The 56,224-nt window shown below is 71.7% G+C and carries 48 protein-coding genes, 1 tRNA gene and 4 pseudogenes; 25 read left to right on the forward strand and 28 right to left on the reverse strand.

What is annotated here, in order from left to right; translation table 11 throughout:
• Window positions 1–39: 39 nt before the first annotated feature.
• The 4 genes from ACZ4QV_RS19395 to ACZ4QV_RS19410 all read left to right on the forward strand — a co-directional run bounded on the left by ACZ4QV_RS19395 (window position 40) and on the right by ACZ4QV_RS19410 (window position 3,855).
• On the forward strand, window positions 40–1,161 hold the full coding sequence (locus ACZ4QV_RS19395; RefSeq protein ID WP_361633732.1) for an ABC transporter ATP-binding protein: 1,122 nt from the start codon (window positions 40–42) through the stop codon (window positions 1,159–1,161).
• Entirely contained in the window at window positions 1,151–2,062 is a 912-nt protein-coding gene (locus ACZ4QV_RS19400) for an ABC transporter permease subunit (protein ID WP_361633735.1), read from the forward strand. The genes ACZ4QV_RS19395 and ACZ4QV_RS19400 overlap by 11 nt, the downstream gene beginning before the upstream one ends.
• A 73-nt stretch (window positions 2,063–2,135) precedes the next feature.
• A complete protein-coding gene (locus tag ACZ4QV_RS19405) occupies window positions 2,136–3,047 on the forward strand; it encodes an ABC transporter ATP-binding protein (protein WP_467763152.1) in 912 nt (303 codons plus the stop codon).
• A gap of 16 nt (window positions 3,048–3,063) precedes the next feature.
• Complete coding sequence (locus tag ACZ4QV_RS19410) at window positions 3,064–3,855, forward strand: ABC transporter permease (RefSeq protein ID WP_361152927.1); 792 nt, start codon at window positions 3,064–3,066, stop codon at window positions 3,853–3,855.
• A 261-nt stretch (window positions 3,856–4,116) separates the two neighbouring features.
• On the opposite strand, the gene ACZ4QV_RS19415 is transcribed toward ACZ4QV_RS19410, so the two are convergent.
• The 4 genes from ACZ4QV_RS19415 to ACZ4QV_RS19430 all read right to left on the reverse strand — a co-directional run bounded on the left by ACZ4QV_RS19415 (window position 4,117) and on the right by ACZ4QV_RS19430 (window position 8,279).
• Entirely contained in the window at window positions 4,117–5,397 is a 1,281-nt protein-coding gene (locus tag ACZ4QV_RS19415; protein ID WP_361152924.1) for a CynX/NimT family MFS transporter, read from the reverse strand.
• A gap of 169 nt (window positions 5,398–5,566) precedes the next feature.
• Window positions 5,567–6,277, reverse strand: coding sequence for a FadR/GntR family transcriptional regulator (locus ACZ4QV_RS19420; protein WP_361152922.1), 711 nt, complete (start codon window positions 6,275–6,277; stop codon window positions 5,567–5,569).
• 201 nt (window positions 6,278–6,478) lie between these two features.
• A complete protein-coding gene (gene lysA / locus ACZ4QV_RS19425) occupies window positions 6,479–7,942 on the reverse strand; it encodes a diaminopimelate decarboxylase (RefSeq protein WP_467763153.1) in 1,464 nt (487 codons plus the stop codon).
• Between the two features lie 19 nt (window positions 7,943–7,961).
• Window positions 7,962–8,279 carry an SAV_915 family protein gene (locus ACZ4QV_RS19430; protein ID WP_361152917.1) on the reverse strand — a complete coding sequence of 106 codons (318 nt, stop codon included), beginning with the start codon at window positions 8,277–8,279 and terminating at the stop codon, window positions 7,962–7,964.
• 339 nt (window positions 8,280–8,618) lie between these two features.
• Between ACZ4QV_RS19430 and ACZ4QV_RS19435 the strand changes: the two genes are divergently transcribed.
• The gene (locus tag ACZ4QV_RS19435; protein ID WP_361633744.1) at window positions 8,619–9,446 is read left to right on the forward strand and encodes a MerR family transcriptional regulator; all 828 of its coding nucleotides are present in this window, start codon (window positions 8,619–8,621) and stop codon (window positions 9,444–9,446) included.
• Window positions 9,447–9,809: 363 nt separating this feature from the next.
• Here ACZ4QV_RS19435 and ACZ4QV_RS19440 read toward each other — a convergent pair.
• Window positions 9,810–10,736 (reverse strand): annotated as a pseudogene (locus tag ACZ4QV_RS19440) (LysR family transcriptional regulator); the annotation flags it as partial.
• A gap of 280 nt (window positions 10,737–11,016) precedes the next feature.
• Window positions 11,017–12,549: an MFS transporter gene (locus tag ACZ4QV_RS19445; protein WP_361152913.1), complete on the reverse strand. Its 1,533-nt coding sequence runs from the start codon at window positions 12,547–12,549 to the stop codon at window positions 11,017–11,019.
• Window positions 12,550–12,673: 124 nt separating this feature from the next.
• Here ACZ4QV_RS19445 and ACZ4QV_RS19450 point away from each other — a divergent pair, with 124 nt between their 5' ends.
• Window positions 12,674–13,729: an Lrp/AsnC family transcriptional regulator gene (locus ACZ4QV_RS19450; RefSeq protein WP_361152910.1), complete on the forward strand. Its 1,056-nt coding sequence runs from the start codon at window positions 12,674–12,676 to the stop codon at window positions 13,727–13,729.
• A gap of 36 nt (window positions 13,730–13,765) precedes the next feature.
• A complete protein-coding gene (locus ACZ4QV_RS19455) occupies window positions 13,766–14,449 on the forward strand; it encodes a rhomboid-like protein (protein ID WP_467763154.1) in 684 nt (227 codons plus the stop codon).
• Here ACZ4QV_RS19455 and ACZ4QV_RS19460 read toward each other — a convergent pair.
• The 10 genes and pseudogenes from ACZ4QV_RS19460 to ACZ4QV_RS19505 form a co-directional block, all read right to left on the reverse strand.
• A complete protein-coding gene (locus tag ACZ4QV_RS19460; protein ID WP_361580707.1) occupies window positions 14,343–15,071 on the reverse strand; it encodes a hypothetical protein in 729 nt (242 codons plus the stop codon). The two genes, ACZ4QV_RS19455 and ACZ4QV_RS19460, sit on opposite strands and share 107 nt — an antisense overlap.
• A gap of 349 nt (window positions 15,072–15,420) precedes the next feature.
• Window positions 15,421–16,266 (reverse strand): HAD family hydrolase, encoded by an 846-nt coding sequence (locus ACZ4QV_RS19465; protein WP_467763155.1) that lies wholly within the window; start codon window positions 16,264–16,266, stop codon window positions 15,421–15,423.
• On the reverse strand, window positions 16,263–17,552 hold the full coding sequence (serS, locus tag ACZ4QV_RS19470) for a serine--tRNA ligase (protein ID WP_361152902.1): 1,290 nt from the start codon (window positions 17,550–17,552) through the stop codon (window positions 16,263–16,265). The genes ACZ4QV_RS19465 and serS overlap by 4 nt, the downstream gene beginning before the upstream one ends.
• A 770-nt stretch (window positions 17,553–18,322) precedes the next feature.
• Window positions 18,323–19,249 (reverse strand): prephenate dehydratase, encoded by a 927-nt coding sequence (gene pheA, locus ACZ4QV_RS19475; protein ID WP_361152899.1) that lies wholly within the window; start codon window positions 19,247–19,249, stop codon window positions 18,323–18,325.
• Between the two features lie 164 nt (window positions 19,250–19,413).
• Window positions 19,414–20,769: an iron uptake transporter deferrochelatase/peroxidase subunit gene (gene efeB / locus ACZ4QV_RS19480; protein WP_361614211.1), complete on the reverse strand. Its 1,356-nt coding sequence runs from the start codon at window positions 20,767–20,769 to the stop codon at window positions 19,414–19,416.
• Window positions 20,769–22,943, reverse strand: a complete 2,175-nt coding sequence (locus ACZ4QV_RS19485; RefSeq protein WP_361614213.1) for a copper resistance CopC/CopD family protein — start codon at window positions 22,941–22,943, stop codon at window positions 20,769–20,771. Before ACZ4QV_RS19485 ends, efeB begins: the two co-directional genes overlap by 1 nt.
• A gap of 199 nt (window positions 22,944–23,142) precedes the next feature.
• Window positions 23,143–23,583: pseudogene (locus tag ACZ4QV_RS19490) on the reverse strand (copper chaperone PCu(A)C); the annotation flags it as partial.
• A complete protein-coding gene (locus ACZ4QV_RS19495; RefSeq protein ID WP_361152892.1) occupies window positions 23,580–24,230 on the reverse strand; it encodes an SCO family protein in 651 nt (216 codons plus the stop codon). The gene ACZ4QV_RS19495 and the pseudogene ACZ4QV_RS19490, both read right to left, overlap by 4 nt.
• Window positions 24,231–24,310: 80 nt before the next feature.
• A complete protein-coding gene (locus tag ACZ4QV_RS19500) occupies window positions 24,311–25,126 on the reverse strand; it encodes a YcnI family copper-binding membrane protein (protein ID WP_361614216.1) in 816 nt (271 codons plus the stop codon).
• A 194-nt stretch (window positions 25,127–25,320) separates the two neighbouring features.
• Window positions 25,321–26,166, reverse strand: a complete 846-nt coding sequence (locus ACZ4QV_RS19505; RefSeq protein WP_467763156.1) for a hypothetical protein — start codon at window positions 26,164–26,166, stop codon at window positions 25,321–25,323.
• A gap of 303 nt (window positions 26,167–26,469) precedes the next feature.
• On the opposite strand from ACZ4QV_RS19505, the gene ACZ4QV_RS19510 reads away from it, so the two are divergent.
• Entirely contained in the window at window positions 26,470–26,961 is a 492-nt protein-coding gene (locus ACZ4QV_RS19510) for an ATP-binding protein (protein ID WP_361152884.1), read from the forward strand.
• A 43-nt stretch (window positions 26,962–27,004) separates the two neighbouring features.
• Here ACZ4QV_RS19510 and ACZ4QV_RS19515 read toward each other — a convergent pair whose 3' ends face one another.
• Window positions 27,005–27,376: a hypothetical protein gene (locus ACZ4QV_RS19515; protein ID WP_361580692.1), complete on the reverse strand. Its 372-nt coding sequence runs from the start codon at window positions 27,374–27,376 to the stop codon at window positions 27,005–27,007.
• A 1,046-nt stretch (window positions 27,377–28,422) separates the two neighbouring features.
• Here ACZ4QV_RS19515 and ACZ4QV_RS19520 point away from each other — a divergent pair.
• Window positions 28,423–29,094, forward strand: coding sequence for a TetR/AcrR family transcriptional regulator (locus ACZ4QV_RS19520; protein ID WP_467763157.1), 672 nt, complete (start codon window positions 28,423–28,425; stop codon window positions 29,092–29,094).
• Between the two features lie 78 nt (window positions 29,095–29,172).
• On the opposite strand, the gene ACZ4QV_RS19525 is transcribed toward ACZ4QV_RS19520, so the two are convergent.
• Window positions 29,173–30,645, reverse strand: coding sequence for an aminopeptidase P family protein (locus ACZ4QV_RS19525; protein ID WP_361152877.1), 1,473 nt, complete (start codon window positions 30,643–30,645; stop codon window positions 29,173–29,175).
• 125 nt (window positions 30,646–30,770) lie between these two features.
• Window positions 30,771–32,501 (reverse strand): PP2C family protein-serine/threonine phosphatase, encoded by a 1,731-nt coding sequence (locus ACZ4QV_RS19530; protein WP_467763158.1) that lies wholly within the window; start codon window positions 32,499–32,501, stop codon window positions 30,771–30,773.
• A 681-nt stretch (window positions 32,502–33,182) separates the two neighbouring features.
• Between ACZ4QV_RS19530 and ACZ4QV_RS19535 the strand changes: the two genes are divergently transcribed.
• Entirely contained in the window at window positions 33,183–33,902 is a 720-nt protein-coding gene (locus ACZ4QV_RS19535) for a bifunctional DNA primase/polymerase (protein WP_361614218.1), read from the forward strand.
• A gap of 321 nt (window positions 33,903–34,223) precedes the next feature.
• A complete protein-coding gene (locus tag ACZ4QV_RS19540; protein WP_361614220.1) occupies window positions 34,224–34,904 on the forward strand; it encodes a hypothetical protein in 681 nt (226 codons plus the stop codon).
• Between the two features lie 427 nt (window positions 34,905–35,331).
• Here ACZ4QV_RS19540 and ACZ4QV_RS19545 read toward each other — a convergent pair whose 3' ends face one another.
• The 3 genes and pseudogenes from ACZ4QV_RS19545 to ACZ4QV_RS19555 all read right to left on the reverse strand — a co-directional run bounded on the left by ACZ4QV_RS19545 (window position 35,332) and on the right by ACZ4QV_RS19555 (window position 38,563).
• Window positions 35,332–36,300, reverse strand: a complete 969-nt coding sequence (locus ACZ4QV_RS19545; protein WP_361152868.1) for a DUF5926 family protein — start codon at window positions 36,298–36,300, stop codon at window positions 35,332–35,334.
• A 785-nt stretch (window positions 36,301–37,085) separates the two neighbouring features.
• A pseudogene (locus ACZ4QV_RS19550) lies at window positions 37,086–37,667 on the reverse strand (ATP-binding protein); the annotation flags it as partial.
• 53 nt (window positions 37,668–37,720) lie between these two features.
• On the reverse strand, window positions 37,721–38,563 hold the full coding sequence (locus tag ACZ4QV_RS19555) for a glycerophosphodiester phosphodiesterase (RefSeq protein ID WP_361152865.1): 843 nt from the start codon (window positions 38,561–38,563) through the stop codon (window positions 37,721–37,723).
• 288 nt (window positions 38,564–38,851) lie between these two features.
• Between ACZ4QV_RS19555 and ACZ4QV_RS19560 the strand changes: the two genes are divergently transcribed.
• The gene (locus ACZ4QV_RS19560) at window positions 38,852–40,579 is read left to right on the forward strand and encodes a S1C family serine protease (RefSeq protein ID WP_361614223.1); all 1,728 of its coding nucleotides are present in this window, start codon (window positions 38,852–38,854) and stop codon (window positions 40,577–40,579) included.
• A gap of 43 nt (window positions 40,580–40,622) precedes the next feature.
• A tRNA-Ser gene (locus tag ACZ4QV_RS19565) sits at window positions 40,623–40,710 on the forward strand.
• 1,126 nt (window positions 40,711–41,836) lie between these two features.
• Here ACZ4QV_RS19565 and ACZ4QV_RS19570 read toward each other — a convergent pair.
• Together ACZ4QV_RS19570 and ACZ4QV_RS19575 are read right to left on the reverse strand one after the other, a co-directional pair.
• Window positions 41,837–42,520, reverse strand: a complete 684-nt coding sequence (locus ACZ4QV_RS19570) for an HAD family hydrolase (protein ID WP_361580677.1) — start codon at window positions 42,518–42,520, stop codon at window positions 41,837–41,839.
• Entirely contained in the window at window positions 42,510–43,376 is an 867-nt protein-coding gene (locus ACZ4QV_RS19575) for a GntR family transcriptional regulator (RefSeq protein ID WP_361580674.1), read from the reverse strand. Before ACZ4QV_RS19575 ends, ACZ4QV_RS19570 begins: the two co-directional genes overlap by 11 nt.
• A gap of 138 nt (window positions 43,377–43,514) precedes the next feature.
• Here ACZ4QV_RS19575 and ACZ4QV_RS19580 point away from each other — a divergent pair, with 138 nt between their 5' ends.
• The 10 genes from ACZ4QV_RS19580 to ACZ4QV_RS19625 all read left to right on the forward strand — a co-directional run bounded on the left by ACZ4QV_RS19580 (window position 43,515) and on the right by ACZ4QV_RS19625 (window position 49,747).
• Complete coding sequence (locus ACZ4QV_RS19580) at window positions 43,515–43,844, forward strand: SCO3933 family regulatory protein (RefSeq protein WP_361580671.1); 330 nt, start codon at window positions 43,515–43,517, stop codon at window positions 43,842–43,844.
• A gap of 2 nt (window positions 43,845–43,846) precedes the next feature.
• A complete protein-coding gene (locus tag ACZ4QV_RS19585; RefSeq protein ID WP_361580668.1) occupies window positions 43,847–45,190 on the forward strand; it encodes an FtsK/SpoIIIE domain-containing protein in 1,344 nt (447 codons plus the stop codon).
• Window positions 45,191–45,282: 92 nt separating this feature from the next.
• Window positions 45,283–46,008 (forward strand): DUF2637 domain-containing protein, encoded by a 726-nt coding sequence (locus tag ACZ4QV_RS19590; protein ID WP_361580665.1) that lies wholly within the window; start codon window positions 45,283–45,285, stop codon window positions 46,006–46,008.
• Window positions 46,009–46,020: 12 nt separating this feature from the next.
• Window positions 46,021–46,200, forward strand: a complete 180-nt coding sequence (locus ACZ4QV_RS19595) for a hypothetical protein (RefSeq protein ID WP_361580662.1) — start codon at window positions 46,021–46,023, stop codon at window positions 46,198–46,200.
• 1 nt (window position 46,201) lies between these two features.
• Complete coding sequence (locus ACZ4QV_RS19600) at window positions 46,202–46,390, forward strand: mobile element transfer protein (RefSeq protein ID WP_361580659.1); 189 nt, start codon at window positions 46,202–46,204, stop codon at window positions 46,388–46,390.
• A 20-nt stretch (window positions 46,391–46,410) separates the two neighbouring features.
• The gene (locus tag ACZ4QV_RS19605) at window positions 46,411–46,689 is read left to right on the forward strand and encodes a hypothetical protein (protein ID WP_361580656.1); all 279 of its coding nucleotides are present in this window, start codon (window positions 46,411–46,413) and stop codon (window positions 46,687–46,689) included.
• Window positions 46,690–46,780: 91 nt separating this feature from the next.
• The gene (locus ACZ4QV_RS19610) at window positions 46,781–46,963 is read left to right on the forward strand and encodes a hypothetical protein (RefSeq protein WP_361580653.1); all 183 of its coding nucleotides are present in this window, start codon (window positions 46,781–46,783) and stop codon (window positions 46,961–46,963) included.
• Window positions 46,960–48,357, forward strand: a complete 1,398-nt coding sequence (gene repSA / locus ACZ4QV_RS19615; RefSeq protein ID WP_361580650.1) for a replication initiator protein RepSA — start codon at window positions 46,960–46,962, stop codon at window positions 48,355–48,357. Before ACZ4QV_RS19610 ends, repSA begins: the two co-directional genes overlap by 4 nt.
• A 2-nt stretch (window positions 48,358–48,359) precedes the next feature.
• On the forward strand, window positions 48,360–48,569 hold the full coding sequence (locus ACZ4QV_RS19620; RefSeq protein WP_361580647.1) for an excisionase family DNA-binding protein: 210 nt from the start codon (window positions 48,360–48,362) through the stop codon (window positions 48,567–48,569).
• Window positions 48,569–49,747 carry a tyrosine-type recombinase/integrase gene (locus tag ACZ4QV_RS19625; RefSeq protein WP_361633778.1) on the forward strand — a complete coding sequence of 393 codons (1,179 nt, stop codon included), beginning with the start codon at window positions 48,569–48,571 and terminating at the stop codon, window positions 49,745–49,747. Before ACZ4QV_RS19620 ends, ACZ4QV_RS19625 begins: the two co-directional genes overlap by 1 nt.
• Window positions 49,748–49,948: 201 nt before the next feature.
• On the opposite strand, the gene ACZ4QV_RS19630 is transcribed toward ACZ4QV_RS19625, so the two are convergent.
• From ACZ4QV_RS19630 to ACZ4QV_RS19645, 4 genes are all read right to left on the reverse strand, one after another.
• Window positions 49,949–50,386, reverse strand: a complete 438-nt coding sequence (locus ACZ4QV_RS19630) for a DUF488 domain-containing protein (RefSeq protein WP_361580641.1) — start codon at window positions 50,384–50,386, stop codon at window positions 49,949–49,951.
• Entirely contained in the window at window positions 50,383–50,982 is a 600-nt protein-coding gene (locus ACZ4QV_RS19635; protein WP_467763159.1) for a DUF488 domain-containing protein, read from the reverse strand. The genes ACZ4QV_RS19630 and ACZ4QV_RS19635 overlap by 4 nt, the downstream gene beginning before the upstream one ends.
• A gap of 11 nt (window positions 50,983–50,993) precedes the next feature.
• Window positions 50,994–51,689 (reverse strand): dual OB domain-containing protein, encoded by a 696-nt coding sequence (locus ACZ4QV_RS19640; protein WP_467763160.1) that lies wholly within the window; start codon window positions 51,687–51,689, stop codon window positions 50,994–50,996.
• A gap of 350 nt (window positions 51,690–52,039) precedes the next feature.
• Window positions 52,040–53,086 (reverse strand): bifunctional DNA primase/polymerase, encoded by a 1,047-nt coding sequence (locus ACZ4QV_RS19645; protein WP_467763161.1) that lies wholly within the window; start codon window positions 53,084–53,086, stop codon window positions 52,040–52,042.
• A gap of 580 nt (window positions 53,087–53,666) precedes the next feature.
• Here ACZ4QV_RS19645 and ACZ4QV_RS19650 point away from each other — a divergent pair.
• Window positions 53,667–54,587 (forward strand): annotated as a pseudogene (locus ACZ4QV_RS19650) (bifunctional MaoC family dehydratase N-terminal/OB-fold nucleic acid binding domain-containing protein); the annotation flags it as partial.
• A gap of 422 nt (window positions 54,588–55,009) precedes the next feature.
• Entirely contained in the window at window positions 55,010–56,176 is a 1,167-nt protein-coding gene (locus tag ACZ4QV_RS19655) for a lipid-transfer protein (protein WP_361580629.1), read from the forward strand.
• The last annotated feature ends 48 nt before the right edge of the window (window positions 56,177–56,224 follow it).

The raw sequence follows: 56,224 nt of genomic DNA on the forward strand, positions 1-56,224 counted from the left end.
GGTCGGACGCCGATCCAGCCGCCAGGTCTGACGACCGGTGTGGTGAGCGCCACTACCGTCGTTGACGTGACTGTGATCGTGACCGAAAGCCTGAGCAAGCGGTACCCGAGGGTGACCGCGCTGGACCGGCTCACCGTTGACATCGGCCCGGGTGTGACCGGCCTGGTGGGTGCGAACGGCGCCGGCAAGTCCACCCTGATCAAGCTGCTGCTGGGCCTCGCCCCGGCCAGTGAGGGGTCCGCGACCGTCCTCGGCCTCGACGTGGCCAGGGAGGGCGGCGCCATCCGGGAGCGCGTCGGCTACATGCCGGAGCACGACTGTCTGCCGCCCGACGTCTCGGCCACCGAGTTCGTCGTCCACATGGCGCGCATGTCGGGTCTGCCGCCGACCGCGGCCCGTGAGCGCACCGCCGACACGCTGCGGCACGTCGGCCTCTACGAGGAGCGCTACCGCCCCATCGGCGGCTATTCGACGGGTATGAAGCAGCGTGTCAAGCTGGCCCAGGCGCTGGTCCACGACCCGCAGTTGGTCTTCCTGGACGAGCCGACCAACGGCCTGGACCCGGTCGGCCGCGACGAGATGCTCGGCCTGATCCGCCGCGTGCACACCGAATTCGGCATATCGGTCCTGGTCACCTCGCACCTCCTCGGCGAATTGGAGCGCACCTGCGACCACGTCGTCGTCATCGACGGCGGCCGGCTGCTGCGCTCCTCCTCGACCGACGACTTCACCCAGCTCACCGCCTCCCTCGCGGTCGAGGTCACGGACACCGACGAGCACCCGGACGGCACGGCGTCGCTGCGCGCGGCCCTGACCCGTGCCGGTGTGGCGGTGACCACCGCGGCTCCCGGCTCGGAGAGCGGCGCCTCCACCGCCCACGTGCTGTACGTGGAGGCCACCGGCGAAGAGACGTACGACCTGGTGCGCGACACCGTCGCCGGCCTCGGCCTCGGCCTGGTCCGGATGGAGCAGCGCAGGCACCGCATCTCCGAGGTCTTCCAGAGTGACGACGCGGCGACCGCGGGCGTCCCGGAGGCACCGGACACGCAGCCCGCCGCACCCCGTCCCACCGCCCCCGCGGCGGCCGCCCCCGCGACGGCCGCTTCCGTGACGACCGCCCACCGAGCCACCAAGGACGGAGGCGCCCCCGATGCCGCCTGAGACCAGGAACCCCGTTACCGCCGGAGCGGCGCAGGACGTCATCCACGACATCGGCTACCGCCACTTCGACGGCCCCCGCCTGGGCCGCGCCTACGCCCGCCGCTCGCTGTTCTCGCAGAGCCTGCGCGGCGCCTACGGACTGGGCCGCTCGGCGAAGTCCAAGGTCCTGCCGATGCTGCTGTTCGCCGTCATGTGCCTGCCCGCGGGCATCATGGTGGCGGTCGCGGTGTTCACGAAGATGAACGACCTGCCGGTGGCGTACACCCGTTACGCGATCTTCCTCCAGGCGGTCATCGGCCTCTACCTGGCCGCCCAGGCACCGCAGTCCGTCTCCCGCGACCTGCGTTTCAAGACCGTCCCGCTGTACTTCTCGCGCCCGATCGAGCGGGTCGACTACGTGGTGGCGAAGGTCGCGGCCATGGCCGGCGCGCTGTTCATCCTGACCGCCGCGCCGCTGCTGATCCTCTACATCGGCGCGCTGCTGGCCAAGATGGACTTCGTCGACCAGACCAAGGGGCTGGCTCAGGGCCTGGTCTCGGTGGCCCTGCTTTCCCTCCTCTTCGCCGGTGTCGGCCTGCTGATCTCCGCGCTGACCCCGCGCCGCGGCTTCGGCGTGGCGGCCGTGATCGCCGCGCTGACGATCCCGTACGCGGCGGTGAGCGCAGTCCAGGGCATCGCCGCCGTACAGGGCCAGGAGGGGGTCGTGGGCTGGCTCGCCCTGTTCTCGCCCATCACCCTGATCGACAGCGTGCAGGCGACGTTCCTCGGCGGCACCGCGTCGTTCCCCGACGATGTCCAGCCGTCCACCGCCGCCGGGCTGGTGGCCCTCCTGGTCACGCTGGCCGCCGTCGCGGGCTCGTACGCCCTGCTGATGCGCCGCTACCGGAAGGCCGGCCTGTGAGCGCCCGCCCCGCGCCCCCGAAGGCGCACCCGACGATGCCCGCCACCAGCTCCCGAAGGAACGGGCCGCGCCCATGACGACCATCCAGATCGACCACGTCTCCCGCTGGTTCGGCAACGTCGTTGCCGTCAACGACATCACCATGACCATCGGCCCCGGTGTCACCGGCCTCCTCGGCCCCAACGCCGCGGGCAAGTCCACCCTGATCAACATGATGGGCGGCTTCCTCGCCCCGTCCGGCGGGTCCGTCACCCTCGACGGACGTGCCATCTGGCGCAACGAACGCATATACCGCGACATCGGCATCGTGCCGGAACGTGAGGCGATGTACGACTTCCTCACCGGCCGCGAGTTCGTCGTCGCCAACGCCGAACTGCACGGCCTGGGGCGGGACGCCGCGCGGCGCGCGCTGGCCACCGTCGAGATGGAGTACGCGCAGGACCGCAAGATCTCCACGTACAGCAAGGGCATGCGCCAGCGCGTGAAGATGGCGTCCGCGCTGGTCCACGACCCGTCCGTGCTGCTGCTGGACGAGCCGTTCAACGGCATGGACCCGCGCCAGCGGATGCAGCTCATGGAGCTGCTGCGGCGGATGGGCGACGAGGGCCGTACGGTGCTGTTCTCCTCCCACATCCTCGAAGAGGTCGAACAACTGGCCTCGCACATCGAGGTGGTGGTGGCCGGACGACACGCCGCGTCCGGTGACTTCCGCAAGATCCGCCGCCTGATGACGGACCGCCCGCACCGCTACCTCATCCGCTCCGACGACGACCGCGCGCTGGCCGCCGCCCTGATCGCCGACCCCTCCACGGCCGGCATCGAGGTGGACCTCCAGGAGGGCGCGCTGCGCGTCCAGGCCGTCGACTTCCCCCGCTTCACCGCCCTGCTGCCGCGCGTCGCCCGCGACCACGGCATCCGCCTCCTGACGGTCTCGCCCTCCGACGAGTCCCTGGAATCGGTCTTCTCCTATCTCGTCGCGGCCTGAAAGGAGCCTGAAAGCGATGTCAGCGACCTCATCGGTCCGGCCGGACCCGTCCCCGGCACCCGCCGCGGGCCCCTCGGCGGCCCCGGCGCTCTTCAACCCCACCGTCGCCCGGCTCACCTACCGGGCCCTCCTCGGGCGGCGCCGCGCGCTGATTCTCTTCGCGCTGCCCGCCCTCCTGATCGTCATCTCCGTCGCCGTACGGGCGCTGGCCGGTGCCGACGACTCCACCGCCAACGGTGTCCTGGGCACCTTCGCGCTCGCCACGATGGTGCCGCTGATCGGCGTCATCGCCGGTACGGGCGCGATCGGCCCGGAAATAGACGACGGCTCCGTCGTCTACCTGCTGGCCAAGCCGCTGCGCCGGTCCTCGATCATCTTCACCAAGCTGCTCGTGGCGATCGGGGTGACGGCCGCCTTCTCCGCGATCCCGGTGCTGATCGCCGGCTTCGTCCTCAACGGCAACAGCCAGCAGATCGCCGTCGCGTACGCCGTCGCCGCGGCCGTGGCCTCCGTCGCGTACAGCGCCCTGTTCCTGTTCTTCGGCACGATCAGCCGGCACGCGGTCGTCTTCGGCCTGGTCTACGCCCTGGTGTGGGAGACCCTGTTCGGCAACCTGGTCCCGGGCGCGCGGACGCTGAGCGTCCAGCAGTGGGCCCTCGCGGTGGGCCAGAAGATCGGCGCGGAAGGCGCGATCACGTCCGAGGTCGGCCTGCCGCTGGCACTCGTCCTCCTGGTGGCCGTCACGGGCCTGGCGACCTGGTACGCGTCGCGCAAGCTGCGGTCGCTGACGCTGGCGGGGGAGGAGTAGGCGGGGGCTGCGAGCGGTTCGTGCGTGCGCCCGGCTGGGGGTTCCCGGCCGGGCGCTTTGCGTGGGCCCCGGGTCTGTCGCCTCAGCCCGGGGTGACGCCTTCTGCCTGGTGATGCAGAGGCACTGCTGCCCGGCGGGCACCGGGCACCTGGACTGGCTGCGCCGTAAGGCGTCTGCGGAGCCGGAACACGGCAGAACGCGGCGCGCGCTGCCCGAGACCGCAGATCTCCGGCAGCGCGCGGGGGAGAGGGACGAGGCCCGTTACGTCCCTGCCCCGATCCGTCGGTCCCGTCCCGCGCCCAGGCCCAGCAGGACCAGGCCCGCGCAGACGGCCAGCAGCAGCACGATCGGGACCGTCCAGCCGTGGGTGGCCTGGTGTACCGCGCCGAGTACGAGCGGGCCGGCGGCGGCGAGGAGGTAGCCCCAGGTCTGGGCCATGCCCGAGAGGCGGGCGGCGGTGTGGGCGTCTCCGGAGCGCAGCACCATCATCGTCAGGGCCAGGCCGAGCGCGCCGCCCTGCCCGATGCCCAGGAGTACGGCCCAGATCCAGGCGCCCGCCACCGGGGCCACCAGGAGGCCCACGATGCCGCAGGCCATCAGGGCGGTGACGGCGACGGCCAGCAGCCGCTGCCGCCGCATCCGCCCGGCGAGCATCGGCACCACGAAGGAACCGGCCATCTGCACCAGGGTGCTGAAGGCGAAGACCAGTCCGGCCGTGGCCTTGCTCATGCCGTGGTCGGTGAAGATCGTCGGCATCCAGGCGATCATCACGTACGCGATCAGCGACTGCGACCCCATGAAGAGCGTGACCTGCCAGGCCAGCGGCGTACGGCTCAGGTTGGGCCCGTCCTCGGCGGCGTGCGTCGGCGTCGCGGCGGCCTGGCCGTGCCGCGTACCGCGCCGGGCGAGCACCGCCTGCGGGATCCAGACGAGGGCGGCGACCGCGGCCAGCAGCGCCCACGAGGCCAGCGATCCCTGCCAGCCGCCCAGGGCGTTCTCCAGCGGCACGGCGGAGGCGGCCGAGACGGTGGCGCCCAGGATCATCGCCGTGGAGTACAGGGCGGTCATGCCCGCGGCCTGCTCCGGGAAGTCCCGCTTGATCAGGCCGGGCATCAGGACGTTCAGCAGCGCGATGGACGTACCGACCACCGCGCAGCCCACGAACAGCGCGACGACCGGCGGGGCGATGCGCAGCAGGATGCCGCCGCACAGCAGCACCAGCGCGCCGCAGAGCACCGTCTCGGTGCCCCAGCGGCGGGCCAGCCGCGGCGCGGCGATCGAGCCGAGGCCCATGAAGACCAGCGGAATGGTCGTCACCAGGCTGCTCGCGGTCGCGGCGAGGTGGAAGTGGTCGCCGATCTCGCTCACCAGGGGCGAGACGCCGGCCAGTGCGGCGCGCATGTTCAGTGAGGCGAGCACGATGCCGAGCAGGACCAGGACCGGGTGCGCGCGCAGCCGGCGGCGGGCCGCGGCTACCGGCGGTGCCGGGGCGAGGTCCTCCTCGGCGTCGATCAGTGGTGCTTCGGGCCGGGTCCCTGACATGGGTGGGTGACGCTCCTTGTGTGAGGGGGTGGGGGAGAGAGGGGGTGGAGGCGCGGGGGGAGGGGGAAAACGTTTCTGCGGTGGCCGTACGTGCAGAGGTGGCACTCCGTACGGCGGGGCGGCGGTGTGAGGCTGCGGGCCCGCCGTGATCACGGGTGACCGGCTCCGCTCACCGCTCCGCGAGCAGTTTCTCCACCGCCCGTTTCGGGGGCTCCAGCAGTGCGCGGGCCGCCTTCTCGGCGGCCTCCGGGTCGCCGGAGGCGATCGCGTCCAGGACGGCGCGGTGGTCGCCGTGCACGATCCGCGGCATCAGTTCGTCGCCGAGCGAGGAGACCAGTGCCTCGCGTACGGAGCTGCTGAACCAGGCGTACGTGGCGGTGAGCGCGGTGTTGTGCGCGGCCTCCACGACGGCCCGGTGGAAGGCGACGTCGTGATCGGCGTACAGCTCCAGGTCGCCGCCGAACGGCTGTCCGCCCTCGGCCTCCAGCGCGGCCTGGGCGTCCAGCGCGGCGCGCATCCGGTCCAGGTCGTCCGGCCGGTGCCGCTGCGCCGCCAGCCGGGCGGCCTCCGCCTCCAGGGCGATACGCAGCTCCAGCACGTCCCGGACCCCGGCCCGCTGGACGCCGCGCATGATGTCGCCGGGATCGGTGCAGGAGAGCACGAAGGTGCCCTCGCCCTGCCGCGAGCGCAGCATGCCGGCGTGCACGAGGACCCGTACGGCCTCACGGACGGTGTTGCGGCCGACCTGGAGCTGCTCGGCCAAGGCGTGCTCGGTGGGGATGCGCTCGCCGACCGGCCAGGTGCCGGCGGTCAGCTGCGTGCGCAGGGCGTCGACGACGGTGTCCACGAGGGACTGTCGTCCCGCTGCCTGCAACGCCATGCGCATCTCCTTGGTTCGGTCCCGGCCTGCTTCGGCCTGCCCCGGCCTGCTCCGGCCGGCCCCGCCTGCTCCGGGTGCCGGTCGGGTGCGGGCGCAAGCGACCGCCCGGTTGCCCGGTCATCCTACAACTGATGGGTGCAGTATGCACGGAGTTCCCGCTCCGTGCACACTGCGCCTGCCTACCTGCCTACCTGCCTGCCGTCACAGACCGATGTCGCGCCCCTGGATGTCCGCCAAGGACTCGCGCCGTACGAGGACACGCGCGTGCCCGTCCGCGACGGCGACCACCGGCGGGCGGCCGACGAGGTTGTACCCCGAGGCCATGGAGAGGTGGTACGCGCCCGCCACCGGCACGGCGATCAGGTCCCCCGGCCGCACGTCCCCGGGCAGCGGTACACCGGCGGCGAGTACGTCGCCCGCCTCGCAGTGCCGTCCCACCACGCTCACCGGCACCGGCGCGGCGGAGGACCGCCGACCGACCAGCCGGGGCGCGTACCGCACCCCGTACAGCGCGGGCCGCGGGTTGTCGCTCATCCCGCCGTCGACGGCGACGAAGGTGTGCTCACCGGTCCGCTTGACGGACAGCACCCGGTAGAGGGCGACGCCCGACGGACCCGCGATGGCGCGGCCCGGCTCGACGGTCAGCCGGGGCACCGGCAGCCCGGCCGCCGCGCAGCCGCCGGCCAGCTCCGCCCGAACCTTGGCGCCGAGCGCCGCGATGTCCATGCTGTCCTCGCCGGGCCGGTAGGCGACGCCGTGGCCGCCCCCTATGTCCAGTTGCGGCAGCGTGACGCCGTGCTGCTCGTGGATACGCGCCAGCAGCCCGACCAGCCGCCGTACGGCCGACAGGTACGGCTTCACGGTGGTGATCTGCGAACCCAGGTGGCAGTGCAGGCCGACGAGCTGGAGCCGCGGCTGGCCCAGGATGCGGGTGATGGCGTGCTGCGCCGAACCGTCGGCCAGGGAGAGACCGAACTTCTGGTCGTCGGTACCCGTACGGATCTTGGCGTGGCCGCCGGCGGCGATGCCCGGAACCACCCGTACGAGGACCTGCTGCCGGGTGCCGGCGGGCACCGCGGCGGCGAGCCGGGCGATCTCGGAGGTGCTGTCGATGACGATCCGGCCGACCCCGAGGCGCAGCGCGGTGCGCAGATCCTCGGGGCTCTTGGCGTTGCCGTGCAGCACGATCCGGCCGGGCGGGAAGCCGGTGGTGACGGCGAGTTCCAGTTCGCCCGCGGAGCAGACGTCCAGGCCCAGGCCCTCCTCCCGTACCCAGTGGGCCATGGCGCGGCACAGGAATGCCTTGGCCGCGTACAGGACGTCGGCGTCGGGGAAGGCGCGCAGGTAGGCGCGGCAGCGGGCGCGTACCTCGGCCTCGTCCAGGACGTACGTGGGGGTGCCGAAGCGCGCGGCGAGTTCGGTGAGGGGGACGCCGCCGACGGTGAGGTCGGCGTCGGGGAGTTCGGCCGTGGAGGCGGGCCATACGCCGAGGTCGGTGGGGTCGGTGGGGTCGGTGGGGTCGGTGGGGTCGGTGGGGGTGGTGTGGGTGGTGGAGTCTGTGGGGCGGACGCGAGCCGCGGGATCAGTGGGATCGGCGGGGTGGGGGCGAGGCGGGTCGGTCCGCTCTCCCGCGGGGGGCTGCGGTGTCGTGGTCGTCACGGTCATGGTGGTCGTACGCCCCTTCTCAGACGGCCCGCAGCAGCGGTGTACGGGGAGTACCGGGGGCGAGGCGGGGGTCCACGGTCAGGACGGCCGCGCCGAGCGGTTCGGCGAGGGCGCGCAGCGCGGGCTCGGCGAGCCGGATCCACGGCTGGTCGCTGCCGAGCGCGGCGGCGAGCCGCTGCGCGGAGGTGAAACCGACGGCGGTACGGCCGCCGAGCGGAGTGCGGAACAGGCGGGCCGTACAGCCCGCGGGGCCCGGCCGGACGGGGACGAACAGCAGTCCGGCCGGGATGGGTTCGGCGGGTTCGGGATCTTCCGCGTACAGGTGTTGCTGGGGCACGGCGTCGCTCCTCGTGCGGCAATGGCCCCGGACCGGTGGGAAGAGAAGTGCCGGGGCTCCTCCTCGACGCTATGCCCGTACCGGCCTGCGCACGGCGGCGTACTGACGCATCATTGACGGCCCGTGGACGCCCCTTGACGGAATGCTGGTGCCCCGGCGCATGCCCCGGTGCACGGAAACAACGTGCGCCCCGGCGCGGGCCCGTGCATACGCCTCGGCATATGCCGAAACACGGCATGTCGCCGTCCCCGTCCACGAGGATCGCCTCGTCCGCCGTCCGCCGATCCTCGGCCCGCCCCTTGACCTTCACACCGTGGCAAGCCCTGCACTGGGAGTCTCATGTTCACCATCGGAGAGTTCGCGGGCCACGGCCGTGTGTCGGCCCGGATGCTGCGCCACTACGACGCCATCGGGCTGCTGCGTCCGGCCCGTACGGACCCGGTCACCGGCTACCGCTACTACGAGGCCGGGCAGCTCGCCCGCCTCAACCGCATCATCGCCCTCAAGGACCTCGGCTTCAGCCTCCAGCAGGTGACGGCCATCCTGGACGAACAGGTCAGCGCGGCGGAACTGCGCGGCATGCTGCGGCTGCGCCGGGCCGAGCTGACGGCGGCGGTCACGGTGACCGGCGCCCGGCTGGCCCGGGTCGAGGCACGGCTGCGGACGATCGAGAGCGAAGGGCGAATGGCCGCCGACGAGGTGGTGGTCAAGCGGGTCGAAGCGGTACGGGTCGCCCAACTGACGGGTATCGCGGCGAGCTTCGGGCCCGAGGACATCGGTCCGGTCGTCGGGCCGCTGTACGACGAGCTGTTCCGGCGGCTGGCCACCGCGGGCGTCGAGCCGGCGGGCCCGGGCATCGCGCACTACGCGGACGCGCCCGGCGGCGGGGACCGCATCACGGTGCATGCGGCGGTCGTGGTCGCGGCCGCTCCGCAGCCCTCCCACGACTTCGCGATCGTGGACCTGCCGCCGCTCGCGCAGGCCGCCACGGTGGTGCACCGCGGGCCCATGGAGCGGGTGCTGCCCACGGCCCAGGTGCTGGCCCGCTGGCTCGACGACAGCCCCTACCGGTCCGCCGGGTATCCGCGGGAACTGACGCTGGAGTGTCCGGAGAACCGGGAGGACTGGGTGACCGAGTTGCAGGAGCCGATCACCGTGGAGCAGTGAGCCGAGGGCGGTCGGAAGGGCGGACGGCACGTTGCCGGGGCGGCCGGGGCCGTTGGGCCCGCCGGGGGGCCGCTGAGGCTACCGGAGTCGTTGGGGTCGTTGGGGTCCTCAGGCCGGTGCCCGGGCCGGTCCCACATCGTGTCCCTCGGGTGCGCCGGCGCACGTAGGGGCGCACGTCGGCACATCTGCTTCGACGTCCGAGAGCCGTCGTGCGCGGGGCCTTGCGCCCGGACCGGCAGCCGTGCCCGCCACCGCGCCCGGACCTGCCGCCGCAACGGGACGTGCCGCTGTGCCTGCCGCCGCACCAGGGACTGCACCAGGGACTGCACCTGTGCCCGCCACCGCATCCGAACCCGCTGCCCTGCCCGCCGCACCCTTCCCGAGCGACTTGTTCACCGTCTCGGCGAACTCCACCGCCACCGGGCTCAGCGCCGCCCACTGCCGTACCGCCCAGCCGGCCGCCAACGGGGGCAGCCCCGGGATCGGGATCAGCCGCAGCGACGGGTGCCCGGCGCCCCGCCAGCCCGGCAGGTCCGGTACCACCGCGTGCCCGACGCCCAGCTCCGCCAGCAGGATCGCGGTGTCCCAGTCGGCCACACTGGTGGAACTGGCGGGCGCGGCGGCGGGCCCAGGACCGGAATCCGGCTGTCGCAGGTGGCCGTCGAGCCGCATCCGCGAGACGGAGTTCTCCGGCAGCCGGATGTGCCGGATGCCGGACAGGCCGCCGGCCAGCTCGGCCGGCTCGATGTGGTCGCGCCCGGCGAGCGGGTCGTCGGACCGTACGGCGAGGACCCACGGCAGCTCCAGCACCGGGTGCTGCTCGATACCGCGTACCGGCGGGCCGATGGTGATCCAGGCCAGTTCGGCGGTGCCGTCGGCCACCGCCTCGAAGCAGCGGCGGCCGGAGTTCTCGGTCTGGAACTCCAGGTCGACGTGCGGGTGGCGGGCCCGGAAGGTGACCACCGCCGCCGACATGAAGTGCCGTACGGTCGTGGCTCCCGTGGTGATCCTCAGGGTGCCGCCGTCGCCTAGGCGCAGGTCGGCCAGGCGGCGCAGGGACAGGTCCAGTTCCGCGAGCGAGCCGGTCGCGGCGCGGCACAGGATGCGGCCCGCCTGGGTGGGGGCCACGCCGCGCGGCCGCCGCTCCAACAGGGCGATGCCCGCCTCGCGTTCGAGCCGTTTGACGCGCTGGCTGACCGCCGACTGCGTACAGCCCAGGTCACGGGCGACGGCGCTGAGGCTGCGCGCCTCGCAGACGGCGACGAAGGCGCGGAGGTCGTCGAGAGTCACCAACCCAAGGTATCGCTGGGGCAATTGAAAGGAAACCCGAGGATTGACTTGGGTGTGCGGGCGGGACGAGGATCGGAGCAGGGCCCAGGGCGGCCACCCGGAACCGGCTACGGCGCCGTACGGTTCCGGGGGCCGACCCGCCATGGGCCGGCCCCCGGGGGGAAGGGCGCCGGCGTACGTTCACGCCGTACGCCTACGGTCACGCCGTACATCTGAGGACTTGCCCTTACGCGTGCGGCCTCACCAGTACGTCCTCGGCCTCATCCGTACGCCTACGGCCTCACCCTCGGTCGGCGCCGACGGGCACGTCACCGGCCCGGCCCGCCGTACCCGGCACCACCGCGTCCGGCGTCGCCGTACCCGGCACCGCGTCCGGCTTCGCCGTACCCCGCCCCGCCGTGCCCGCGGCAGCCGGAGCCTTCTGCTCCGCCTCCGGGCGGCGTACGACGGCCAGGACCAGCAGGCCCGCCGCCACCGCCACCACGCCCGCGACCAGGGACACCCGGCTCAGGCCGTGCACGTACGCGGTACCGGGGGCGGCGTGCGCGCCCGCGGACCGCAGGCCCTGCGTGAAGACCGTGCCGAGGATCGCGATGCCGAGCGCGTAGCCGAGCTGGCGGAAGGTGTTCACCGCGCCGCTGGCCATGCCGGCCCGCTGGGGCGGAGCCGCGCCGAGTGCCGCCGAGACCAGCACCGGCATCGACATGCCGATGCCGAGGCCGCTGACGAGCAGGCCCGGGACGAGGACCGCCCAGCCGGAGGCGTCGGTCAGCAGCAGGACGTGCAGCAGCGGGCCGGCGCCGATCAGCAGGAGACCGATGCCGATCGGCAGCCGCGGCGCCAGCCGGTGCAGGAACCGGCCGCCGAACATGCCCACGGCCATCGACGCCACCGCCATCGGCAGTACCGCGACACCGCCCATCACCGGGCTCAGGCCCAGGATGTTCTGCACCCACAGACCCACGTACGTCAGGTACGGGAACGCCGCGGCCTGGAGGAGCAGCGCGGCCGCCATCAGTACGGCGAAGGCCGGACGGCGCATCAGCTTCAGGTCCAGCAGCGGCTGCCGCGCGCGCCGCTCCACGGCGACGAAGGCGACCAGCGACAGCAGGGCCACCGCAAGGGCCAGCAGGGTGCCGGACTCCGTCCAGCCCTCCTCGCCGCCGCGCATCAGCCCGTACGTCAGTGCGCCCGCGCACAGCGTGAACGCGCCGGCGCCCGGCCAGTCGATGCGCGCCGTACGGTCGCCGTGCGACTCCTGGACCGACCGCAGGGTGATCCAGACCGCCACCGCCGTCAGCGGCAGGTTGACCAGGAAGATCGCCCGCCAGTCGATGTACTGGGTCAGCACCCCGCCCAGCACCGGACCGACCGCCGCCGCGGCGCCGCTCGTACCGCCCCAGATGCCGAAGGCCACCCCGCGGTCACGGCCCTGGTACGCGGCCATCAGCAGCGGTGTGTTGGTGGCGAACATGGCCGCCGCGCCCACGCCCTGCACCGCGCGCGCGGCGATCAGCACGCCTTCGTCGGGCGCCAGCCCGCAGGCGAGCGACGCCAGCGCGAAGAGTCCGAGGCCCGCCAGGTACAGCTTGCGGCGCCCGAGCAGGTCGGCCGCCGAACCGGCCACCATCAGCAGCGCGGCCAGCGCCAGCGCGTAGATGTCCATCACCCACTGCAGCGAGGTGAAGGAGGCGTCCAGACCGTCGGCGATCCGCGGCAGCGCGGTGTTCACGATCGTGACGTCGACGAGCAACATGAAGTTGCCCAGGGTGATGGCGACCAGGGGCCACCATTTGCTCCGCCCGTTGTGCATCAAGAACCTCTGAGATGGATCGGTGTTCCGTGTCGTGTGTTCCGTCCAGAGTCCGGTCCGGCCCCCGCACCTCCCAACCACGCGGTCCCGTGCGGCGCGATCCGACACGAGTTAGCCTTTCCTGGTGAAAACCGACGGCTTCGACAGACTGGACCGGAGTCTGGTCCACGCCCTCCAGCTCGACGGCCGGGCCCCCTTCAGCCGCATCGCCGAGGTGCTCGGCGTCTCCGACCAGACCGTCGCTCGCCGCTACAGCCGGCTGCGCGGCGCGGGCATGATCAAGGTCATGGGGCTCACCGACCCGGCCGCCCTGGGCGAGATCGAGTGGATCGTACGGGTCCAGTGCACGCCCGACGCGGCCGTCGCCGTCGCCGAGGCGCTCGCCCGGCGGCCCGACACGTCCTGGGTGAGTCTGATGTCCGGCGGCACCGAGATCAGCGTCACCTGCCGCTCCGCGAGCAGCCGGGACAGCGACGCGCTCCTCCTGCAGAAGCTGCCGCGGACACCGAGCGTGGTCGGTGTCACCGCGCACTGCATGGTGCACGAGTTCTTCGGCGGTCCGCTCGGGCTGGTCAACAAGTCCGGCGCGCTGACCGAGGAGCAGGCCGCACAGCTACGTCACCCGGCGTCCGCGGCGGCCGACGCGCGGGCCGCCGACCCGCCCGGGCAGGCGGCACCCGTCACACTCACCGACGCCGACCGGCGCCTCCTGGCCGCCCTCGCCGAGGACGGGCGGGCCGCCCTTGGCGAGTTGGCCGCGGCCACTGGCTGGTCCCAGACCACCGTCCGCCGCCGCCTGTCCGAACTGCGCGCCGACGGCATCCTCTACTACGACGTGGACTACGACGCCCGGCACTTCGGGCTCGGCGTCATGGTCTCCCTCTGGCTCTCCGTCGCCCCCAGCGAACTCGCCGCCACCGGCACGGCGCTGGCCCAGCACCCCGAGGTGGCCTTCGCCTGCGCCACCACCGGGCCGCACAACCTGTTCGCGACGGTTCTGTGCCCGGACGTGCGCGCCCTCTACACGTACCTGACCACCCGGATCGCGACGCTGCCCGCCGTACGGAACATGGAGACGGCCCCACTGATCCGCCGCCTCAAGGGCCCCGGACCGCACGGGTACGGGCGGGTCCGCTCCGGCCCGGTCACCTCCTCGCTGTCACCGGCCCGGGCGCGGTGAGGCCGGTGCCCGCATGATGAGGTCGGTGCATGCGCGATGAGGCCGGTGTTCCCGCCCTCGCCCGTCGACCGGGTGGCCGCCTGGGTACGGTCCGCACCCGGCACCCACATCTGGCTTCTGATCATCGGTGTGACGAGCCTCGTGATCGCTGGTGCCAGCGAGGGCCTGGAGCACTTCCTCCTCCACCGCACCAGCAGCAACATCCACGAACTGAACGGGCATCCCCTTTCCTCCCTCCTCATCAGCGGCTTCTGGATCGAGAACCCGTCCTCCTTCGTCCTCTACGCGGTCCTCTTCGAGCTGGTGCATGCCAACGTCGAACGCTGGCTGGGCACCTGGCGCTGGCTGCTGACCGTCGGCGCCGCCCACGTCACCGCCACCCTCGCCAGTCAGGAACTGGTCCTGCTCGCCATCGAAGGCCACCGGCTGCCCCGCTCCATGTCGCATGTCGTCGACATCGGTGTGTCCTACGGCCTGGCAGCGGCAGTCGGCCTGCTCACCTACCGGCTGCCGCCGCCCTGGCGCTACCTCTACCTGGCGGCCGTCGTCGGCTTCTTCGGCATCCCGCTCCTGTCAGGCGCCACGTTCACCGACATCGGACACGCCATCGCGCTCATCCTTGGTCTCGCCGCTTGGGCCTTGACCCCGGATGCCGGTGCGGGCGGGGCAGCGGACGGGGGCCGTAACGCAACTCCCGTACGTCCTCCGCCAGATCGCTGAGCCGCTCACTCATCGCGCACACCACATGGTTGGTGGCGTCCAGCCGCCGGTCCAGCCGGTCCAGCCGCCCGGAGATCCGGCCGATCACCGGACCCAGGTCCCGTAGGGCCGGGCCGATGTCGGCGAGCGACGACTCGACGTTCGTGAGCCGGTGGTCGAGCGACTCGACCGTCGGCGCGGGCCGGGCCTGCCGGGGCCTTTCGATCTGTTCCCGCGCGTCCTCCTCGACGTCGAGGAGGTACGTACGGACCGCCCGCGCGACCTCGCTGTCGCGGAGGAGCATGGCGATGTTGAGGATGGTCCGGCGGGTGTAGAGGGTGAGGTGGGCGCGGCCCTGTGGATAACCTCCGCTTGAAAGGGACAAGTTGTCCCTTTCAAAGAGCTGCAGGTCAGAGCCTCGCAGCACCTGCAACCCGTTGCAGGTGAGTTCCGTACGGTGTCGTTGGGTGAGCTTCTTGACGACCTCCCTGTGTACAACGAAGTAGGCCGCGACCCCCTCTGTCGTCGCGTGCACCCCGTCCGGCAGCAAGGCGAGTGCCTTGACCTTGTCGAGGACTTCGGTGCGGTCCATCACACTGGCGCGCATGGCCCGCGACTCCAGCAGTACAGCTTCAGATGGCATGGACATGCCCTCCACTCAAACCGGAAGCGGTTTGAAAGAGACAAGCTGACTCTTTCAACTGAACGCCCGTATCCAGGGCCAGGAGCGGAGGCTGCTCACGGATGCCACTACCTCTATGTCCGGTTCCCCGTCGTACGGCTGCACCGCTTCACGACCGTCACCGGCAAACCCCAGCACTTCACGAACCCTCGACGCCTCGAACTCCAGTTGCCTCCACGCACAGGGGACAACGAGTCGATAAACGTACAGTTACCCCGTCCCGGGCATGACTTCGTGCGTACGTTCCGAAAAGCAGACCGACCCGGCCGCCGGGGCCGGGTCGGAGGACGCCTCAGGATCAGGCTCAGGCTCAGGCGCCGTACAGCTGCTCCAGAACGACCGCGATCCCGTCCTCCTCGTTGGACGCCGTCATCTCGTCCGCGACGGCCTTGAGCTCGTCGTGGGCGTTGGCCATGGCGACGCCGTGCCGGGCCCAGCCGAACATCGGGATGTCGTTGGGCATGTCGCCGAAGGCGATGGTGTCCGCGGCCTTCACGCCCAGGCGGCGGGCGGCCAGGGAGAGGCCGGTGGCCTTGGAGAGGCCGAGGGGGAGGAGTTCGACGACGCCCTCGCCGGCCATCATCACGCCGACCAGGTCGCCGGCGACCTCGCGCGCCGCGCGGGCCAGTTCGTCGTCGCCGAGGGTCGGGTGCTGAATGTAGATCTTGTTGATGGGTGCTGCCCACAGGTCGCCGGGATCGTGGACCAGCAGGTTCGGCAGCGGGCCTTCCTGGATGCGGTAGCCGGGGGTGACCAGCACCTCGCCCTCCAGGCCGTCCCGGCTCGCGGCCAGGAACAGCGGGCCGACCTCCGCCTCGATCTTGGACACGGCCAGCCCGGCGAGCTGCCGGTCCAGGGTGACGGAGGTCAGCAGCCGGTGTTCGCCGGCGTGGTAGACCTGCGCGCCCTGCCCGCACACCGCTATGCCGTCGTAGTCCAGCGCATCGAGGATGTGCCGGGTCCACGGCACCGCGCGGCCCGTGACGACGATGTGCGCGGCCCCCGCCGCCGTGGCCGTGGCCAGGGCGGCGCGGGTGCGCTCGGAGATCGTGTCGTCGTGCCGCAGCAGCGTCCCGTCGAGGTCGGTCGCGACGAGCTTGTACGGCAGCGGGCGGGCCTGGTCGGCCCGGCGCGCGGGCTCGGGGGCGGTGGTCACCGGTCGACGGGCTCCAGGATCTCCCGGCCGCCCAGGTAGGGGCGCAGCATCTCGGGTACGCGCACGGAGCCGTCCGCCTGCTGGTGGTTCTCGAAGATCGCCACGATGGTGCGGGGCACCGCGCAGAGCGTGCCGTTGAGCGTGGCGAGCGGCTTGACCTGCTGCTTGCCGTCCTTGTTCGTACGCATCCGGACCGACAGGCGGCGGGCCTGGAACTCGTCGCAGTTCGAGGCGCTGGTCAGCTCGCGGTACTTGCCCTGGGTGGGGATCCACGCCTCGCAGTCGTACTTGCGCGAGGCCGAGGCGCCCAGGTCACCGGTGGCCACGTCGATCACCTGGAACGGCAGCTCCAGGCCGGTCAGCCACTGCTTCTCCCAGTCCAGCAGGCGCTGGTGCTCGGCCTGCGCGTCCTCCGGGTCGACGTACGAGAACATCTCGACCTTGTCGAACTGGTGGACGCGGAAGATGCCGCGGGTGTCCTTGCCGTACGTACCGGCCTCGCGGCGGAAGCACGGCGAGAAGCCCGCGTAGCGCACCGGCAGCTTGTCCGCGTCGAGGATCTCGTCCATGTGGTACGCGGCGAGCGGGACCTCGGAGGTGCCGACGAGGTAGAAGTCGTCCTTCTCCAGGTGGTACACGTTCTCCGCGGCCTGGCCGAGGAATCCGGTGCCCTCCATGGCGTGCGGGCGCACCAGGGCCGGGGTGAGCATCGGCGTGAAGCCGGCCTCGGTGGCCTGCGCGATGGCGGCGTTGACCAGCGCCAGCTCCAGGAGCGCGCCGATGCCGGTCAGGTAGTAGAAGCGCGAGCCGGAGACCTTGGCGCCGCGCTCGACGTCGATCGCGGCCAGCGCCTGGCCGATCTCCAGGTGGTCCTTGGGCTCGAAGCCCTCGGCGGCGAAGTCGCGGATCGTGCCGTGCGTCTCCAGGACCGTGAAGTCCTCCTCGCCGCCGACGGGCACGTCGGGGTGGACGATGTTGCCCAGCTTCAGCAGGAGGGACTGGGTCTCCTCCTTGGCCTGGTCCTGCTCGGCGTCGGCGGCCTTGACGGCGGCGGACAGCTCCCCGGCCTTCTTCAGCAGCGCGGCCTTCTCGTCGCCGGCGGCCTTGGGGATGAGCTTGCCGAGCGACTTCTGTTCGGCGCGCAGCTCGTCGAAGCGGACGCTGGAGGTCCTGCGCCGTTCGTCGGCGGAGAGCAGTGCGTCGACGAGTGCGACGTCCTCTCCACGGGCGCGCTGGGACGCGCGCACACGGTCGGGGTCCTCACGGAGCAGGCGAAGGTCAATCACCCCACCAGGCTACCGGGGCACGGGGCGGACCTTCGACGCCATATTCCCCGCGTGGCGCTTTGTCCGGTTTGTTGATGTTTAGTGTGTTTGGCTATTCCGGGCGGTACGGCCCGGTAAGGCGGTCTGGTGGGGGTGCATAAGGGGCGCATAAGGGGCGCGCGGGAAGTGGGCCCGGTGCGGGCGGATGTGCGGGAAGTGCGGACGGGGGGCGTGCGGGCGTGCGGAAAGTGGCGGGAAATAGCGGTGGAAGAATCTTGCGCCGGCGTCGGTGCGGGGGTAGTCGCTCCGTGCGCGCCGACCGGCTTCCCTTGCGTGCGGGAGGAGTTGGCGGGCGGGTCGGAACGGCGGGCGACGAGGGTTGTACCCAGGGTTGTCCACAGGGGCGAGAGGGTGCGGAATCTTATCCACAGGCTGTGTGTGGAATCTGTGGAAGTCGGAAGAGCGTGTTCCGTTTCAAGAATGCGTTGCCATGGATTCATCGAAGAAACCCCCAGTGGACGCTCTTTCGTGTGGGATTTCCTCGCCCTAAAGGATTGTTCGCGTAATTTGTGCTGACGCGGGCCGGGGTGCGGCGCTGTGGAAGGTCCTGGGGGTCGGTAGAGCAACATGTCGACTCGGACCGTGTCGCAGGGTCCACCGTGTCGACTTATCCCCAGGTCGAGAACGGGCCCTGTGGATAACTTTGTGGACAACCCCAAGACCCCAGACCAGGCCCCCGGCGGGCCCCTCCGGAACGCCGTCCGGCCGCTTTGCCGCCCGCCGCGGACGTCTCAGGCGCGTCCGTCGAGGCAACGCGTCAGCCAGTCCGCCGCGTCCGTGAACGCCGCGTCGACCGTGTCCGGCCGTACGTTCGGCCGCACCTGGTCGGCGCGCGGGTACGACCCGAGGAAGCGCACCTCACGGCAGACCCGCTTGAGCGCCATCAGCACCTCGCCGACCCGGCGGTCCGTGAGGTGCCCCTCGCAGTCGACGGAGAAGCAGTACTGGCCGATGCCCTCGCCGGTCGGCCGCGACTCGATGCGCATCATGCTGACGCCGCGGGCCGCGTACTCCTGGAGCAGTTCCAGCAGGGCGCCGGGGTGGTTCTCGCGCAGCCACAGCACGACCGAGGTCTTGTCGGCGCCGGTGCGCGCCGCCGGCCGGGCCGGGCGGCCGACCAGCACGAAGCGGGTGGCGGCGTTCTGCGCGTCGTGGATCTCGGTGACCAGCGGTTCGAGGCCGTACGTCGCCGCCGCGAACTCGCCCGCGAACGCGCCGTCGTACCGGCCCTCCTGGACCAGCCGCGCACCGTCCGCGTTGGAGGCCGCCGACTCCCACACCGCCTCCGGCAGGTGCTCCGCGAGCCACTTGCGCACCTGCGGCTGGGCCACCGGGTGCCCGGTGACCGTCTTGACGTCCGCGAGGGCGGTGCCGGGCCGGACGAGCAGGGCGAACGCGATCGGCAGCAGCACCTCGCGGTAGATCATCAGCGGTTCGCCTGCGGCCAGTTCGTCCAGGGTGGTGGTCACTCCGCCCTCGACCGAGTTCTCGATCGGCACCAGCGCGGCCGCGGCCTCGCCGGCCCGTACCGCGTCCAGCGCGGCCGGTACGGACACCATCGGGACCAGCTCGCGGGTGGCGGCCTCCGGCAGCGTCCGCAGGGCCGCCTCCGTGAACGTTCCCTCGGGCCCCAGGTACGTATAGCGGCTGACCGACATGTCCCTCTGACTCCCTCACGCTCCGGTGGGGACCGACTCGCCGATCACCCGCTCGCCACGTTACCCGCCCGGCCGCCCGCCCCGGCCGGGAAGCCCGAATCGGCTCACGGCCCCCGGAGCCGGCCCACAGCCTCACCGGGCCCGTGAGACACACGTTCCGACCATCACCCTTCCAGCAACGGCTGCCCCACGTACCCGCCTGCCACCGCGGCCGGCGGTACGGCGAACAGCCCGCTCGCCTCGTGCCGCAGGAACGGCGACAGCGCGTCCCCCCGGTCCAGCTTGCGCTGGATCGGGATGAAGGAGCGCAGCGGGTCGGCCTGCCAGCAGATGAACAGCAGACCGGCGTCCGGGGCGCCGTCGTCCCGGAACCCGTCGTGGAACGAGAAGGGCCGCCGCAGCATGGCCGCGCCCTGGTTGGACTCCGGCGCCGCGATGCGCGCGTGCGCGTCGGCCGGGACGACCGGCAGCCCGTCGGGGCCGTTCTTGTCCAGGTCCATCTTGGTGTGCTCGTCACCGCCGGTCAGCGGCGCGCCGTCGGCCTTGCGGCGGCCTATCACCTTCTCCTGCTTGGTCAGCGGCTGCTTCTCCCAGTCGTCCAGCAGCATCCGGATCCGGCGGACCACCGCGTACGAGCCGCCGCGCATCCAGGCGTACGGACCGCTGCCGGCGTCCCGGCCGACGAAGATCCGCTCCTCGAAGTCCGGCTCGGCGGGCTCGGGGTTGTTGGTGCCGTCGACCTGGCCCATCAGGTTGCGGGCGGTCATCGGGGCGGCGGTGGCCCCGGGCGTGCGGTTGAAGCCGTTCATCTGCCAGCGCAGCCGCGCGGTGCCCCCGGCCTCCTTCTGGAGGGCGCGCAGCGCGTGGAAGGCGACCAGCGCGTCGTCGGAGCCGATCTGGATCCAGAGGTCGCCGTTGCTGCGCCCGGCGTCCAGCACGTCCGAGGAGAAGTCCGGCAGCGGTTCGAGCTGGACGGGGCGGTGCGCGGTCAGCCCCGTACGGTCGAAGAAGGTGCGGCCGAAACCGAAGGTGACGGTGAGCGAGGAGGGGCCCGCGTCCAGCGCGACGCCGGTGTCCGCGGCCGGTGCGCGGCCGGCCATCAGCTCCTCGGCCGTACGCGACCAGCGGCGCAGCAGCGCGGCCGCCTCCTTGCGTCCGGCACCCGGGGCGAGGTCGAAGGCGACGAGGTGGCCGCGCGCCTGGAGGGGCGTGGTGATGCCCGCCTGGTGCTTGGCGCGCTCGTCGCGGAAGGCCACCGAGGCCGAGCCGACGCTGCTCAGGGCGGTGGGCGGGTCGTCCTGGGCGGCGGCGACGCCGATCGCGCCGCCCGCCGCACCGGCGACGAGGCCCGCCGCGCCCGCGGCGCCGACGGTGCCGAGCAGGCGACGGCGGGACAGTTCGAGGGTGTCGGTGGGCTCGGGCCCGGTAGCGGAGCCGGAACCGGAATGGGGGCCGGTGCCGGAGCCGGTGCGGCCGTCGTGCCCGGAGGCGCCGCCGGAGGAAGAAGCGGTGGTCGTCATCAGTTGATCTTCACGTTCCTGGTCTCGGTCACCTGGTCGATGTCGGAGGTCCGTACGACCAGGGAGAGCTGCCACTGTCCGGGCACCGGCAACTGGACGTCACGCGCGCTCCAGTGTCCCTCGCTGACATGGTCGAGGGTGACCGGCAGCGGCCCGAGGTCCTTGTCCGGGAGGGTGAAGGAGACCTTCACCTCGGGGACGTCGACCGTCCGGCCGTCCGGGTCGGCGAGCCGCAGATGCAGGGCGTTGCCGCTGCCGCTGCGGCCGGGGTCCAGGTCGACGCGCGCGGTGCCCTTGCCGCGCGGGCCGCCGGTGTCGAAGGGGATGTTCAGCACCTTCGGCTGGTTGGCGTCGGCCGACTGCCCGGCCCCGCCGGCCGCCTTCACCGCCGCCTCCGTACGTGCCGGTTCGGTGGAGGTGAGCACGGTCGTGACGGCCAGCACCACCACGGCGACCGTCGCCTCGGCCAGGACCGAGCGGCGCAGCCCGGAACGCTCGGGGTCGGCGTCACGGATGCGCTTCGTCCGCGCGGTGGCCAGCGCGGCGCGCTGGCGGGCGAGTTGGGCGGCGCGTTCCGGGTCGGCCTCGGCTTCGGCCGTGGGGCCGTCGGTGCCGGCCGGAGCGGTGGCCCCGTCGGGCGGACCGGTGGCCCCGCCGGGCGGTGCGGTCGCTCCTTCAGGTGCGGTCGCTCCTTCCGGCGCCGCCTCGTACCGCGCCGTTGTCGTCTCCGTACGTGCCGCCACGCTCTCCAGTACGGCGGCGGCCTCCGCCTCCGGCGCCGGGCCCTCGCCCAGCCGGGCCGTCCAGCGCCGCGAGAACCAGGCGAAGCCGACGAGAACGACGACCAGCGCCGCCTTGGCCAGCAGCAGCTTCCCGTACGAGGTGTCGGTCAGCGCCTGCCACGTGCCGACCTGCCGCCACGACTGGTACACGCCGGTGGCGACCACCACCAGGACGGAACCGAACGCGAGCCGCGAGAAGCGGCGCACGGCGGAACGGGCCACGGACGGGCCACGGTAGAGGGAGACGAGCAGCGCCGTCAGGCCGCCGAGCCAGGTGGCGACGGCCAGCAGGTGCAGGACGTCGACGGGCATGGCGACGGCGGTCTGCAGGCCGGTCGAGGCGTGCTCGGCCATGGCCCAGGTCGCGGCCAGCCCTACGGCGACGATCGCGCCGCCGACCGAGAGCCCGAAGGTGAGGTCCTTGCGGCGCTTGGCGTCGCCGGCCAGGGCGTCCGGGGCGCCCGAGGCCGCTTCGTCCGCTCCCTCCGCGTCCGTACGCCCCTCGTCCTGCCCCGCACGCCCTTCGTCCTGCTGCGCGCGGGCGTACGCGCCGAAGAGGACGGCCACGAACAGGGCCGCGGCGGCGAGCAGCAGCAGCCGCGAGACCAGCGCGGCTCCCGGCTTGGTCTCCAGGACCTGGCGGAGGCCGCCGAGGTCGAAGACGTCGGCCAGGTCACCGGAGGTCGTGTACGGGGCGCGCAGCAGCAGCATCGCGATCGTCGCGGCGGTCAGCGCCGCCCAGCCGCGGGCGACCAGACGCTGCACGGACCGTACGCGCGCGGCGGCCGGGCGGCAGATCAGGACGAACGCCGCCCCGCCCACCAGGACGACGAAGCCCGCGTACGCGAGATAGCGGGCGATGCCGTACAGCGCGCCGACCACACCGCCGCCGGCCTCCTGCTGCGGCAGCGGTGCGCTCGTCTCGGAGGGCGCGCCCACCGAGAAGGTGAAGGCGCCGGAGACCGGGTGGCTGTCGGCGGAGACCGCCTGCCAGGCGACGGTGTACGTGCCGTCCGGGAGTCCCGGCGGCAGTCCGGCGCCGTACTTGACCGTCTCGCCGCTGCACAGGTCGCGCAGCTTGCCGCGGTCCACCCGCTTGCCCTGCGGGTCGAGGACCCGGACCGAGTCGTCGCTCATCGCGACTCCCTCGGAGAAGGTGAGGGTGACCTGTTCCGGTGCGCTCTGCACCACCGACCCCTGCGCGGGGGTGCTGCCGGTCAGCGCGGCGTGGGCGGAGGCCGGGGCGGCGCCCCCGAAGAGCGCGCCGAGCAGGGCCGCCGCGAGCACCAGGAGACGCAGCGCGGACGACCGGCGGGCGCGCGACGTGCCGGCCCGGCGTGCGCTCGGAGCGCGGGCGCCGGAGCCCGGTGCGCAGAGGACGGTGGTGGTCATGGCGAGGCGCCCCCTACTTCTCGGCGTGGTGCTGCGCGTGGTCGTCCGTCGATCCCCCGTGCTGCGAGCCGTCGTGCGCTGAGCCGCTGTCCTGCGCGCCGCCGTGTCCCGATCCGCCGTGCTGCGTCGGTGCGCCGTGCTGCGTCGACCCGTGGTCGGCGGCCCCCGCGTGGCCGGAGCCGCCCCCGGCCCCGCCGTTCTCCGGGACGTAGGTGGCGGACCGGACCGGCACCTCGACCTTGATCGCCTTGGCCGTGGCGAAGTGCAGCTCCACGTTGACCTTCTGGCCCTCGGCCGGCTTCTTCTTCAGCCCCATGAACATCAGGTGGTTGCCGCCGCGGGCGAGTTCGAGCTTGCCGTTCGCGGGGATGTCCAGGGACTTGACCTGTTCCATCTTGTTGTTCTTCGTGGTGTGGATGGTGACGTCGTCGCTCAGGTCGCTGGTGACGGAGGTGAGCTTGTCGGCCGTACCGCCGGAGTTCTCGATGACCATGAACGCGCCGGCCATGCTCTGGTCGACCGGCTGCGGCAGGTACGCCCCGGAGACCTTCAGCTCGGGGGCGCTGTCCCCGCCGCAGCCCGCGAGGGCGAATCCGGCGGTGAGGGCGAGTACGGCGGTGAGGGTGGTGCGGCGGTTCACGGGTTCTGTCCCTTGGTGATCTTCGGAAGTGCCTTGGAGTAGTGGTCGACGCCGGCGTCCTGCATCCCCATCCAGTGGATCTTGTCGTCCTTGGGGGAGCTGAGCAGGACCTGCGCTCCGTGGGTGGAGACCACGTCGCCGTTCTTCTTCTTGACGGGCTTCTCGATGCCGATGTTCACGCTGCGCGCGCCGGCCTGGATGGTGTCGAAGGAGCCGGTCAGGCCGATGAACTTCTTGTTGATGCCGCCGAGCCACTTCTTGAGCGCGGCGGGGGTGTCCCGTTCGGGATCCGAGGTGACGAAGACGACGCGCAGGTCGTCCTGTTCGGCCTGGGGCAGCTGCCGCATCGCGACGTCGATGTTGTTCATCGTCAGCGGGCAGACGTCCGGGCAGTGGGTGTAGCCGAAGTAGACCAGGGTCGGGTGGCCCTTGGTCTGCTCGATCAGGTCGTACTTCTTGCCCTCGGTGTCGGTCAGGACCAGGTCCGGCTTCTCCATGGGCCGGTCGAGTGTGACGATCGGCTCGGAGCGGGTGCCGCCGGAGACGCTGGCGGCGGGCTGGTCGCTGTCGCCGCCGCTGTCGCAGGCGGCCAGGGTCAGAGCCGAGATCAGCGCGATGCCGGCGGCGGTGAGGTTCCTCTTGCGCATGTACGTGTGTCCCGTTTTCAGGAAGAGTGTGCCGGCCCGGCGCCCGGGAGGACGGGCACCGGGGAAGGCACGGGGTCGGGTCAGGCGCCGCGGCGCCGGCCGGCGAGCACGCCGAACGCGACACCGATGATGCCGACGACGATGCCGGCGCCGCCCAGGACGCGCGCCGTGGTGTCGCTGCCGTCCGCGGCGGCCTGCTGAGCATCGCCCGCGTCGCCGCCGGTGTTCTTCGCGTCGGCCGTGCCGGAGCCGTGGCCGTCGCCGGACGCGGGGGTCAGTTCGAGCACCGGCGCCGGGTTCTCCGGCTCGGGGCCGCCCTCCTTGGTCGGCTCGATCCACCGTACGACCTCGTCGTTGTCGTACGTCTGGAGGGCCTTGAAGACCATCTTGTCGGCCTTGGGCAGCTGCCCGACGGAGACCGGGAACTGCTGGAACTGGCCGGGCTCGATCTTGCTGCCGTCCGAGGTCCAGGTGATCTTCGATACGGCCTCGGTGAGCTTCTTGCCGTGCGTTTCGAGGGGCTTGTCGAGCTTGGACTTGGTGACGTCCACCTTCCAGCCCGGCACCGGCTGCGGCATGGCGGACGACAGCGGGTGGTCGGTCGGCAGGGTCACTTCGAGCTTCACGGTCGAGGCGTTGTCGCGCTCGTTGGGGACCTTGAAGTTGATCGTCGCGTAGCCGCCCTGCTCGGCCTGGCCGGGCTGCACGCTGACGTGTGCGAAGGCCGGGCCGGCGAGCAGCAGTACGCCGCCCGCGGCGAGGCCGCCCACGACGGGCAGCCGGCGGGCGAGCCGGCCGCGGCGGCCGGTGCCCGGCGCCGGTGCGGCGTCCTGTGACGGTGCGACGGGGGACGGTGCGACCGGGAACGGTGACGGTACGGCGGTGGTCTCAGACATGGTGGGAATGCACTCCACAGGCAGGAGGGACGGGGAAGGAACGGCTGGCGCGCGTGCGGCGAACGACGGCGCACGCCGCCTCCTCCCGTGCGCCGGAGCGCGCCCGGTGCTACCGGAGCGTGCCCGGTCCTGCCGGGGCGTTCCGGTTCCGCCGGTCGTTCCGGCCCTGCTGCGGGGAGAGCGGTGTGTGGTCGTCAGGCCGCGAGGGCCAGGGCGGGCGGACCCCGCCTGACGACACTGTGCTGGAGCGCGATTTCCTTCGGGCGGGCTTGGTCGTCCCCGTACGAAAAACGCGCCACGGGGCGTACATCCGCCGTCAGGAGCCCGGCGCACAGGGCGCGTACGAGCGCGAGCGCGCCGCGCAGCGCGCCCACCAGAGCTTCCGCCACCGCCGAAGCCTCCCGCGCCGCCGGTGCCGAGAGCCGTACCAGCCGCCACAGGGCCGCCTCGCCGCGGCGCAGCAGCCAGCCGGCGGCGAGCGCCGCGAGCAGGTGCGCCAGCAGCATCGGCAGCGAGGGCAGCAGCCCGTGCGCCGCCGTGGTGGCGGTGGCCGCCGGGTCCATGGCGTGCCCGGCGCCGCCGGCCGAAGCGGCAGGGCCGCCCGGGCCGACGACCGAGGTGTGCAGGATGCGGCGCGCTGCCGCGCCGTCCAGTTGCCCGGCGCCGAGGCCGCAGGTGATGTGCCGTGCGAGGGAGATGGCCGCCTGGTCGGAGAGTCCGCCGCCGGCCGGTGCCGTGGCGGCCGCCGGTACGGCGGCCATCCGGTGCTGCCCCAGCGCGAAAACGGTGTGCAGCGCGAGCTGGCCGACGGCCAGCGCCACGGCGATGCCGGGCAGCGAGCGTTCCCGCCCGGCCAGCGGTGCCGCGACGGCGAACACCGCCGCGCAGCCCACGCCCAGCGTCCACAGCGGGACGGCGGCGCAGGACCCGATCATGTGCCCGGCCGCGGACAGCGCGACGCAGACCGCGGTGAACACCGCGGCCCTCAGCAGCCGCAGGTCGGCGGCGGCGCGCGCTCCGGGGTCGGACGGGGCAGTCATGGCCGCGCCATCATCCCACTGCCCTTACGGCCCGCATACGGCAGGTCCGTCTCTCCGGCACCCGGCGGATCACGCCATTCCGGTCGGGGCGGGTCAGTACCGGGGGCGAGGGGCAGGGGGCGGCGCCGGAGCGCCGACGCGGTGCGCCGGCGCGTACGCGGGCGCACGGACGGCGCTTCTACACCGGCGGGTGTCGGGGGCGCATCCGCCGAATGAGCGGAGTCACGTCCGGAGCACGCTTACGGACCATGCGCCCCGGCAATACGTATCGGTATGTCGAGCCGCGACCAGGAGGCTGCAGCGATGAGCATCTGGTGGTCCCTGCATCTGCGGCGCGAGGCCGCGAGCGTGCCGCTCGCCCGGCGGCTCCTGCTGGGAACGATGGAGACGGCCGGGGTGGACCCGGATGTCTCGCACGACCTGTCCGTCGCCCTCTCCGAAGCGTGTGCGAACGCCGTCGAACACGGTGGCGACGCCGCTACGGAGGACTACCGGGTCACCGCCTTCATCAACGGCGACACCTGTCGTATCGAAGTCACCGACTCCGGCCCCGGATTCCGGGAGCGGACCCGCAGGCCCAAGCGCCCCGGGCGGAACGCACAGCCCGAACCCGCGCCGCCCCTTCCCATGGCAGCCCCCGCCCCGGCCCAGGCCGAGCACGGACGGGGGCTGTTTCTGATCGAGGCCCTGACCGACCACGTCCGCTACCGCAACCGCACCGGGCGGCGCGGCGCGGTGGTCAGCTTCGACAAGATCCTCAAGTGGAAGGAGGAGGTACCGCTGATGGCGTCGTGAACGGGACCGGGTGCTCCACGACAGACCGGTCAGCGGGCCCGGGTCACTGTTTCCAGTACTTCGCCACCACTTGCGCGTACGCCACCCGGTGGTCGAGCCCCTCACCCGGGTCACGGAAGCGACCGCGCGCGGACCCGGTCATGACCACCCGGCCGATGAGCCCGCCCGGCCGCTTCCAGGCCGTACGCAAGGGGAAACCGACCTCGTCGGCGGGCATGTCGGAGAGTGTCGGACCGATCAGGTAGATCAGGACGAGCGGCAGCATCACCAGCCACAGGAACAGGGACGGCACAGTTCCCTCCCGCCCGCGCAGCATCTCCCCGTCGGGCAGGTGGATCTCGTACAGGGGCCGCCGCAGCTTTTTGCGTGGTGACAGGCGCAGCTCGGCCAGGTGCTCGTGATCCGGAGCGAGCACGGCGAGGTGACCGTCGCGCTTCCTCCGGACGACGATGGCGAGTGGCCCGGCACCGGCCGGGTCGGCGGCGAGGGTGAAGCGCGGTTCGCACCCCTCGGGAAGGGGACGGCCGCCGGGGCGCCACGCCGCACGTGGACGGGGGCAGCGCCTTGCGGGCGCAGTTCGTAGCGCTCGGCTTTGCGGTGGCGGGTGAAGGTGAGCGTCATGGAGTGTTCCGTCTCGTCGGGTCGGATTCCCTGACCGAACACCGCGCGCACGTCACCGGCCGCCGGCGCCTCCGGATCGTCGTCCTCGTGTGTCGCGGGGCGGACGACCAAGGATTCACCGATCTGGCGCAGAATACGCGTGTACCGCGGCAGGTCGTCGAAGCACGGTGTCGTGAGAGCGGGCACCAGCAGCCAGCCGTGCACCGGAGCGGGCACGTACAGCTCGATGTGGGCGAAGTCCAGCGTCGGCAGAATGCCCGTGCCGTCCGTCTCGGTGCAGGGACAGCACGGCGGGGCCGCACGGCAGGTCCACCCGGTCGACGCTGCGGTGCTCCTCGAAGGCGAGGCCCTCCTGGATGGAGTGCACAACCGCCCGACACGCTATCGCCGGGTGGATGTCCGCTCACACGGGGGCGTTAGGTCTCTGCGGCGCCGAGCAAGCAGCGGATGCGCGTAGCGGGACACGCTCAGGGGGCAACGTTCCGGGACTCTGTGGACCAGTGAGGACGATCGAGCGCGGTTCTCCGTTGCGCAGGGCTTTCGCGGTGGAGTCACCTGCCATCCCCCGCACGGAAGGTCCTGGTCCGGCGACCTGCCAAGGCAACGATGAGCCGGCATGCGGTTGCGCGACGTACCGACGTGCCGAAGAAGTATCCGCTGACCTGGGTTCTGCCGATGCCCCCCCGGAGCCGGGTCGCGCGGTCCCGCAGGGGAAGGACGTCCCCCGCCGCGTCCCCGATTGCCGCGGGAACCACGCACACCCGACCTAACGCGAGACGACTCGCGTTAGCGTGTTTGGACGATACGTGGCCTGAACCCGCACTGCAATACGGAGCCGCCGTGAGCACAGCGCAGCACCCTCCCGGAGCGTCCCGGCCGGGGGGACGTACCGCGCGTACGAGACAAGCCGTACTGGACGCGGTCTTCGAAGAACTGGGCGAGGGCGGATACGCCGCGCTCACCATGGAGGGGGTGGCCCGGCGTTCCGGCGTCCACGTCGCGACGATCTACCGCCGCTGGCGCTCCGTCGAAGGGCTCGTCTGCGAGCTGATGGCCGACCTGAGTGGCGGGGTTCCGCTCCCGGACACCGGCACCCTCCGTGGTGACCTGCGCGCACTGGCCCGTTCGATCGCCGCCTTCTACACGGAGCCGCGCTACTGCGGACTGCTGGAAGCGGTGGTGTCCGCCGCCGCGCGCCAGCCCGAGGCCGCCGTCGTGCTGCGGCAGTTCTTCGACCAGCGGCTGCGGCTGGCGGGCAGCATGGTGCCCCGTGCCGCGGCACGCGGCGAACTGCCCGACGGCACCGACCCGGACGAGGTCGTGGCCGCCCTGGGCGCGCCGTTCTACTACCGGCTGCTGATCGCCCGCAGGCCGGTCGACGCCCGGCTGGCCGACTGCGCCGCCGATGCCGCGTGGGCGGCGGCACGAGCCGGAGTCTTCGCGCCGGCGGATGCCGTACGGAACACAGAGGGCGCCGGACAGCACCCCGGGAACGCCGAAGGCGGCCGGTGACTCCCGGGGGAGTCACCGGCCGCCTTCCGACGGCGGTGGCGATCGGCTGCGGGGCCGGCCCCGGCTTCCGGCTCGCGGTCAGCCCTGCTGCCCGGTCAGCCCCGCCATCCACGCCTCGACCTCGTCCGCGCGGCGCGGCAGCGCGGCGGACAGGTTCCGGTTGCCGTCCTCGGTGACGAGGATGTCGTCCTCGATGCGGACGCCGATGCCGCGGTACTCCTCCGGGACGGTCAGGTCGTCCGCCTGGAAGTACAGACCGGGCTCGACGGTCAGCACCATGCCGGGCTCCAGCGCCCCGTCGACGTAGGTCTCCGTACGGGCGGCGGCGCAGTCGTGGACGTCCAGGCCGAGCATGTGGCCGGTGCCGTGCAGCGTCCAGCGGCGCTGCAGCCCCAGCTCCAGCACCCGGTCGGCCGGGCCCTCGACCAGGCCCCACTCGACCAGCTTCTCGGCGAGCACGCGCTGCGCCGCGTCGTGGAAGTCGCGGAACGCGGCGCCCGGCTTGACCGCCGCGATGCCCGCCTCCTGGGCCTCGTACACGGCGTCGTAGATCTTGCGCTGGAAGTCGCTGTACGTGCCGTTGATCGGCAGCGTACGGGTGACGTCCGCGGTGTAGAGGCTGGTGGTCTCCACGCCCGCGTCCAGCAGCAGCAGGTCGCCGGAGCGCACCTGGCCGTTGTTGCGGACCCAGTGCAGCGTGGTGGCGTGCGGTCCGGCGGCGCAGATCGAGCCGTAACCGACGTCGTTGCCCTCGACACGGGCCCGCAGGAAGAACGTTCCTTCGATGTAGCGCTCGCTGGTCGCCTCGGCCTTGTCCAGGACCTTCACGACGTCCTCGAAGCCGCGCACGGTCGAGTCGACGGCCTTCTGCAGCTCTCCGATCTCGAAGGCGTCCTTCACCAGGCGCGCCTCGGAGAGGTACTCCCGCAGCTCTTCGTCGCGCTCGGCGGTGATCTGGCCGGCCAGGGCCTCCTCGATGCCGGCGTCGTGACCGCGCACCACCCGGACCGGGCCGCTCGCCGCGCGCAGCGCGTCGGGCAGCTCGCGTACGTCCGCGCAGTCCAGGCCGAGCAGCGCGGCGGCCTCGGTCAGGCTGTTGCGGCGGCCGACCCACAGCTCGCCCATGCCGTCCAGCCAGAACTCGCCGTTCCCGCGGTCGGAGCGGGGCAGCCGGTAGAGCGTCGCGTCGTGGCCCTCGCCGTCCGCGCGGGGCTCCAGGACCAGCACGCTGTCGTCCGTCTGGTCACCGGTGAGGTGCACGAACTCGGTCGCGGCGCGGAAGCCGTACTCGGTGTCGTTGGAGCGGGTCTTCAGGTTGCCCGCCGGGATCACCAGGCGCTCACCGGGGAAGCGGCGGGACAGCGCCGCGCGCCGCCGGGCCGCGTACGGAGCCTGCTCGACGGGTTCCAGGCCGCGCAGCTCGGTGTCGGCCCAGCCCGACTGCATGTTCTTCGCGAGCTCGTCCGATACGCCCGGGTAAAGGCCGTTCTTCCGCTGCTTGATCGGCTGCTCGTCCTCGCCCGGGGTCCCCGGCGTGAGCTCGTCCGTCACTATGCCTCCTTGTACGACTGCACCACATTCCATCGTAAGTGCGGAAAGAACGGGGTCCAGGGGTCGGAAGCGGTGAGCTGTCAGACACTCCGGGCGCGCGGCGGTCCGCCCGCGCGGCTCTGCCGTCACTCGAAGTACGCCGTGAGCAGCACCACGTCCTCCGGGGACTCCGGGGCGTCCAGCCCCTCCGGCAGCAGGGTGCGCAGCAGGTGGTCCGTCAGGGCCTCGGGGTCGTGGCGTACGGCCCGGGGGACGCCCGCGGCGGCGGCGTGCAGCCGGGCGAAGGCGCGGTCCATCGGCTCGCCGGTGCGGCGCAGCAGCCCGTCGCTGTACAGCAGAAGGGTTTCTCCTGGCACGGGGCGCAGCTCCACGCTCGGCGCCTCCCAGCACGCCAGCATGCCCAGCGGTGCGGACAGCGAGGTCTCCACGTACTCGGTACGGCGGTCGCCGATGATCAACGGCGGGCAGTGCCCCGCCCCGGCCAGCACGATCCGGCGCCCGGCCGCGCCGCCCGGCACGGCGGGTGCGGGCGTACCCGGGCCGGGGCCCGGTCCGGCTCCCGTTCCCGTACCGGCTCCGGCCCCCGGTACGCCCGGCGGCGCCTCGGCGAACGCGAACAGGGCCGTCGCGCTGCGGGCCGGCTCGGTCAGCCGCAGCAGCAGTTCCAGGTCGGAGAGGACCGCTACCGGGTCCTCGCCCTCCATCACCGCGTATGCGCGGAGCGAGGCCCGCAGCCGCCCCATGGCGGCCACCGCGCCCGGGCCCGAGCCGGTGACGGAGCCGACCGCCAGGCCCAGCGCGCCGTCCGGCAGCGGCAGCGCGTCGTACCAGTCGCCGCCGCCGAGCGGCCCGGAGCTGTGCCGTACCGCGAGCCGTACGCCGGGGACCCGGGGCAGCCTGCTGGGCAGCAGCTCGTCGCGCAGCGTGGCCACGGTCTGCCGCTGGCGGTGCAGTTCGAGGAGGCGGGCGAGGTGTTCGGTGGCGTACGCGAGGTAGCGGCCGACGAGGTGACGCTGCCGCTCGGCGGGTGCGGCGGGCTCGTCGTAGAGCCAGACCGCCGCGCCGAACCGGCCGACGGAGCCGGCCTCCAGCGGTACGGCGTAGCTGGCCGCGTATCCGAGGCGGGCGGCGACCTCCCGCAGCCGGGGGTCGAGGCCGGGCTCGCCGGGGATGTCCGGCTGGGCGATGTGGCCGCGCCCGCAGGCGACACAGCCGGAGCCGTCCGGGCCGGGGGCGGCTGGTCCGGGGCCGTCTGGTCCGGGGGTGTCCGGGCCGGGGCTGTCCGTGCGCCCGCTGCCCGCCACCGCGCCGCCTTGTAGGCCGTTCGGTCCGGAGCCGTCCGCACCGTGGCCGGCGGGTGCGCCGGCCGGGCACCCGTCAGTGGGCAGGCCGTCTTGCGTGAGCGGGCCGCATCGCGTTGCCAGTCCGTCGCGCGTGGCCGGGCCGTCTTGCGTGGTCAGCCCGTCCGTCACCGGCAGCCTGTCAAGGATCCGGCCGAAGGACTGCGCGCGGCGCGGCACGGTCTCGATGTGGCCGATGTCCGCCCGGCCGAGCCCGAGGCCGACGGTGGTGTCCGGCCCGAGGCCGTCGGACGGTTCGAGGACCACCAGCCCGCGCCGGGCGCCCACGAGGGAGGCGCCGGCGCGCAGCAGCTCCTGGAGGGCGGCGTCGAGCGTCCGCGTACGGGCCAGCTGCTCGGTGAGGCCGTGCAGCGTGGTGAGGTCGGAGATCCACCCGGCGAGGCGGTCCTGTACGGCCGTGCGGTGGGACTCGGGCGGGGTGTCCGCCGGGGCTGATGCGGTTGCGGACTCGGCAGTGTGCGTGGGGGCGGGAAGTGCTGGTTCGATTCCAGCCACTTTCGGAACGTGCGGGGCGGTCATGGCCGACGGCTTACGTAGGACCGGGTGAAACCCCAGGTCAGGCCGCATGTTGAGGCGGGCTGCGGCGTTTTGTTGAGTGCTGTTGAGTAGTGTGTCGAACTGCTCAATTTCCTCAATAGCATCGCAAACCCCCATGTCATGCTGCTCCGCTATCAATGCCTCCACATGTACACGCCGCAGTGACACGATGTCCAGCATTGTCCCCGTGGGGTTTGTGGTGTCAACGTGACGAGAAAGTTGGCCGGAAAATACCCCCCCGAACGTCAATTTGAGGTCGACTGGCGACGTTCGACAGTGCGTCATCACCACCATGGCGGGTACGTACTCGGAAAGGCGCGGAGACAGTTGGGTCCGCGCCGGAACTCTCCGACGGGCACGGGCGTCTAACACGGCGACGACCGCGCCGCACCGCACCCCCAAGTGGCGGATCTGCTTCACGGGACAGCAAGCGCCATGCGTGCGCCACCCTCCGCCACGTTCCACGCTCGGCGTATGGCGTGATGCGCTGCTCCGTACACGCAGTGACCAGAGATCCACGTGGCGTCAGGGGTTCGCAGGAGCCACCGAACAACGCCATGAAGCGGCATGAAGCGGCATGAACCGGCATGTAGTGCGATGGACATAGCCCTCGGCGTTAACGGAAAGGAACGAGCGCTCATGCGCGAGATCCTCGGAAGGCGACGCAAGCTCCAGCTCCGGCGCGGCGGAAGGTCGGCGCTGCTCGGTGCGGCGCTCCACTGCGCCACCGAGTGGCAGTGGCCCGTACTCCCGGGCGTCGGACTGCGGACCGGCGGGAAACCGGCGGGCGGCAAGCCGCCCGGTGGGCGGGGGCGTGCCGAGCGCGGGGCGCGCCCGTGCAGTTGCCCGGACCCGGACTGTGTGGTGCCCGGCGCGCACCCCTTCGACCCCGGGCTGTTCGCCGCCACGACCGATGCCCGCATGGTGCGTTGGTGGTGGACGAACCGGCCGACCGCGCCCCTCCTGCTGGCCACCGGCGGCCGCGCGCCCTGCGCGCTGAGCCTGCCGGCCGTCGCCGGGGCGCAGGCGCTGACCGCCCTGGACCACTTCGGTGTCCGGACCGGCCCGGTCGTCGCCACCCCCACCCGATGGTCGTTGCTGGTCGCCCCGTACTCCCTCGCGGAACTGGGCGAGTTGCTGCACTCCCGGGACTGGGTGCCCAGCTCGTTGCGCTTTCACAGCGAGGGCGGCTACGTGGTGCTGCCGCCCTCGCAGATCGGCGCGGGCAAGGTGCGCTGGGAGCGGTCGCCGGGCACCGGTCCGGCCACGCCCTGGCTGCCGCGGGTGGAGACGATCGTGGACGCCCTGGTCACCGCGAGCACCAGCGCGCCGGACGGCGGCAGCCGGCTCGCGTACTGACGCGCGTACCGGCTCGACCGGTTCGACCGGCTCGCCGTACCGAACCGTTCGGCCGGGCGCGCACGCTGCGGCGCCCGCCCGGCGCCTTCCCGCTCCCTTCCGCCGCGGGGCTCCCTCTCCCGCCCGCGCCTCCGAACTCCCTCCCGCCGCTCGGTGAGGACAAAGGACGCGCGGGCGATTCACTCGTACGGGTGTGAGCTGCCCGGTGTTGGCGGGGATTCGGGGGTACGGGCCCGATATGTGCCCGTTCCGGGCCGATATGTTCGGCGCACCGTCGATCCGGCGGTCAACTCCGTCGCCCTGACAGATCCAGGTGGTCCCATGGAGCGTGCGCCGAATCTCCGCATGATCGCGCTGGCGAGCACGGTCGCGCTCGCCGTCGCGCTGCCGCTGGCGGCCGCGACCGCCGGTCCGGCCGAATCCGATCGGTCGGCGGCCGATGACTCCGCGAGTGCTACACATCCGGACGCTGATGTTCCGGTCGGTACGAGGGCGTCCGCCGCGCCGGACCCGTATGCGGCCCCGGCCCCGTCCCGCGGCGCGCACGCGGACCCCCGTACGGGGGCGCATGCCGATTCCCGTACCGATTCCCGCTCCCGTACCGGTTCCCGGACGACGGCCGATGCCCCTGAGGTGGCCGACGGTCGTCGTACCACCCGATGCGGCCCCGAACTCGCCGCACCCGAAGGAGTGGAAGCTCAGACGTGTGTTCTCTCCGAGGACGGCCTGACCTGGGGGCGCACGTACTACCGCAACACCTCCGGCAAGCCCCTGCACGCCGTCCTGTCCCTGCTGCGGCCGGACGGCCGGACCGTACAGGCGCACTGCGACCTGCCGGCCGGTGACGAGCCCGCCACCTGCGAAACCCCGCGGGAGGCGACGGTCGGCGGGGACCCGGCGTCGTACATCGCGGTCGCGGAGGTCTCCGACGCGCGGGGCGAGCGCAAGCTGCTGCGCTCCGGCAGCAACGCCGCGCCGGATGCCGGTGGTTCGGACCAATGACGGCGCGGGAGCGGTGGGTGCACGCTGTGGGGCCGGCACGTCGGCGGGCCGCCGGCGGCGTCCGAAGCGGCCGGTACGGGCCCTGACGGGGGCCGACGGCCTTGTCGGTGATGCGGGGGCGACAGGAAGTACGCGGCAGGCCTGAGGCGGGCGCACAGGGGGCGCGGTGGGCCGGTCTCGCGGGAGGGTACCCCGCGGCGGTCTCGCGGCGCCGGGGCGGCCTGCCGGTCCGGTCGGACGCGGGCATGGAAGCGCCCGGTCGCTGGCGACGGGGGATGCACCAGCGACCGGGCTCCTAGAACGGTAACAAGAGATCGGCGGTTCGCAAATTCGATCGTGGAATTCCGGACGCGTATTTACCGGTCGGTACCGCGACGTGTGACCGGAGTCACGCCCGGAACGTCGTTCCGCGCCCCTCGGGGCACGGTCAGCTCAGCGTCACCTGGCGGTTGGTGAGGCCACCGCGGGCACGGCGCTCCTCCGGCGTCAGCGGGGCGTCCGTGTCGAGCGCCGCGGCGAGCCGCTCCGCGAAGGCGGCGGCCGGCTTGGCCACGTCGTCGGCGCTCGTCCCGGAGGGCAGGTCCCAGACCGGCACGACCAGGCCGTGCGCACGGAACGAACCGACCAGACGGGTGCCTTCGCCGAGCGAGGACGTACCGGCGGCGTGCAGCCGGGCCAGCGCGTCCAGCAGCTTCTCCTCCGGGTGGTCCATCACCCAGCGCAGGTGGTTCTTCTCGGGCGTCTCGCACCAGTAGGCGCCCTCCAGGCCGTCCAGCCGGGCGGTCGGAATGGCGGCGGCGTTGGCCCGCTCCAGGGAAGCGGCGACCTCGCCCGTCGCGTTCTCGGCGTCCTCCACCCAGAACTCGAAGCCGGAGTGCACCTGCGGCTCGAAGGGCGCGGCCGGGTCCAGCAGGTCCTGGAGACGCGGGCCGTCCGCCGCGGCGCGCTCGGCGGCGACCGGCGTGCCGGGCTCGGCGGCCAGCGCGCGGCGCAGCGTGTCGGCGAGGTCGCGGCTGAGGTCCCCCGAGGCGGTGTCGTTCTGCAGGCCGAGCAGGACGGCGCCGTTGTCGCGGCGCAGCGCGGGCCAGGCCATGGGCAGGACGGTCGCCAGCGTCACCGACGGCACGCCCTCGGGCAGCCCGTCCTTGAGCTTCAACTCGACGGTGGCGGCGGGCACCAGCTCCCGCAGCGCGACCCAGTCGCACTCGCCCTGCAGGCCCTCGAAGGGGCGCTGCACCAGCTCGGTGACGGCGTGCGCCGCGCTCCGGCCGTGACACGCCTTGTAGCGGCGGCCCGAGCCGCAGGGGCAGGGCTCGCGCGCCCCGACGACGGGAATCTCGCCGTCCTTGATCTGCGGTGCTGCGGCCTTGGTCTGGGGACGGCGCTTCTTGGCCATGGCGAGGCTTTCTCCTGGTCGATCCTGGGCGTACGGACGCGTTCCGGCGCGAGCCTAGACGACTGGGCCCCGCCTCGCGGCGCGCGCTGCGAGGCGGGGCCGCGTGCTGCTCAGGAAGGGGGCGGCACGGCGCCCCGGCCGCTGTCCCCGGACGGTCCGCCCGCTGCCCGTCCACCGCCTGCCCGTCGTTCGTCCACCGCCCACGGCCGCGCGGTGCAACGGAATTGGTCCGGGCGACCGTTCGCCACCGTATCGCCGGGTCGGCGCCCGGGACGGCGGGGGTACGGTGCGGCGCGTACGGACGGCGGCGGGGCGCGTAGGCCGAGGCGGACGCCGGGGCGCCCGTCGGGGGGCGGGCCGGGGCCTATGAGGGCGGCCCGGACCCGGCCCGCACCCGAGCCTGGGGGCCGAGGGCTCGGAGCCCGTCTGCCCCCTCAGCCGTTCGAGCGGTCGCACTCCACCAACGACAGTGCCGCCCTGACAGTCGTGCCCTGCCCAGGCACCATGTCCCGCCCGGACGCGGCCTCCAGCCCGGATGCGGCGGTCTCCCAGCCGGATACAGCGGTTTCCCATCCGGACGCGGCGCTCTCCCGCCCGGCGGCCGACTCTTCGCGACGCGTGGCCGTGGCCGTGGCCGGTCTCCCGGCCCGCTCCGGTGCCGCCGCTGCCCGCTCGGGCCGCTGACGTCCGGAAGCCCGCCCTTGCAGAACGCCGTTGGCCCGCCCGGTGGGCAGTCCGTTGAGCCCCCCGCCGGAGAAGTCCGCGGCCAGCTCGACGGGGAGGTCCACGCGCGTAGCGAACGCGCTGCGGAGGCCGTGCAGGGCGAGCAGAGCCCAGACCGTCACCTCACCCTCCGTGTCCTCCACGCCCCATTCCTTGGCGAGGGACCGGATGATCGCCAGCCCGCGGCCTCCCTTGGCAGTGACCGACGGAGTGGCCGGTTGCGGCCGGGTCGGGCCGCCGCCGTCAGTGACCGCGATGGTCAACTGGCCGTGTCCGTCGATGCGCCACGCCGCGCGTATCGCGTCCGGCGCTCCGTCGTGGGCGGGCTCCCGTACGGAACCCGGTGTCTCCAGCCCGCATATCGGACGTGCATGCCGACACGAATTGCTCAACAGTTCGGAAAGAATGAGTACCGCGTCGTCGACGACCGTGTCCTGAACGCCGCTCGCCAGCAGCTCGGCACGCATGCGCCGCCTGGCCACCCCGACCCCCGACGGACCATGGGGTACGGCCATGACCGACGCCGTCGGCACCTCTTGTGCCACCATCAACGCCACCCCCGAGACCTCCTTCGCCCCACGCCACGGGATGAATGCCCCAATGGCCTGGACCGGAAACCGGCCAGTCCAGGTGCGGTGACGCACTCGTAACGATCGAATACGGGCCGAATGCGCCGGTGCACTCCCCGTGACGCCCGCTATCCGAGACCCAGTTGGGCTCGTACCTGTTTGGGGCGATTGGTGATGATTGCGTCCACTCCCAGGCGTTCACACAGCTCGACATCCGCCTCGTCGTTGACGGTCCAGACGTGCACCTGGTGGCCCGCGCGGTGCGCCTTGGACACGTAGTCGGGGTGCGCGCGCAGGATCCGGACGCCCGGTCCCGCGATGCCCACACCGGGTGGCAGCCGCCCGTCGCGGTGGCGCGGCGTCAGGAACTGCATCAGGTAGACACCAGGGATGTCGGGGGCCGCGGCCCGTACGCGGTGCAGTGAGCGGGCCGAGAAACTCATGACGCGGACGGGTGGCGGCCCCTCGGCCGACGCCCGGGTGTGGCCGAATCTCGCCAGTAGGGCGACCAGCCGCTCCTCCACCTGGCCGGCCCAGCGGGTGGGGTGCTTGGTCTCGATGGCCAGCTCGACGCGGCGGCCGGCGTCGGACACGAGTTCGAGAAGTCGTTCCAGGGTCAGGACGGAAGTGCGTTCCGGGTCCTCGTGCTGGCGGTCCGGCGCCTCCCAGGTGGCGTCCTCGTCCTCCTTCCAGGAGCCGAAGTCCAGCGCGGCCAGATCGGCCAGCTCCAGGGCGGAGACCGCGCCGCGCCCGTTGGAGGTGCGGTTGACCCGGCGGTCGTGCACGCAGACGAGGTGGCCGTCGGCGGTGAGCCGCACATCGCACTCCAGTGCGTCGGCACCGTCCTCGATCGCCCGGCGGTAGGCGGCCAGGGTGTGTTCCGGCGCGTCCTCGGACGCGCCACGATGGGCTACGACGGAAATGGGGGATGAGCCCGGGCTGCGGTCCCGGAGGGGGTACGCGGTGGTCACCGGGTTATCGTGCCATCGCCCGCGGGAGGGACGCCTTGTGCACTACCTGATCCGCATAACAATAGATGCGCCGTTTTTGTCCGACATCAAGGATGGAGAGACAGTCACAGCCTCGGCTTACAGCGCCCTGACGCGCGGTGGGAAAGGCTTGCGCCTGTGACAGTCGCCGGTACCGCCTGCCCGTAGCCCGTACGCCAGGGTTGCGCACCGCATCCTGGACACCGAACCGCATCCTGAAGGAGAGGCCGGGCCGTGGCCCGGCACCGTCGTGAAGCTGAGGAGAGAGCCGTGAGCACCGAGAACGAGGGCGCCGCCGTCCCGCCGGAGGCCCAGCCGCCGTCGGCGCCCCAGGCGTCCGACAGCGCACCCGAGTCCGGTGCGCGTCCGGCGGACGGCGCGGGCGCACGGGACACGGCGGGCGCGCCGGGCGCCACAACGGCGCACGATGCGCCGGGCGCAGCGGGGGCGCACGACGCCCCCGGAACGCCTTCCACCCCCGCTCCTGCCGCCACTCCGCACTCCGCGCCCCCGCCGCCGGATTTCGCACCGACGGCCGGCCGGACGGGCTCGTCCGCCCCTACGGCCCCGACCGGCCAGGCGGGCCCGGCGGACAGCACCCAGCCCGGCGCCCCCGACCGTACGCAGCAGTTCTCCCAGCCCACAGCCCCGCAGGACGGCCCTCACCCGGGCGGCCCCCCTTACCCCGGCGGCGAGGGCGCGCCCACAGGTGCCCCCACCCACCACACGACCACGCCGCCTCCGTACGCGACGGCGGCACACGGCGCCTCCGCGGGCGGCTGGGGCGGCCCCCCGCCCGGTTACGGAGGCGGCGGCGCGGGCGGCCCGGACGGCGTGTGGGGCGCCCCGGGCGCGCCCGCGCCGAAGAAGCGCCGCAACGGCGGCCTGGTCGCCGCCGTACTCGTCGCCGCGCTGGTGGCCGGCGGCATCGGTGGCGGCATCGGCTTCTGGGCCGCCAACCGCTCCGACACGAACTCCACGACGGTCTCCGCCTCCGGCGATCCGGAGGCGCTGAACCGCAAGCCCACCTCGGTCTCCGGGATAGCGCAGAAGGCGCTGCCCAGCGTCGTGACGATCGAGGCGCAGGGCGCGACCGGTGAGGGCGGCACCGGCACCGGCTTCGTCTACGACAAGCAGGGCCACATCCTCACCAACAACCACGTCGTCGCCAGCGCGGCCCAGGGCGGCAAACTGACCGCCACGTTCTCCAACGGCAAGAAGTACGACGCCGAGGTCATCGGCCGGGCCCAGGGCTACGACGTCGCCGTCATCAAGCTCAAGAACCCCGCCGACGCCAACCTCGTCCCGCTCCCGCTCGGCAAGTCCGCCAACGTCCAGGTGGGCGACGCGACGATCGCCATCGGCGCGCCCTTCGGCCTCTCCGGCACCGTCACCACCGGCATCATCAGCGCCAAGAACCGCCCGGTGGCCTCCAGCGACGGCGGCGGCGCCACCCCCTCGTACATGAGTGCCCTGCAGACGGACGCCTCGATCAACCCGGGCAACTCCGGCGGCCCCCTGATGGACGCCTCCGGCAGCGTCATCGGCATCAACTCGGCCATCCAGTCCGCGGGCAACGGCGGCGGCGGTTTCGGCGGCGAGAGCCAGCAGTCCGGCAGCATCGGCCTCGGCTTCGCCATCCCGATCGACCAGGCCAAGCGGGTCGCCGACGACCTGATCAGGAAGGGCCAGCCGGTCTACCCGCAGATCGGCGCGCAGGTCCTGATGCGCGACACCGGCGACGGCGCGACCATCCCCCAGAACGGCGGCGCCGACGGCTCCGCCGCGATCACCCCGAACGGCCCCGCCGACAAGGCGGGCCTGAAGCCCGGCGACACGATCACCAAGCTCGACAACACCGTGATCGACAGCGGCCCCACCCTGATCAGCACCATCTACCAGCACAAACCGGGCGACAAGGTGACCCTCACCTACAAGCGTGGCGGCAAGGAGCACACCGCCCAGGTGACCCTGGGCCAACGCACGGGCGACAAGTGACGCGCTAGTCTGATCCCCGCGCCACCGTCACGGCGGTGCGCGGGGAGGCTTGCCCGAGCGGCCTAAGGGAACAGTCTTGAAAACTGTCGTGGGGTAACCCCCCACCGTGGGTTCAAATCCCACAGCCTCCGCCGTTAGACGGCCCCTGACCTGCAAAGTCGGTCGGGGGCCGTTTGCTTTCCCGCTGCCTGCTGAACGCCGTCATTCCCCGCTGTTCCCCGCCCGATCGGGCACGGCAGGGGCACGGTGCCTTGGCTCGGCGGAACGGCCGTGCATCCCCCACGACGGTGGTGCGCTGAGCGGAGCGCCCATGACGGGCTCGGCCACATCGCGGCAGCAGTTGCCCCCCCTGAGCCCAGGTCAATCGCTCCGGTCCGCTCATGCGCCCGCATCCGTGACGGCGACGGTACGGCGCTCGGCCCCGGCCGGCCGTTTCACCCGGCAGCGCTCAACGCCCCCGACCCCACCCCTTCCGTAGCCTGCCTTCATCGGCAGGACTAGGGCTTATGCGGAGGTCGGCAGCGCGTCTGCCACGTATACCGCCCACCGTATCCGCTCCTCCTTCACCCTTTCTCGACCGCACTCTTCTCGCCGCACCCGGGCCTCCTCGCCTGGTCTGGTACCTGCTGGGCTATGGGATTCCGGGTACCGGCTGGGCCCTTCCCCTGGTGGTGGGTGACTGCGGTCCGGCCAAGGGGCGGGATGGTGTCGGCAGTGGCGATCGGCCGGTGGGGTGTCTGCTCGTTCCGGCGCTGCTTTTGGGCGGGGCAAAGCGTGTACGAAGCACCCCGTGGCAGCTTTAGGTGGCGCGGGGCCGGGGGCCGGGCGGAGCGGGCCGGAGGCAGGAGCGGCGCCCGAGTCCCCGAGCCCGCGCCGGCCTGCTGTGCAGGCCGGTGGGGTGTGCTTCGTAGCGGCGGCTGCCAAGCCGTTGCCCGCGCGCCGGATGCCGAAGGCAAGAGCACCCACAAGGCCGATCGCCACAAGCCGACGCCCTCCCCAGGGCCCCAGGGCCTGGACCACGAGGCGACGGCTACCGCGGGGCACAGGTAGCTGCTGGTGGGTCCTGAGGGCATCCCGTGAGCCTGATCGTGGATGGGTCGATGACCATGCGTTCGACTGGCGCCAGGATGGCTCGGCAGGTGAACGGCACTCCCCCTGCGAACGCCCCGGAGTGCTTCCCCCACCTCGCCCCTCCCCTCCTCCCCGCCCGAAGGGTGGGGCTTGATGAGGTAGGGAAACCTGTAACAGCTCTCACCCTCACCGCATCGCTGCGGCGACGTCCTCCATGTGCTCCGTGACGGCCTCAGCGCCTGCCCCAATGAAGGCACTCCGCTTGTGCGGCTTGTTGGCATAACCGATCGCAGCGCTGCCAGCCTCGTGCGCCGCTTGAATGTCAGTGAGCGAATCCCCGATGAGTACGCATTCCGACGGGCCGACTTGCAGCAACTCGGCTGCCCGGTGCAGAGAATGAGGGTGGGGCTTCATGAGGTCGGGGCGGTGTAGGGGGCGCCCGATAACTTCATGCACGTACCCGTCCAGTGAATGCCGCGAGAGGAATGAACGGACGCACTCCGCAGAGTTGTTGCTGACTACGGCGATTCGGCGCCCTGCGGCTTCGGCGGCTTCCAGCGAAGCTACAGCCCCCGGCGTGGGAGCGCCCGCCACTGCCACAGCTTCGATCTCAGCAGAGGTCAGGGCCTGTTCAACTTGCAGCCCTAGTTCTTGGTCTGCCTGGAAAGTCAGCCGCAGGACTTCGAGCGGGTCATCTGTCTCGGTGAGCTTGGCGCTCAGAGCAGGGTCGTAGGACGCCGCTTGACGTGCCAGTTCATCCGCCACCTGCGGTGCAGGCAGTCCGGCGAACACGTCGCACAGCGGGCCGTCGAAGTCGAAGAGCACCGCCGTTGACCTGGCCAACGTCTTGCTGAGGTCGTCAACGTCCATCAAGGTCGAAGTCCCTTCCGATGGACTCCCACACGCTGTCGAACCACATGCGGGCTTGCTGCACCTGCTGGGTACCGCTCGATGATTCATTGTCATTCACAGAGTGGTGGAAGAGCACGGTGTCCCGGCCCACCAGGTCATAAATCTCGATCGACTCGCCCTGCGCAACCACCTTGTTGGGCTTGATCGGGTAGTAGCCGAAGAACGCGTCTTCGTTGTTGATCACGTACAGCTTGAAGAAAGGCGTTCCGTTGTGGACCCGAACTTCGACGCGGGTCTCCGGCACCAATCCAAGGTGCCTCAGTTCCGTGATCGAGTCCCGGATACTGCGCGCATAGCCGACCATGATTTCGTGCATACGATCGCGTAGGCGCACATCATCTGCACCGTCTTCGCGGCGTACGGGCGCGGCCTGGGGGACCGACATGTCCGGCACCAGGATGCGAACGGCAATGCTCGCCGGGGTGAGTCTCCCAATGCGGATTTTGTCCAGTGGTTCCTGCAGCGCACCGTGAAGCGTTTCGCTGGAAAACCCGGCGAAGTCGATCGTGACGTCTGCTGCCGAGAACGCCTGTTCCACGTATGGGCGGAGGCCGGCCGGTCGCTCCGTGCGGTTGCGGACGAAGACGCCGCTGCCCTGACGGGAGACAACCAGACCTTCGTCTTCGAGATCCCGCAGCGCGCGCTGGATGGTCGCTCGCGCGAAGCCGTACATCTCCGTTAGCGCCTTGTGGGACGGGAGCTTTTCGCCGGGCGCCAGCCTCCGCGTACGGATGGCGGCTCCGAGGCTGCTCGCTACCTGCTCGTACGGCGGGCGGTTGTCATCTGGGTCCAGCGGGTCGGCGACGAAGGTCATGCCCCGATGGTACGCGGGCGAATTGCCGGTGGGACAGCCAGGACAGCCAAGTGTTGACATGACTAGCCAAGCTGCGTACGTTGTTCATGTAGCCAACACGGCTAGCCAAGTCAGTCACCTCGCCTAAGGGGTAGTTCCATGCCTTCCTTCAAGATCGACACTTCGACCGCCGTCGTCTTCGTCGCGACCGCGCCGACGCCCAAGCTCAAGAACAAGCGGACCGGTGAGATCGCCGTGGACAGCGAGACCGGCGCCAACATGATGACGGTGGGCCTCCTGATCTCGGACGAGGGAGAGGGCAACCTCTACCAGGTGTCCGTGCCGCAGACCGGGGTGCCGGAGGGGCTCGTCCCGGGGATGCCGGTCACGGTCGTCAGCCTCAAGGCGCGGGACTGGGAGAACGAGTTCAACGGCGAGAAGCGGCACGGCATCGCTTTCCGCGCGACGGCCATCGCGGCGGGGGCCTGATCATGTCGGACCTGGCCACGGTGCTCGAAGTCACCGGCGCGTTAGGCGGCATCGGCTCCCTCGGCTACGCCAAGGCCCGCGCGCCGCGCATTTACTGGTCGCTGGTGGGCCTGCCGGTCGCTTGGGGCCGGTTCACCCTCACCTACCGCTCCACGATGGACGTGTGCGACCTGACAGTGCAGCCGTCCGGCCTACGGGCGTTCATGGTCCGCAACGTCGCCCGCCGCGAGGTCCAGCCGGTACCGCCGAAGGTCCGCCGGGTGCGGGGCACCTCGACCGGGCTGCGGGTCGCGCTGCGCCTTCCGGCCGGACTGGAACCGGCGGACGTGTCGGCGGCCTCTGAGCGGCTGCGGCACGCCTGGGGCGTCCACTCGGTCAACGTGGCGGAGGTCAAGCCGGGCGTGGTGGAGCTGCGGATGACCGGCTACGACGTGCTGCGTCAGGTACGGATGCCGCGACGGATCAAGGCCGGTCCGATGGTGGTGCCGGTGGCCCTGCGCGAGGACGGTTCCGCGTATGTCCGCGACTACCGCAAGGTGCCGCACGCGCTGACGCTGGGCGCCAACCAGTCCGGCAAGTCGATGTACCAGCGCAACCTGATCGCCGGGCTGGCGAAGCTGCCGGTGGGCCTGCTCGGCATCGACTGCAAGCGCGGGGTTGAGCAGAGCGCGTACGCGCCCCGGCTCTCCGCCCTGGCCACCACACCCGAGCAGGCGTCCAACCTGCTGCAAGTGCTGGTAGGACTGATGGAGGAGCGCTTCGACCTGCTGAGCGCCCACGGAGTGGCAGAGCTGTGGGACCTGCCCGCCGGCGTCCGGCCCGTGCCGCTGGTCGTCCTCGTGGACGAGGTGGCCGAGCTGTTCCTCGTCGCCGCGAAGAAGGACGAGGAACGCCGGGATCGCATGGTCATGCAACTGGTGCGCATCGCGCAGATGGCCCGTGCGGTCGGCATCTACCTGGAGATCTGCGGGCAGCGCTTCGGCGCCGAACTCGGCAAGGGCGCCACCATGCTTCGTGCCCAGCTCACCGGCCGCGTTGTGCACCGGGTCAACGACAAGCAGACCGCCGAGATGGGCCTGGGCGACATCGCGCCCGAAGCGGTCTTCGCCGCGACCACGATCGCCCCCGACCGGCCCGGCGTCGCGGTGGCCGGGGACTCTTCCGGCGGCTGGTCCCGCATCCGTACCCCGCAGACCACCCCCGCCGAAGCGGCAGCGGTCTGCCGGGCCTTCGCCCACCTGGCCCCGAACCTGGATGCGCTGGCCCCGTTCCGCCCGGTTATGCCGGCCGAACCGGCCCCGGATGACGCGCCCTCGCTGGTCAAGCCGCAGCCCGTCACCGAGTAGCGCTCTCGCTTCCCCCGGTCGACGTGACCGTCTCACGTCAGGTCCTTACCACCGCCATGCCAAACCGGACTGCCATCGAAAGGAGGTGACCTGTGTCCCGACGCCTGCGCCGACTCGCTGACGTGGTGCTGATCCAAGCGGTGATTGCCGGAGCCCTGTCCTTCTCCCACCTGCACGACCTGGCGGAAGCGGCTGGCCAAGACGGCTGGAAGGCATGGGCCTACCCGGTCAGCGTCGATCTGCTCTTCGTCGCTGCCTGGCACCGCCTGCGCACCCTGCGAGCCGATGCCCGCTCGGCCCGGTCTGCCTGGACCTGGTTCGTCATCGCCCTGGCCGCTTCCCTGGGCGCCAACATCGCCACGGCCGGTCTCCTGGACCTGACCCACGTACCGGCCTGGCTGCGCATCCTCGTCGCCGGGTGGCCCGCACTGGCCTTCCTCGGCGGCACGCTGCTGGCCCACGCACCGGCCCCCATGCCGGCCGAAAACGGCGCCGCCACCGAGACGGCCTCGTTCGAGCCGACCACCGTCGAGCGGGCACCGGAACCGCCTCCGGCCGTACTGCCCGCGCCCGAGCCGGAGCCCGCGCCCGAACCGGAGCCTGTGGCGGCTGAGGAGCCGTCGCCGGAACCGGTAGCGCCCGCGCCCCGGCCTGCCCCGTCGGCCCCCGCGGTTCCTCCGGCGCTGCTGGATCACGCCCGCAAGATCGCCGACACCCACCAGGCGACCACCGGCAGGCCGATCGACGCGGGCACCTTGCGCGCCCGTCTCGGCGTCCCGCCGGTCCTCGCTGACGCCATCACCGCCCAACTCTCCTAGAAGGGACATTCCATGCGTGCCTCGATCCGCACCGCTCTGGAACGCTCCGCCGAACTCACGCGTAGTAGCCAGCTCGTTGACGCTCTGCGCCTCGGTGAGGCTGCCGTCAACCAGGCCACCGAGGAGGAGCAGGCCGAGGTCCGGCAGTGGCTCGCCGACCACGCCGACGACTTCACCGGCCGGGGCCACTGACATGCCGCGCCCCAACCGCTTCTACGACGTGCGCCGCATCGGCCCCGTCCAAGTCGGCAGCTACCGCGACCGGCGCGGACGCACCAAGCACACCGCCGCCTGCACCGCCTCCGGCTGCGGCTTCTCCGCCGACTACGACGACCGCGCCGCCGCCGAACTCGCCGCCCGTACCCACCGCTGCAACCCATGACCGCAAGGGAGGCACACACCATGCGCCACCCCAGCGCTCAGCTCCGCGCCAACCACCGCCCGGCCGAACTGATCCCGCCCGGCATCCACCCCGGTGAGGTCGTCGTCATCCAGGCTCCGGCCCGCTCCTACACCGGGCCGATCCTTCTGACGATCACCATTGCCCTCGGCGCCTCGGCCGTCCTAATCGTGCTCGCGATCGCCTTTCAGATCGCTGCCGCCGCTGCCGCTGCGGCCGTGCCGACCATCGGCGGCGCCAGCCTCTCGCTCAAGCTCACCCGCAACCGGCACAAGAGCTGAACGGCCCCCGGGGCGGCCTCGGTCGCCAAACTTCCGCCGCCCCGGGCGCCTGCACCCCTCCCAGACCAACGGACCGAAAGGGACTTCCATCATGGCCCAGAACGTTCCGGCCGACGCCCGTCTCTGCCGTAACTGCGACGGATTCGCCGCCGCCAAGGTCACCACCGGCCGCACCAACCCCGACAGCACCCGCCACACCACCACCGTGGCCTGCCGCGCCTGCAACGGCAGGGGCTTCCACCTCCGTCGCGCCGCTCGTGAGGTGGCCGCGTGACCACCACCGCCACTCTGGCGGGCCTGGACCCGACCACCCTGGGCGACGCGCTCCGGGTGGCCGGGGCCCCCGGCTTCGACCGCTGGCAAGACCAGATCCGCCGTACCGGCGGCTGCTCCGACCCGATCCACCTGACCGGTACCACCGTCACCCGCGACCGCGCCACCGGCCAGATCCTGCACTCCTACTCGACCGACGCCGAACCCGGCGGACGCCTGCGCATGGCCTGCGGCAACCGCCGCGCCTCCCGCTGCCCGTCCTGCGCCTGGACCTACGCGGGCGACACCTACCACCTCATCCGCGCCGGACTGACCGGCGACCCGGCCAAGGGCACCCCGCACACCGTGCGCGATCACCCGCGCGTCTTCGCCACCCTCACCGCGCCCTCCTTCGGCCCCGTGCACAACCGCCCCGGGCGCGGCCACCGGTCCTGCCACTGCGGCATCCATCACCCGGCCGACGCTCCCGAACTCGGCACCGCCCTCGACCCGGCTACCTACGACTACGCGGGCGCCGTCCTGTGGAACAACCATGCCGGACACCTGTGGCGTTACGTCACCATCTACCTGCCGCGCGAGCTGGCCAAGCGTGCCGGCATCACCCAACGCGAACTTCGCGAGCGGCTGCGCATCTCGTACGGCAAGGTCGCCGAGTACCAGAAGCGCGGCGCCATCCACTTCCACGCCGTCGTCCGCCTCGACGGGCCCGACGGCCCCGACACCGAGCCCCCGGCCTGGGCCACCCGCGACCTGCTCACCGACGCCTTACGCGCCGCCGCCGCACGCGCCGAAGTAACCCTGCCCGCCGTCGGCGACCAGCCCGCCCGCGTCCTGCGCTGGGGCACCCAGCTCGACGTACAGGCCATCGGCGCCTTCGGCAACGGGGAAGACCTCACCGAACAGGCCGTCGCCTCCTACGTCGCCAAGTACGCCACCAAGGCCGCCGAAGCCACCGGCACCGTAGACCGCCGCATCGGCGAACTGGCCGAGCTGGACAAGCTCCCCGACCTGCCCGACCACACCCGCCGCCTGATCCGCGCCTGCCGCGACCTGGACGAGATCTACCCCGACCGGAAGCTGTGGCAGTGGGCGCACATGCTCGGCTTCCGGGGCCACTTCTCCACGAAGTCCCGCCGCTACTCGACCACCCTCGGCGCCCTGCGCCAGGTCCGCGCCGACTACCGCGCCGCCCAGCAACGCGCCGCCCTCGGCCTGCCCGACCCGGACGACCACCCCGAGGCCACCACTCTCACCCTCGCCCACTGGACCTACGCCGGACACGGGCACACCCCTGGTGAATCCTGGCTCGCTGCCACCATCGCCCGCGAGATCCAGCACAACCGGGACACCGCCCGCGAAGTGCGCGCGGCACTGGATACCGAGGGGGAGTGGTGACCATGGCTGATCGCCTGCTGACCGTGGAACAGGTCGCTGACCGGCTCGGCACGACGGTGCGCTTCTCCCGGCGTCTGATCGAGGAACGGCGCATCACCTTCGTCAAGGTCGGACGGCATGTCCGTGTGCCGGAGAGTGTTGTTGCGGCGTTCATCGATGCCAACACGGTGCAGCCGGTTGCCCCGCTTCGGCCCCTGCGGGCGGTGGCCTGATGCCGGGGAAGCGCAAGAGCCGTCGCCAGTTCGGCCGGGTGCGCAAGCTGCCATCGGGGCGTTACCAGGTGCGCTATCCCGGGCCGGACGGCATCCTTCGGCCTGCGGATCGGACGTTCCCGACAACGACAGATGCGGACCTTTGGCTTGCCAGGAAGCGCATCGAGATCGAAGAGGGACGCTGGCTCGATCCTGCTGAGGGCAAGACGACCGTTCGGGACTGGGCGGCTCGCTGGCTGGCTTCTGTGGGCCCGCAGCTCAAGCACAAGACGTGGGCTACGTACCGCTCGATCATCAGATCCCGGATCGACCCGGTACTGGGTGACCGGGAACTCTCCAGCGTGCGGCCCATCACGGTCGCGGAGTGGGTCTCCAAGATGCAGACGGACGGCATCGGAGCGTCCTGGATTCGGCAGTGCTACCGCGTGCTGGCACAGATCATGGCTGCGGCCGTGGACAACGGGCTGATCGCTGTGACGCCGTGCCGTGGGGTGCGTCTACCGCGTATGCCTCAGACTGAGCCGCACATCCTTACGCCGCTGGAGGCGTCGCGGATCGTCGGCAACGCCAAGGCACCGCATGATCTGCTGGTCGCATTGCTGGCCTTCGCGGGCCTGCGTATTGGGGAGGCTTTCGCTCTTCGGCGTGCAGACATCGACGTCGGCGCCCGCCTCCTGGTGGTGGACGAGAACTTGGCGGAAGCCAACGGGGCCTTGGTGTTCGACACGCCGAAGTCGCATCAGAAGCGCGTACTCACGCTGGCTCCGTCGCTGGTCGTCAGGCTGTCGGCGTACCTCGACCGGTTGCCCGGCGGTGAGGACGCGCTCCTGTTCACCAATAGCGTCGGCCGTCCGCTCCGGTACAACCAGTGGCGCAAGGCGCACTTCGATCCAGCGGTGGCGGCGGCCGGGCTGACCGACGTGACTCCGCACGACCTTCGGGCCTCCCACGCCACCTGGGTTGCTGATCAGTACGGTGTGATGACCGCGGCTCACCGGCTCGGGCACTCCAATGCGAGCGTGACCACCCGGCACTACGCGCGGCCTGCCGCTGGCCGGGATGCTCAGGTTGCTGAGGCTTCGGAGTCGTGGATCGAGGGGCACGACAACGCCCGAAGGGCACGCAGCGGGCACGATGATGACGGCGACGGTTCCGCCGGGGCGCTCGCACCCGCCTGACCTGCTGGAATGTCTCACCCGGCGATCTCCGGGAAGACATCTTGAAAACTGTCGTGGGGTAACCCCCCACCGTGGGTTCAAATCCCACAGCCTCCGCAGCTCAGCAGCACGGAACGGCCCCTGACCAGCGAGTTCGGTCGGGGGTCGTTCGCTTTCCGGTGCTGCCCGCTGGTCCTCGCACCGGGTGGTGGCGGCCGGGACTCATGCCAGGTGATCGATCGTTACGTCGTCCCAGTGCTGTGAGAGGTATTCCGCAACCAGTCGGCGATGGCAGTGCTCCGCGCTGTCTTCGCTGCACAGCAAGACCGCGTTGTCGAGTAGTTCCTGCGGGACGGTGTTCTCGATCTGGCGAGTCTGCATCAGTTCCAGGAACTGTGCTTCGTAGGATGCCCAGCCGGCACCTTGCTTCTTGTAGCCGTCGAGCATGTCCTGGGTCGGTGCCAGATCGACACGGTGGGTGTATTGCGCACCGCAAAGCTGACTGAGGAAGTACTTCAGGTCGTCGCGCTTGGCGAAACCGGACAATTGTGAGACATTGTTCAGCCGCACATCGACCAGTGTCGTCACACCGGCTTCACGCAATAAACCGAAAAACTTCTCTGCCGGTTTTTTTGTGAAGCCGATCGTGTAAAGTTTCATTTTTCCGGCACCTCGTCGGTGTTCAGCTCTTCGTTGACGTATGCGATCCGATTTTCCTGGCGGCTGAGTGCCTCCTGGAGACGTTCGGCCGGGGTGCGGAACAGTTCGGCCTGATCCAGCCCAAAGGTGGCCATCAAGCGTTGCATTGCCATGGCGTGACTCTCGACGTGTCCGTCGCTGTGAATATGTTGGACGGTGATTCCGCATTCTTCGAGAACTCGCGCCACGAGTATGCAACGATGGCAGTCGAGGGGTTCTTGTTCGGCGCACAGGACGGCAATCCGCTCACTCTGTGCACCATTCCGCAGGCGTTCGATGCCGCTGATGAATTCAGGAGTTCGTGCGAGACGGCTGAACTGCACCTGGCCGCCGACATAGCAAGCGGCGTCCGGTGTGCGTGCTCCGAGTTCTCTGCCGAGGAAGACGTATTTGATGCCGACGTCGTGCAGGGCGCGCATCACCGAGTGCCGGTTGAACTGGGGGGTGAATCTGCTGGCGGGCGCCGACCGCACATCGGCGACTGCCGTGATCTCATGTTTCTGAAGCAGGCTTGAAAACTGTGACATGCTGTGCGTGGAGTGGCCGACTGTGAACACGGTACTTGTTGTCATGGCTTGCTGCCTGCTTCGACCTTCGATCGCTCGATGATGGATGCCGCTAATTTATAAGCATAGCCCTTGAACTCTTCGCCGAGGCTCACCGTGATAAACGATTCACCCAGTTCGTGTACCTTTCCGTACTTGTTCAGGTATGACTGTTCGTACTCGGGGTCGGTTACTCGCACGATGTAAAGGCGACCGGTGTGCCGGAACACGGCGTCCACGGCTTGCTTCGCCTCGCCGTGACTCGCGCGCGAGGTGCGTATGCGCAACGTTATGCGGCTCACGCGGATCAGCTTGAGAGAGTCGCGCAAAGTGACGGCCTGTTCCGTGGGAACTCGGTCGTGAAGGCGCCCGGGTGTGCTGTGCCCGTTGATCCATAAAGTGTCCGGGTGCTGTTCCATCGTCAGCAGTTGGTGCCACTCGGCCCTGCCCGCTCTCACCCAGCGGCGGTGGGGGTCGAGGAGCCAATTTTCGCTCTGGTAGCTGATCGGTTGGTGTCGGAGTAACGGGACGTCGATGATATCGAGTACTCTCGGGTCTGTTCCGTCCTTGTATTGCCGCTCTTCTTGGGATATCTCGTGGTTCGTACGTGCGCTGACCGGGCGTATCCAACGCCCTGTATCGGGAATTAAGCCCGCGACACATCGCCCCCCGCCCTTGCGGGAATTGGCCAGACATACGAGCCTCTTGAAATGTGTCATGCGTCCCCCCGAAGCTGCTGCCTTGGCTGCGTTCGTGAAGGTTACGCAGTGCACTAACACGGGGCGACGGGTGTCACTCAAGTAACCACCCCTATCGGCCAGTTCCGGGGCGCGAGTCGGCGCGCTCGGAGAAGGGATTTGGCGAGCGGTCCGCAGGCGTGGTGCTGGCCAGAGCGTCGCCGCTTTCAGTTCACGGTGGGCTTCGCCTCCCACAGGTCAGCAGGATCTGCGACGGGGGTGAGGCGGTGCCGCACGTCTCGGCCGACCAGCTGTACCTGGCCGGTTCGCGTGAGCCGTGACCATTGGCGACCCGCCACAGGGCCGACGTAACAATGGCTCAGTTCTTGCCCTCAATGCCGGGCCGCCGAAGCGATCGTCGCGCGGGCTTCGCGTTCGGTGAGGCCGGTGTGGAGGGCTGCGGTGGTCAGGGCGGTGGCCATTTCCTGGCCGAGGCCGGATTCGTAGGCGCGGCAGGCGGCCCAGAAGAGGCGGGCGTTGCGCTGGCCGTCCGGGGAGGTGCGGACGAAGCGGAGCAGGGCGGGGGCCGGGTTGGGGTGCGGGGGAGGTGAGGGCAGGGCGGACGGGTGGTGGAGGGAGTGGGGGTGCGGGTGGGGCGGTGACTGGGGCGGTAGGAGGGCGGTGAGGGCGGCCGGTGCCGGGGCGGGGAGCCGTGGGGTGCCGGGGGCGAGGCGGTACTCGCCGCGGGAGGTACGGGAGCCGGGGCCGACCAGGTAGCCGCCGGTGCCGCGGATGTCGATGCCCGGGGCCAGGCGTCCCGCGGAGTTGGGTACGGGCGGGGCCGGCGGGCCGGAGAAGTAGAGGTGGCGGCCGCCGCTCGGGGTGCGGACCGTGACGGTGGGCGGGAGGGTGAAGCGGTGTTGTGCGGCGAGGAGTTGCAGGGCGGTGAGGCCGTCCGCGCCGTTCTTGGTGTCCAGGTCGATGCCGATGAGGTGGTGCGGAGGGACGCCGCAGGCGATGCCGTACGCGGTGGCCCAAGGTGCGGCCGCGAAGAGGCGGCGGACGGCGAGCGGGTCCGAGGTCGCGTCGTGGATGCCGTGCCCCGGGCGGCCGCAGTCGCCGCGGCAGGGGGTGGGGGACGGGTCGGCGTGGTGCGGGGAGCGTACGGCGGGGAGTTTGGCGCGGGTGAGCGGGAGGACGGAGTAGCCGCGGCCGGCCGCGACGAGAGCGTGGGTGAGGGCCGTGGCGTGGGCGTCACCTCGGGGAGCGGGCCGGGCGGGGCGGGGGGACTGGGCGGGACGCCGGGTGGGGAGGTCGCCGGAGCGGCCGCCGGGACGGTCGTCAGGGTGGCCGCTGGAGCGGTCGTCAGGGCGGTCACCGAGGCGGGTGCCGGAGGGGGAGGGATGGCTCCCGGTGGCGGGGAGGTGGGGAGAGGCCATGGGGCTATTTTCGTATGCGCGTTCGATTCAGGGAAGGGGTGCATGGGCTCTCGGCCGGGAAAGGCCGGAAAGGTGCGGGAACGTTGCGCCGCAGGTCGGGGCAGTCGTCGTGCAGCGCCTGCCGGCCCCGTCGTCGGGAATGGTCGGGCGTGCCCCATGAGAGGAGGAACGGCATGACGTCATGGCGCGCGTTCGCACCCTTCGCGCCTCGCTGCCTTCGCCGCCCTGCCCTGCGCGGCGCCCCTCTTCGCCGGGGTGGCGCACGCCGACAACGGCGGCCCGGCAGGCAGCGGGTGGCATGTGGCGGCGACGAGCCGGGTCGGCGCGGGAGTGGGCCGCTCGCTCTTGACTTCGAAGGCGTGCTGACGGACAGTCAGAAACTCTTCAAAGGCGAGAGTGGAGTGTGGCGGGGGAAGGAGCGGGAGTGGGTGCGGATGCTGGCACAACGGCCGCGGGCACAACGGCCGCGGGAACGGGACGAGTTAGTGGCGCACGCGGGCCCGGAGGTGCTGACGAGAGCTCCGGCAATAGCTCCGGCGAAAGCTCCGACAAAAGCTCCGAAGAAAGCGCCGCCGACGGCCTGTACGCCCGGCTGAAGCCCTTCGTGGGCCAGCCCGCCGTGACCGTCGGCGAAGGCAAGGACCCCGTCAACGAGCCGATGATCCGGCACTGGTGCGAGGCCATGGGCGACACCGGCCCCGCGTACCAGGGCCCCGGCGCCGTCGCCCCGCCCACCATGCTGCAGGCGTGGACGATGGGCGGCCTCTCCGGGCACCCGGGCCGCTCGGCGGCGCACGAGGCGCTCTTCGCCCTGCTGGACGAGGCCGGCTGCACCTCCGTCGTCGCGACCGACTGCGAGCAGGAGTATCTGCGTCCGCTCCGTCCCGGCGACCGCATCACCTTCGACTCCGTCATCGAGTCGGTGTCCCCGCGCAAGACGACGAAGCTGGGGGCGGGGTACTTCGTCACGACGCGGATGGACGTACGGGCGGACGGCGAACCGGCCGGGACGCACCGTTTCCGTATCCTCAAGTACGCACCCGCCGCACGCCGGGACCCGGTCACCCGGAACGGCCGTTCCCGGTCATCGGGGGCCGGCGATCGAGGCACCCACCCCCGCCCCGTGATCAACCGCGACAACGCCGGTTTCTGGGCCGGAGTCGCCCGCCACGAACTGCTCATCCAGCGCTGCACGGACTGCGCGACGCTGCGCTTCCCCTGGCTCCCGGGGTGCAACACCTGTGGCGGCGAGGGGTGGGACACCGTGGCGGCCACCGGTTCCGGCACGGTCTTCTCGTACGTCGTGATGCATCATCCGCCCTTTCCGGCCTTCGACCCGCCGTACGCGGTGGGCCTGGTCGAACTGGCGGAAGGGGTACGGGTGGTGGCCGGGCTGGTCGGCGTGCCCCCGGCGGAGGTGCGGATCGGGATGCCCGTACGGCTGGAGTTCCGGACGGTGGACGAGGACCTCGTACTGCCCGTCTTCAGCGGGAGGCCGGGACCGCTGAAGCCCGGCGACGAACTGCCCCCGCTGACCGTCCCCGTCACCCGCACCCTGATCGTCTCGGGCGCGATCGCCTCCCGTGACTACCAGGACGTGCACCACGACGCCGAGGCGGCCAAGGCCAAAGGCTCTCCCGACATCTTCATGAACATCCTGACCACGAACGGCCTCGTCGGCCGCTACATCACCGACTTCTTCGGCCCCCGCGCCGTACTCCGCAAGGTCGTGATCCGGCTGGGCGCGCCCAACTACCCGGACGACGTCATGGAGTTACGCGGCACGGTCCTCGCCCGGGACGGTGACGCGACGGACGTACGGGTGGTGGGCACCAACGCCCTCGGCCACCACGTCACCGGCACGGTGACCGTCACCGCCCCCGCGCACGCGCCCGCTCAGGCGCCCACCCCGGAGCCCACCCCATGACCCTCCACCGCGCGGACACCCTCAACGGCCGGGCCGCCGTCGCCGGCATCGGGGCCACCGAGTTCACCAAGGACTCCGGCCGCAGCGAGCTGAAGCTGGCCGTCGAAGCCGTACGGGCCGCTCTGGACGACGCCGGGCTCGGTCCCGGTGACGTCGACGGCATGGTCACCTTCACGATGGACACCAGCCCCGAGATCACCGTCGCCCAGGCATCCGGTATCGGTGAACTGTCCTTCTTCTCGCGCGTCCACTACGGCGGCGGCGCGGCCTGCGCCACGGTCCAGCAGGCGGCCCTTGCCGTCGCGGCCGGGATCGCCGAAGTCGTCGTCTGCTACCGGGCGTTCAACGAGCGCTCGGGCCGCAGGTTCGGTGCCGGTGTGCAGCGGCGCGAGCCGTCCGCCGAGGGCGCGGCGCTCGGCTGGAACCTGCCTGCCGGGCTGCTGACGCCCGCCTCCTGGGTCGCCATGGCGGCACAGCGGTACCTGTACGCGTACGGGCTCACTCCGGAGGCGTTCGGGCAGGTCGCGGTCGTCGGCCGGCGGCACGCGGCGCGCAACCCCGCCGCGTACTTCCACGGCCGGCCGATCACCCTCGCCGACCACGCCGCGTCCCGCTGGATCGTCGAGCCGCTGCGGCTGCTCGACTGCTGCCAGGAGACCGACGGCGGCCAGGCCCTCGTCGTCACCTCGCTCGAACGCGCCCGTGACCTGCGGCGACCGCCCGCCGTGATCCGGGCCGCGGCACAGGGGGCCGGCCGGGCCCAGGAGCAGATGACCAGCTACTACCGGGACGGGCTGACCGGCCTGCCGGAGTCGGCCGTCGTGGCGCGGCAGCTCTGGCGGACGAGCGGGCTGCGCCCGGCGGACATCGACGTCGGCATCCTCTACGACCACTTCACACCGTTCGTACTGATGCAACTGGAGGAGTTCGGTTTCTGCGCGCCGGGCGAGGCGGCGGACTTCGTCGCGGCGGACAGGCTGCCGCTCAACACGCACGGCGGGCAGCTTGGCGAGGCGTATCTGCACGGCATGAACGGGATCGCGGAGGCGGTACGGCAGCTCCGCGGCACCTCGGTCAATCAGGTGCCCGGCGCCGCCGGTGTGCTGGTCACCGCCGGTACGGGCGTACCGACCTCCGGGCTGGTGCTCGGCGCGGACGGCTGACCGAAGCCGCCGGAACGTCCCTTCGAACACCGTGCCGAAAAGACACTC

This window comes from Streptomyces sp. NPDC026394 (assembly GCF_055567735.1).

Excerpts from the sequence above, each read along its gene's own strand:
- ACZ4QV_RS19445 (WP_361152913.1), bottom strand. The coding sequence starts at position 12,549 with ATGCACAACGGGCGGAGCAAATGGTGGCCCCTGGTCGCCATCACCCTG.
- pheA (WP_361152899.1), bottom strand. The coding sequence starts at position 19,249 with ATGTCGGTCAGCCGCTATACGTACCTGGGGCCCGAGGGAACGTTCACG.
- ACZ4QV_RS19535 (WP_361614218.1), top strand. The coding sequence starts at position 33,183 with ATGCGCGAGATCCTCGGAAGGCGACGCAAGCTCCAGCTCCGGCGCGGC.
- ACZ4QV_RS19645 (WP_467763161.1), bottom strand. The coding sequence starts at position 53,086 with ATGGCCTCTCCCCACCTCCCCGCCACCGGGAGCCATCCCTCCCCCTCC.
- ACZ4QV_RS19600 (WP_361580659.1), top strand. The coding sequence starts at position 46,202 with ATGCCGCGCCCCAACCGCTTCTACGACGTGCGCCGCATCGGCCCCGTC.
- lysA (WP_467763153.1), bottom strand. The coding sequence starts at position 7,942 with ATGACCGTGACGACCACGACACCGCAGCCCCCCGCGGGAGAGCGGACC.
- ACZ4QV_RS19580 (WP_361580671.1), top strand. The coding sequence starts at position 43,515 with ATGCCTTCCTTCAAGATCGACACTTCGACCGCCGTCGTCTTCGTCGCG.
- ACZ4QV_RS19510 (WP_361152884.1), top strand. The coding sequence starts at position 26,470 with ATGAGCATCTGGTGGTCCCTGCATCTGCGGCGCGAGGCCGCGAGCGTG.
- ACZ4QV_RS19585 (WP_361580668.1), top strand. The coding sequence starts at position 43,847 with ATGTCGGACCTGGCCACGGTGCTCGAAGTCACCGGCGCGTTAGGCGGC.
- ACZ4QV_RS19505 (WP_467763156.1), bottom strand. The coding sequence starts at position 26,166 with ATGACTGCCCCGTCCGACCCCGGAGCGCGCGCCGCCGCCGACCTGCGG.
- ACZ4QV_RS19420 (WP_361152922.1), bottom strand. The coding sequence starts at position 6,277 with ATGGCGTTGCAGGCAGCGGGACGACAGTCCCTCGTGGACACCGTCGTC.
- ACZ4QV_RS19410 (WP_361152927.1), top strand. The coding sequence starts at position 3,064 with ATGTCAGCGACCTCATCGGTCCGGCCGGACCCGTCCCCGGCACCCGCC.
- ACZ4QV_RS19545 (WP_361152868.1), bottom strand. The coding sequence starts at position 36,300 with ATGGCCAAGAAGCGCCGTCCCCAGACCAAGGCCGCAGCACCGCAGATC.
- ACZ4QV_RS19435 (WP_361633744.1), top strand. The coding sequence starts at position 8,619 with ATGTTCACCATCGGAGAGTTCGCGGGCCACGGCCGTGTGTCGGCCCGG.
- ACZ4QV_RS19655 (WP_361580629.1), top strand. The coding sequence starts at position 55,010 with ATGACCCTCCACCGCGCGGACACCCTCAACGGCCGGGCCGCCGTCGCC.
- ACZ4QV_RS19455 (WP_467763154.1), top strand. The coding sequence starts at position 13,766 with ATGAGGCCGGTGTTCCCGCCCTCGCCCGTCGACCGGGTGGCCGCCTGG.
- ACZ4QV_RS19460 (WP_361580707.1), bottom strand. The coding sequence starts at position 15,071 with ATGCCATCTGAAGCTGTACTGCTGGAGTCGCGGGCCATGCGCGCCAGT.
- ACZ4QV_RS19400 (WP_361633735.1), top strand. The coding sequence starts at position 1,151 with ATGCCGCCTGAGACCAGGAACCCCGTTACCGCCGGAGCGGCGCAGGAC.
- ACZ4QV_RS19495 (WP_361152892.1), bottom strand. The coding sequence starts at position 24,230 with ATGCGCAAGAGGAACCTCACCGCCGCCGGCATCGCGCTGATCTCGGCT.
- ACZ4QV_RS19570 (WP_361580677.1), bottom strand. The coding sequence starts at position 42,520 with ATGGACGTTGACGACCTCAGCAAGACGTTGGCCAGGTCAACGGCGGTG.
- ACZ4QV_RS19575 (WP_361580674.1), bottom strand. The coding sequence starts at position 43,376 with ATGACCTTCGTCGCCGACCCGCTGGACCCAGATGACAACCGCCCGCCG.
- efeB (WP_361614211.1), bottom strand. The coding sequence starts at position 20,769 with ATGACGACCACCGCTTCTTCCTCCGGCGGCGCCTCCGGGCACGACGGC.
- ACZ4QV_RS19595 (WP_361580662.1), top strand. The coding sequence starts at position 46,021 with ATGCGTGCCTCGATCCGCACCGCTCTGGAACGCTCCGCCGAACTCACG.
- ACZ4QV_RS19415 (WP_361152924.1), bottom strand. The coding sequence starts at position 5,397 with ATGTCAGGGACCCGGCCCGAAGCACCACTGATCGACGCCGAGGAGGAC.
- ACZ4QV_RS19630 (WP_361580641.1), bottom strand. The coding sequence starts at position 50,386 with ATGAAACTTTACACGATCGGCTTCACAAAAAAACCGGCAGAGAAGTTT.
- ACZ4QV_RS19640 (WP_467763160.1), bottom strand. The coding sequence starts at position 51,689 with ATGACACATTTCAAGAGGCTCGTATGTCTGGCCAATTCCCGCAAGGGC.
- ACZ4QV_RS19405 (WP_467763152.1), top strand. The coding sequence starts at position 2,136 with ATGACGACCATCCAGATCGACCACGTCTCCCGCTGGTTCGGCAACGTC.
- ACZ4QV_RS19605 (WP_361580656.1), top strand. The coding sequence starts at position 46,411 with ATGCGCCACCCCAGCGCTCAGCTCCGCGCCAACCACCGCCCGGCCGAA.
- ACZ4QV_RS19625 (WP_361633778.1), top strand. The coding sequence starts at position 48,569 with ATGCCGGGGAAGCGCAAGAGCCGTCGCCAGTTCGGCCGGGTGCGCAAG.
- ACZ4QV_RS19610 (WP_361580653.1), top strand. The coding sequence starts at position 46,781 with ATGGCCCAGAACGTTCCGGCCGACGCCCGTCTCTGCCGTAACTGCGAC.
- ACZ4QV_RS19500 (WP_361614216.1), bottom strand. The coding sequence starts at position 25,126 with ATGTCTGAGACCACCGCCGTACCGTCACCGTTCCCGGTCGCACCGTCC.
- ACZ4QV_RS19540 (WP_361614220.1), top strand. The coding sequence starts at position 34,224 with ATGGAGCGTGCGCCGAATCTCCGCATGATCGCGCTGGCGAGCACGGTC.
- ACZ4QV_RS19485 (WP_361614213.1), bottom strand. The coding sequence starts at position 22,943 with ATGACCACCACCGTCCTCTGCGCACCGGGCTCCGGCGCCCGCGCTCCG.
- ACZ4QV_RS19620 (WP_361580647.1), top strand. The coding sequence starts at position 48,360 with ATGGCTGATCGCCTGCTGACCGTGGAACAGGTCGCTGACCGGCTCGGC.